Origin of the sequence: Vibrio sp. Hep-1b-8, from assembly GCF_006124995.1 — a bacterium.
Classification (GTDB): domain Bacteria; phylum Pseudomonadota; class Gammaproteobacteria; order Enterobacterales; family Vibrionaceae; genus Vibrio.
On sequence record NZ_QEWN01000007.1, the window covers coordinates 1 to 57671 of the forward strand.

The 57671-nt window shown below is 45.4% G+C and carries 50 protein-coding genes and 2 pseudogenes (1 of these 52 running past the window's edge); 9 read left to right on the plus strand and 43 right to left on the minus strand.

Annotated elements, in window-relative coordinates:
- Positions 1-518, plus strand: a 518-nt coding sequence (locus DA100_RS02570) for a GyrI-like domain-containing protein (protein WP_171052119.1), incomplete at its 5' end; no start/stop codon positions are given.
- A gap of 330 nt (positions 519-848) precedes the next feature.
- Here the strand turns inward: DA100_RS02570 and DA100_RS02575 are convergent.
- From DA100_RS02575 to DA100_RS02620, 11 genes and pseudogenes are all read right to left on the minus strand, one after another.
- Positions 849-1154, minus strand: a complete 306-nt coding sequence (locus DA100_RS02575) for a hypothetical protein (RefSeq protein WP_240800868.1) — start codon at positions 1152-1154, stop codon at positions 849-851.
- 109 nt (positions 1155-1263) lie between these two features.
- Positions 1264-2055, minus strand: coding sequence for a hypothetical protein (locus DA100_RS21555; protein WP_346763715.1), 792 nt, complete (start codon positions 2053-2055; stop codon positions 1264-1266).
- A gap of 222 nt (positions 2056-2277) precedes the next feature.
- Positions 2278-2505, minus strand: a pseudogene (locus DA100_RS21560) (PAAR domain-containing protein); the annotation flags it as partial.
- 152 nt (positions 2506-2657) lie between these two features.
- Positions 2658-3773, minus strand: a complete 1116-nt coding sequence (rnd, locus tag DA100_RS02585) for a ribonuclease D (protein WP_138970780.1) — start codon at positions 3771-3773, stop codon at positions 2658-2660.
- Positions 3774-3873: 100 nt separating this feature from the next.
- A complete protein-coding gene (fadD, locus tag DA100_RS02590) occupies positions 3874-5568 on the minus strand; it encodes a long-chain-fatty-acid--CoA ligase FadD (RefSeq protein ID WP_138970736.1) in 1695 nt (564 codons plus the stop codon).
- A gap of 112 nt (positions 5569-5680) precedes the next feature.
- Positions 5681-6535, minus strand: a complete 855-nt coding sequence (locus tag DA100_RS02595; RefSeq protein WP_138970737.1) for an alpha/beta hydrolase — start codon at positions 6533-6535, stop codon at positions 5681-5683.
- Positions 6535-7089 (minus strand): Slp family lipoprotein, encoded by a 555-nt coding sequence (locus DA100_RS02600; protein ID WP_138970781.1) that lies wholly within the window; start codon positions 7087-7089, stop codon positions 6535-6537. Before DA100_RS02600 ends, DA100_RS02595 begins: the two co-directional genes overlap by 1 nt.
- A 22-nt stretch (positions 7090-7111) precedes the next feature.
- The gene (locus DA100_RS02605) at positions 7112-7414 is read right to left on the minus strand and encodes a chromosome partitioning protein ParA (RefSeq protein ID WP_138970738.1); all 303 of its coding nucleotides are present in this window, start codon (positions 7412-7414) and stop codon (positions 7112-7114) included.
- A gap of 35 nt (positions 7415-7449) precedes the next feature.
- Complete coding sequence (gene tsaB / locus DA100_RS02610; protein ID WP_138970739.1) at positions 7450-8151, minus strand: tRNA (adenosine(37)-N6)-threonylcarbamoyltransferase complex dimerization subunit type 1 TsaB; 702 nt, start codon at positions 8149-8151, stop codon at positions 7450-7452.
- 20 nt (positions 8152-8171) lie between these two features.
- Positions 8172-10094 (minus strand): ATP-dependent DNA helicase, encoded by a 1923-nt coding sequence (locus DA100_RS02615; RefSeq protein WP_138970740.1) that lies wholly within the window; start codon positions 10092-10094, stop codon positions 8172-8174.
- A gap of 92 nt (positions 10095-10186) precedes the next feature.
- On the minus strand, positions 10187-10390 hold the full coding sequence (locus DA100_RS02620) for a hypothetical protein (protein ID WP_138970741.1): 204 nt from the start codon (positions 10388-10390) through the stop codon (positions 10187-10189).
- 194 nt (positions 10391-10584) lie between these two features.
- Here DA100_RS02620 and purU point away from each other — a divergent pair, with 194 nt between their 5' ends.
- Positions 10585-11418: a formyltetrahydrofolate deformylase gene (gene purU, locus DA100_RS02625; RefSeq protein ID WP_138970742.1), complete on the plus strand. Its 834-nt coding sequence runs from the start codon at positions 10585-10587 to the stop codon at positions 11416-11418.
- Between the two features lie 57 nt (positions 11419-11475).
- Here the strand turns inward: purU and DA100_RS02630 are convergent, their stop codons facing one another.
- Positions 11476-13488 (minus strand): NADPH-dependent 2,4-dienoyl-CoA reductase, encoded by a 2013-nt coding sequence (locus DA100_RS02630; RefSeq protein WP_171052120.1) that lies wholly within the window; start codon positions 13486-13488, stop codon positions 11476-11478.
- Positions 13489-13689: 201 nt separating this feature from the next.
- On the opposite strand from DA100_RS02630, the gene sppA reads away from it, so the two are divergent.
- The gene (gene sppA, locus DA100_RS02635) at positions 13690-15540 is read left to right on the plus strand and encodes a signal peptide peptidase SppA (RefSeq protein WP_138970743.1); all 1851 of its coding nucleotides are present in this window, start codon (positions 13690-13692) and stop codon (positions 15538-15540) included.
- Between the two features lie 137 nt (positions 15541-15677).
- Positions 15678-16694 (plus strand): asparaginase, encoded by a 1017-nt coding sequence (gene ansA, locus DA100_RS02640; protein ID WP_138970744.1) that lies wholly within the window; start codon positions 15678-15680, stop codon positions 16692-16694.
- Between the two features lie 112 nt (positions 16695-16806).
- On the opposite strand, the gene serS is transcribed toward ansA, so the two are convergent.
- The 4 genes from serS to DA100_RS02660 form a co-directional block, all read right to left on the minus strand.
- Entirely contained in the window at positions 16807-18114 is a 1308-nt protein-coding gene (gene serS, locus DA100_RS02645) for a serine--tRNA ligase (protein WP_138970745.1), read from the minus strand.
- A gap of 97 nt (positions 18115-18211) precedes the next feature.
- Positions 18212-19558 (minus strand): replication-associated recombination protein A, encoded by a 1347-nt coding sequence (locus tag DA100_RS02650; protein WP_138970746.1) that lies wholly within the window; start codon positions 19556-19558, stop codon positions 18212-18214.
- 2 nt (positions 19559-19560) lie between these two features.
- Positions 19561-20157, minus strand: a complete 597-nt coding sequence (gene lolA / locus DA100_RS02655; protein WP_138970747.1) for an outer membrane lipoprotein chaperone LolA — start codon at positions 20155-20157, stop codon at positions 19561-19563.
- A gap of 97 nt (positions 20158-20254) precedes the next feature.
- The gene (locus tag DA100_RS02660) at positions 20255-20869 is read right to left on the minus strand and encodes an SEC-C metal-binding domain-containing protein (RefSeq protein WP_138970748.1); all 615 of its coding nucleotides are present in this window, start codon (positions 20867-20869) and stop codon (positions 20255-20257) included.
- Positions 20870-21126: 257 nt separating this feature from the next.
- Here DA100_RS02660 and dusC point away from each other — a divergent pair, with 257 nt between their 5' ends.
- Positions 21127-22080, plus strand: coding sequence for a tRNA dihydrouridine(16) synthase DusC (dusC, locus tag DA100_RS02665; protein ID WP_138970749.1), 954 nt, complete (start codon positions 21127-21129; stop codon positions 22078-22080).
- Here dusC and DA100_RS02670 read toward each other — a convergent pair.
- The 6 genes and pseudogenes from DA100_RS02670 to cysB form a co-directional block, all read right to left on the minus strand.
- A pseudogene (locus tag DA100_RS02670) lies at positions 22077-23540 on the minus strand (GGDEF domain-containing protein). The gene dusC and the pseudogene DA100_RS02670 overlap by 4 nt on opposite strands.
- 124 nt (positions 23541-23664) lie before the next feature.
- Positions 23665-24459, minus strand: a complete 795-nt coding sequence (locus DA100_RS02675; RefSeq protein WP_138970750.1) for an ABC transporter ATP-binding protein — start codon at positions 24457-24459, stop codon at positions 23665-23667.
- Positions 24456-25400 (minus strand): ABC transporter permease, encoded by a 945-nt coding sequence (locus DA100_RS02680; RefSeq protein WP_138970751.1) that lies wholly within the window; start codon positions 25398-25400, stop codon positions 24456-24458. Before DA100_RS02680 ends, DA100_RS02675 begins: the two co-directional genes overlap by 4 nt.
- A 63-nt stretch (positions 25401-25463) precedes the next feature.
- Positions 25464-26429, minus strand: a complete 966-nt coding sequence (locus DA100_RS02685; RefSeq protein WP_138970752.1) for an ABC transporter substrate-binding protein — start codon at positions 26427-26429, stop codon at positions 25464-25466.
- 326 nt (positions 26430-26755) lie between these two features.
- Positions 26756-27949: a methyltransferase gene (locus DA100_RS02690; protein WP_138970753.1), complete on the minus strand. Its 1194-nt coding sequence runs from the start codon at positions 27947-27949 to the stop codon at positions 26756-26758.
- Between the two features lie 54 nt (positions 27950-28003).
- Entirely contained in the window at positions 28004-28978 is a 975-nt protein-coding gene (gene cysB, locus DA100_RS02695) for an HTH-type transcriptional regulator CysB (protein WP_138970754.1), read from the minus strand.
- 289 nt (positions 28979-29267) lie between these two features.
- Between cysB and DA100_RS02700 the strand changes: the two genes are divergently transcribed.
- Entirely contained in the window at positions 29268-30032 is a 765-nt protein-coding gene (locus tag DA100_RS02700; RefSeq protein WP_138970755.1) for a DNA repair protein, read from the plus strand.
- 75 nt (positions 30033-30107) lie between these two features.
- The gene (locus tag DA100_RS02705; protein WP_138970756.1) at positions 30108-30881 is read left to right on the plus strand and encodes a tRNA isopentenyl-2-thiomethyl-A-37 hydroxylase MiaE; all 774 of its coding nucleotides are present in this window, start codon (positions 30108-30110) and stop codon (positions 30879-30881) included.
- Between the two features lie 124 nt (positions 30882-31005).
- On the opposite strand, the gene pyrF is transcribed toward DA100_RS02705, so the two are convergent.
- The 13 genes from pyrF to tig form a co-directional block, all read right to left on the minus strand.
- Positions 31006-31704 (minus strand): orotidine-5'-phosphate decarboxylase, encoded by a 699-nt coding sequence (gene pyrF, locus DA100_RS02710; RefSeq protein ID WP_138970757.1) that lies wholly within the window; start codon positions 31702-31704, stop codon positions 31006-31008.
- Positions 31705-31785: 81 nt separating this feature from the next.
- Positions 31786-32955 carry a lipopolysaccharide assembly protein LapB gene (lapB, locus tag DA100_RS02715; RefSeq protein ID WP_138970758.1) on the minus strand — a complete coding sequence of 390 codons (1170 nt, stop codon included), beginning with the start codon at positions 32953-32955 and terminating at the stop codon, positions 31786-31788.
- A 27-nt stretch (positions 32956-32982) separates the two neighbouring features.
- Positions 32983-33261 carry a lipopolysaccharide assembly protein LapA domain-containing protein gene (locus tag DA100_RS02720; RefSeq protein WP_006881263.1) on the minus strand — a complete coding sequence of 93 codons (279 nt, stop codon included), beginning with the start codon at positions 33259-33261 and terminating at the stop codon, positions 32983-32985.
- 140 nt (positions 33262-33401) lie between these two features.
- On the minus strand, positions 33402-33683 hold the full coding sequence (gene ihfB, locus DA100_RS02725) for an integration host factor subunit beta (RefSeq protein WP_006881264.1): 282 nt from the start codon (positions 33681-33683) through the stop codon (positions 33402-33404).
- 210 nt (positions 33684-33893) lie between these two features.
- Positions 33894-35564, minus strand: coding sequence for a 30S ribosomal protein S1 (rpsA, locus tag DA100_RS02730; RefSeq protein WP_138970759.1), 1671 nt, complete (start codon positions 35562-35564; stop codon positions 33894-33896).
- Between the two features lie 102 nt (positions 35565-35666).
- A complete protein-coding gene (gene cmk / locus DA100_RS02735; RefSeq protein WP_138970760.1) occupies positions 35667-36347 on the minus strand; it encodes a (d)CMP kinase in 681 nt (226 codons plus the stop codon).
- Positions 36348-36489: 142 nt separating this feature from the next.
- Positions 36490-36783 (minus strand): ComEA family DNA-binding protein, encoded by a 294-nt coding sequence (locus DA100_RS02740; protein WP_138970761.1) that lies wholly within the window; start codon positions 36781-36783, stop codon positions 36490-36492.
- Positions 36784-36918: 135 nt separating this feature from the next.
- Positions 36919-38778, minus strand: a complete 1860-nt coding sequence (ppiD, locus tag DA100_RS02745; RefSeq protein ID WP_138970762.1) for a peptidylprolyl isomerase — start codon at positions 38776-38778, stop codon at positions 36919-36921.
- Between the two features lie 178 nt (positions 38779-38956).
- A complete protein-coding gene (locus DA100_RS02750) occupies positions 38957-39235 on the minus strand; it encodes an HU family DNA-binding protein (RefSeq protein WP_269376233.1) in 279 nt (92 codons plus the stop codon).
- Positions 39236-39421: 186 nt separating this feature from the next.
- Positions 39422-41773, minus strand: coding sequence for an endopeptidase La (gene lon, locus DA100_RS02755; protein WP_138970763.1), 2352 nt, complete (start codon positions 41771-41773; stop codon positions 39422-39424).
- Positions 41774-41902: 129 nt separating this feature from the next.
- Positions 41903-43186 (minus strand): ATP-dependent protease ATP-binding subunit ClpX, encoded by a 1284-nt coding sequence (gene clpX, locus DA100_RS02760; RefSeq protein WP_138970764.1) that lies wholly within the window; start codon positions 43184-43186, stop codon positions 41903-41905.
- Positions 43187-43251: 65 nt separating this feature from the next.
- Positions 43252-43878, minus strand: coding sequence for an ATP-dependent Clp endopeptidase proteolytic subunit ClpP (clpP, locus tag DA100_RS02765; protein ID WP_138970765.1), 627 nt, complete (start codon positions 43876-43878; stop codon positions 43252-43254).
- 105 nt (positions 43879-43983) lie between these two features.
- The gene (tig, locus tag DA100_RS02770; RefSeq protein WP_138970766.1) at positions 43984-45285 is read right to left on the minus strand and encodes a trigger factor; all 1302 of its coding nucleotides are present in this window, start codon (positions 45283-45285) and stop codon (positions 43984-43986) included.
- Positions 45286-45787: 502 nt separating this feature from the next.
- Here tig and DA100_RS02775 point away from each other — a divergent pair.
- Both DA100_RS02775 and DA100_RS02780 read left to right on the plus strand, forming a co-directional pair.
- On the plus strand, positions 45788-47566 hold the full coding sequence (locus tag DA100_RS02775; RefSeq protein WP_138970767.1) for an ATP-binding protein: 1779 nt from the start codon (positions 45788-45790) through the stop codon (positions 47564-47566).
- 13 nt (positions 47567-47579) lie between these two features.
- A complete protein-coding gene (locus DA100_RS02780) occupies positions 47580-48923 on the plus strand; it encodes a sigma-54 dependent transcriptional regulator (protein WP_138970768.1) in 1344 nt (447 codons plus the stop codon).
- A gap of 143 nt (positions 48924-49066) precedes the next feature.
- Here the strand turns inward: DA100_RS02780 and DA100_RS02785 are convergent, their stop codons facing one another.
- The 8 genes from DA100_RS02785 to DA100_RS02820 all read right to left on the minus strand — a co-directional run.
- Entirely contained in the window at positions 49067-50428 is a 1362-nt protein-coding gene (locus DA100_RS02785; protein WP_138970769.1) for a TRAP transporter large permease, read from the minus strand.
- A 3-nt stretch (positions 50429-50431) separates the two neighbouring features.
- Positions 50432-51103 (minus strand): TRAP transporter small permease, encoded by a 672-nt coding sequence (locus DA100_RS02790; protein ID WP_138970770.1) that lies wholly within the window; start codon positions 51101-51103, stop codon positions 50432-50434.
- 100 nt (positions 51104-51203) lie between these two features.
- A complete protein-coding gene (locus DA100_RS02795) occupies positions 51204-52199 on the minus strand; it encodes a TRAP transporter substrate-binding protein (RefSeq protein WP_138970771.1) in 996 nt (331 codons plus the stop codon).
- 410 nt (positions 52200-52609) lie between these two features.
- On the minus strand, positions 52610-53725 hold the full coding sequence (gene ugpC / locus DA100_RS02800) for a sn-glycerol-3-phosphate ABC transporter ATP-binding protein UgpC (RefSeq protein WP_138970772.1): 1116 nt from the start codon (positions 53723-53725) through the stop codon (positions 52610-52612).
- Positions 53726-53730: 5 nt separating this feature from the next.
- Positions 53731-54588 carry a carbohydrate ABC transporter permease gene (locus DA100_RS02805; RefSeq protein ID WP_138970773.1) on the minus strand — a complete coding sequence of 286 codons (858 nt, stop codon included), beginning with the start codon at positions 54586-54588 and terminating at the stop codon, positions 53731-53733.
- The gene (locus DA100_RS02810; RefSeq protein ID WP_138970774.1) at positions 54585-55508 is read right to left on the minus strand and encodes a sugar ABC transporter permease; all 924 of its coding nucleotides are present in this window, start codon (positions 55506-55508) and stop codon (positions 54585-54587) included. The genes DA100_RS02805 and DA100_RS02810 overlap by 4 nt, the downstream gene beginning before the upstream one ends.
- A 117-nt stretch (positions 55509-55625) precedes the next feature.
- The gene (locus tag DA100_RS02815; protein ID WP_138970775.1) at positions 55626-56873 is read right to left on the minus strand and encodes an ABC transporter substrate-binding protein; all 1248 of its coding nucleotides are present in this window, start codon (positions 56871-56873) and stop codon (positions 55626-55628) included.
- A gap of 143 nt (positions 56874-57016) precedes the next feature.
- On the minus strand, positions 57017-57671 hold the 3' end of the coding sequence (locus tag DA100_RS02820) for an ATP-binding protein (RefSeq protein ID WP_138970776.1). 806 nt of this gene lie beyond the right edge of the window; the window shows 655 of its 1461 coding nt (coding positions 807-1461); the start codon falls outside the window, past its right edge — the gene reads right to left on this strand; it ends in the stop codon at positions 57017-57019.

The window sequence follows — 57671 nt, forward strand, 5'->3', positions numbered from 1 at the left end:
CTTGGCACTCAAAGTATGAATATCATCCACCAATAACAGGAGAAAGGGTAATGGATGTTCAAATCGTAGATTTCGAAAAAAGAGAAGTTGCATTAATTGAACATAAAGGTAGCCCACGACTAGTATACGAGACAGCAGCTAAGTTTATAAATTGGCGAAAATTAACAGGTTTATCTCCAATAAAAACCAGCGAAACATTTGGTATTCCTCATTCAGACCCAAGCGATACGCCAGATGATCAGTTTCAGTTTGATATCTGTGGCTCGCACGAAGGAGAGGTTCCAAGTAATGCCTATGGAATTAAATCTGGAACAATACCAAGTGGGAGGTGCGCCATGGCAGTCCATAAAGGAAGCCATGACAGCATTGGCGATACCGTTTATCACTTATATCAAAAATGGCTGCCAAATAGTGAAGAAGAATTAAGAGACTACCCTTGTTACTTCCGTTACTTAAATTTTGTTCATGAAGTAAATGAATGTGAGTTGTTAACGGAGATCTACCTACCAATTAAATAGTATGTGGCTATTAGCGGTGGTCAGCGTATCAAACCACCGCCGATTTGTTACATGTTGCTTGGTATAGGTGCTTTTTATTGCGGTTTCTCTGTTGCTAACCATGAGGAAAAATAAGGCGACTTCAGTGACATGGTTCTCTTCTGAGTAATTACGTTAACGCGTTTCGGGGCAATTTCGTGTTACATGCCCCGTCAGCACACATGTTATCACCAAGCGATTCTGTCGTTCGCTTAATTACCGAGGGAATTTGACGATCTCTATTTTTGCGTAATCCTCTAAAGGATGTCCAAAGACTCGACGCCTTTAAAGCTAATTGACGATTAAACCAACTCAATGCGTTGCTTTAATGTACATTAAATGTATTCCCGTTGGAGTTATTCTTGTCAAATCTCGGCTGTACACATAGCCATATTTTTCTAACAAGTCGATAGAGTGATATGTCCATCCCGCAGCAAAAGCCACGCCAGCTAATGCAAAATAAAGACTAATTTTGTTGGCTAACTGCATAGCTCTCTGAGAAAAAAGTTCATTAACCTTCTTCCCATATAGCATAGCTTTTGGCGTCATGAATAAGACACATGCTAAAGCCCCAAAAACACCAACAGGAACCCACAAAGTAATGATGGAAACTTGCACAGTATCAGCTCGATTTAATAGATCAAGGTAATCCAGATATACCCCATAAGAAGGATAAAACCAACATAACAACATTAGCGAAATAAAAAACAAGCTAGCCAAACGGATTTTAGTTTGATATCGCACTCTCTAACCTCTCAACTATCGTTTGAGATATTTTGTATTCGCCCCAAGCCCATTCAATTAGAACATATGTTGCTGTTATAGCAATTGCACCAATAATTATAGGCTGACCTAAGAAAGCAGCAGCAAACAATGCGGCCTCACCGACAGCTGTCTGAAGCATAAACTTAAACATATCAGCTCCAACATTCCCAAACCAGTTCACAAGGTGATAATCATCCTTGAACACTAAATCACTAGTTGCAATAGTGGCCGACACGACAAACGTTAATACTCCTGCCCCTTTAAAATTCGCGGCTCTTGATTTTGGGCTAAAGCCAGCTTGCATTGCTTTAAATGAGTTGAGCGGGTATTTTTTTCCGTTCATCTTGATACGAGTACCATTCACAAACGCATATTTGAGCACTCTTCCATTCTGATCTGTGCCGTTAAACGCCACAAAGGTTTTGCCTTTGCTCTCAACCAAATCCGCTTTAACGCCCATATCACCAAACTGCTTGGCAATTGAAGCAGCATCAAACAGCGGCCCTGTGTGGCTAAACCATGATTTCGCAGTATTAATACTCGCAGCAAGGGCAGCAACATCTTTCCCTGCTTCCAGCCAAAGGTTATGCAGGATCTTGTGTGCATCCTCCAAATCGGTGATAAGAACATGTTGCATGTTCTTCGCCATTTCTTCTTCAAGAGAACACTCTAAAGCGAGAGAATCACTCAATATTTTGTCGATGGTTTGAGTTTGGCTATAAAGCAATAGATCAGAGCGATAAAGGTCGTTCATTGGTGATAAATGACTGGTCGAGTTGGACGTTGTAGATAGTGAAGCAGCAGAGCGACCGCCAAAAGAGACACCTTGCCCCAAGCTCACGCCCGACCCCATATTGATATTGACACCCTGCCCGATATTAACGCCTGCACCCATATCAATTGAGCCAGACATTTGAGCACCAAGACTCACGGCGTCGCCACTCGAAAGCACAAAACAATTGCCACATCCGGTATCAACCGGATCGTCTTTCATCGCTATCAGCTTGCCACCAATCTTAATATTTCGTGGGCAGCCCTGCATGATTGGACCTACTCCACGACAGTTTTCATCCCCACAAGTACAGGTAGCTTGGTCTCCCAAGAGACTCACATCCAAGTTGTTAATTTTTACGCCAGCACTGCCTGTTAAGACTTTTCCGCCTGTACTGGTTGGCGTTCCAACGGTGACGGCATTGTTAAACATGGTGCTTACCAACTTGAAGAAACGTTCGACATGCTCGCAAGCATAAGCAACTGATCTGTTATCAACAAACTCAACGGACAAACCCTAGGCAAAAGGAACAGTTAACCCTATTAATGTTGTTTTCTGTTCCATCGAGCCCCATTAAAGCGTGTTTAAAGAAGCTTATTCAGTTTTTCGCCAAACAGTTCCAAACGCCAACCTTGCATCACATCAGGAAGCGAAGCAGGGTCACGGTCTTTTTTCCACACCCAACTAATAAGCTGATTTAATTGCTTTTTCGATGCTAAGAATTCCGTGGCTAATCCACTCGCCAGAGAGGCGCGTTTAACCTCATCTTTAAGCACTTTAAACTTCTGCTTATAGCCAGGCATATCCATTAGACGCTCAATTTTTTGCGGATACTCCTCTTGCGGAGTCATCAGCGCTGATTTGACGATGGAAATGATGCGTGCACTGTGACGCTGAACAGAACGCAAGTCCATCCCCTCCTGCTCCATTCGTTTGCGGCTCTCAATACCCAAACGAGCGACGTTCAGAAGGTCATTTTCTTTGAAGATAAAGTTCAGCGCTAAGTCCCGCTTCAACGCCTCTTTTAGTCGCCATGTTGCTAGAGGTTTCAAAACGGCTAATTCGCTAGGCTTTAATTGCCATGCCCCTTTAACATCAAGGTAGGCGCGCTCGGGTTGAATTGTTTTAATTCGTTTCGAGGCAAGCAAATCACTTTCTTGCTGAGCGGCCTGCCACCAGCCCGCCTGAGTAATTTTCTCAAATAGCTGTTCATAAAGGGGAAGCAAGTAATATACATCGGCCGCGGCATACTCTAGCTGTTTCTCGGTCAATGGTCGCGCCAACCAGTCTGTACGTGACTCACTTTTGTCCAACTCAACGTTTAGGTAATCCGCTACCAGTGCAGCAAAACCTGTCGATAAGCCATGGCCGAGGAAGGCTGCCATTAGCTGCGTATCGACCATAGGGTAAGGTAAACAGCCAAAGCTATTGTGAAATACTTCCAAATCTTCACCACAAGCATGCAGGACTTTCAGCACTGACGTATCTTGCAGTAACTGGACAAAGGCCGTCATGTCATCGATGACCGTGGGGTCAATGAGCGACAGGTTTTCTCCATCAAAAAGTTGAATCAAACCTAGCTGTGGATAATAGGTGCGAGTGCGCACAAATTCGGTATCCAACATCACAACGTCCGCTTCCCTAGCGCTGTTACACACTGTTTCTAGCTGTGATGACTGAGTAATAATCTGATATTTCACTAACTTCTCACTATGAGCGATTTCCATCGACATAAAAAATGCCGACTATGTATAGTCGGCATTCTATCACCAAACATTGCGGCTTGCTGAGTTAACTCACTTAGCCTTGTTGCGATTCTGCTAGCTTGGCATCGTTTTCTTCACGAAGTACACGGCGTAGAATCTTACCTACGTTGGTTTTCGGCAGATCGTCCTTAAACTCAACAAGCTTAGGAATCTTGTAACCCGTTAGGTGCTGACGACAGTGAGCGATGATCTCATCTTTAGTCAAACTAGGATCACGTTTAACAACATAGATTTTAACCAGTTCACCAGACACTTCATGTGGCTGACCAATCGCAGCAACCTCAAGTACCTTACCGTGCAAAGCCACGACATCTTCAATTTCGTTTGGATACACGTTAAAGCCAGATACCAAAATCATATCTTTCTTACGGTCGACAATGTGGATTAGCCCTTCATCATCAAACTTAACGATGTCACCGGTCGATAACCACCCTTCGGCATTGATCACCTCTTTGGTGGCTTCAGGGCGTTGCCAGTAGCCTTGCATGACCTGTGGACCACGAACCTGAAGTTCACCAACTTCAGTATTCGCGAGAGGATTACCTTCATCATCAACGATACGAACTTCAGTTGATGGTACCGGTAAACCAATCGCCCCTGTGTAATCAGTCAGGTCATATGGGTTACCCGTTACTAGTGGTGAACATTCTGTCAGACCATAGCCTTCAAGTAGATGAATACCTGTGGTTTTCTTCCATTGGTCTGCGACTGCGCGTTGAACCGCCATGCCACCACCAACTGCCAACTTAAGATTACTGAAGTTGAGTTCATGGAAGTCTTCGTTGTTAACCAATGCATTGAACAGGGTATTAACACCGGTAATCGCAGTAAATGGATATTTTTGTAGTTCTTTAACGAAACCAGGAATATCGCGTGGGTTGGTAATCAATAGGTTCTGACCACCCATTTCGATAAACAGCAGACAGTTCACCGTCAAGGCAAATACGTGGTAGAGCGGTAATGCGGTTACGACTAACTCACGGCCTTCTGACAAAACCGGACCATACGCACCTTTCGCCTGTAGTACGTTGGCAATCATGTTACGGTGAGTAAGAATCGCTCCTTTAGCGACTCCTGTTGTACCACCGGTGTACTGTAAGAAGGCAATATCGTCACCCGACATAAATGGCTTCACGTATTGAAGGCGACGACCTTTGTGTAACGCCTGGCGCATGGAAATTGCGCCCGGTAGGTCATATTTAGGAACCATGCCTTTGACATACTTAACCACGAAGTCGACCAATGTGCCTTTTGCTCGCGGTAGCATTTGACCGAGACTGGTCAGAACAACGTGCTTCACTGATGTGTTATCAACGATTTGCTCAAGGGTGTTGGCAAAGTTAGAAACAATCACAATCGCTTTCGCACCAGAGTCGTTCAGTTGGTGCTCAAGTTCACGAGGTGTGTAAAGAGGGTTGACATTGACAGCGATCATACCTGCGCGTAAAACGCCAAACAGCGCCACCGGATATTGCAGGAGGTTAGGCATCATCAAAGCGACACGGTCGCCTTTTTTCAACTTCAGCTCATTCTGCAAGTAAGCCGCAAATGCACGGCTACGCTCTTCCAGCTTGCGAAAAGTCATTACCGAGCCCATGTTCATAAATGCAGGCTGGTCAGCGTACTTTTGTACTGACTGTTCAAACATCTCCACCAAGGATGGATATTGATCTGGGTTGATGTGCTCTGGCACATCACTTGGATAACGTGATAACCAAGGTTTATCCACGGTAAAACTCCTCAAAATTAGCTGGCTGTCTACTATGTGAAACGCTCTATTTGCAATGTCGTCTATTACAGCACAGGCGGGCTGCTTGAGCACGAAAGACTCAAACACTTGTTTAAATTTTGTTAACTAAACCAAAAATTAGGCTAGCTACTCTAAAAGGGGATTGCAGATGACAGTGGTGACCACCTTCGATCATCTCTACATGAGTGGAATCGGGAGTATCATTCTGAAAAGACTGCAAATAAGAGAAACCTTGCTCACCAAGAATAACCTGTTGAGGTAGGGTGAGCTGCTGGCGATATACTGCCGCTTGTTCCAGCGACATTCGATACAGTGATTGGCTCTGTAGCTTAACGTCATGTCGCCACTGCCAACCATTTTCTATCTCGATTAGGCCGCGCTTCACGACGGGAGCAATCAACTCTGCGTCAAGTTCGTTCACTTTTGCTCGACGCTCTATCGCTTCTTGGACTGACTGCATGGCACGCATCGGTTTTCTACGGATTCTTTGCCGACTCAATATACCTTCTCGTAGCCGAGAAACGGCATTTTGTGATGATTCAGCCAAAGGTCCGTACCCTTCTATCTGAACTAATCCATCGATTTGCTCAGCAAAGGCGGCACTATAGCAACTTGCAATCAAAGCACCAAGCGAATGACCCACTAGTACCAGTCTGTTTGGCGATAAGTTAGCCAAAAACTGGTAAACGTCCTCTATATAGTCGTGAAATGGGTAGAAATTGCCGCCATTTTTATGGCTAGAAAGGCCATGACCAGGTAAATCGATTGCGCAAAGGTGAAACTGAGGACTGATTGCGTGTAACTCTCTCATCACGCTTTCGAAGCTGGCCGCGTTGTCCAACCAACCATGTAAAAAAACGACGGATAATTCAGCCGTTTCTTTGCAGCCGTATTCGATGGCTGCAATATGGCCATCGGCAATATTCCATCTACGTTCAACGCGCATTATTTGACTTCTTGAATGACTTTGCCTTGCTTAGGCCCATAACGAGATTCGCGACAATACAGCCCATGACATGGAAATAGGTAACTGTCGAAGTCATGAATGATGACACGTTCTTCAATCCTCCATAGGTGATAACCTTTGACCTTCATTACGGGAAAGTCATAGCTATACTCACCTACCTTTGCTTGTTCTCTAGGTTGAGTGTCACCAAGTCGTGAGATCAGTCGCCCTGTTGATAGGGTCACTGGATCAGCAAATCCCTCAATGTAAGCAACAAAACGGCCTTGAGGCTCTTGGGTAATATCCGGTTTGCCCGATGCACTAATTGGCAGGTTGACGACTTCTACACGAGTGGTGTCTTTAAGGTTGGTCACGCTGGCGACCAAACCACCGAGACGCACTTCATCGCCGCTATTGTGCGTAGACTGCCAAACCGTGTAATCGGTGATGAGCTGTGGATTATCGGATTTCAAGGTTTCTGGCAACGCACTACAGGCCGACAGCAATGCTGCTCCGACCAAGATGAACAGTGGTTGTAATAGACGAAGAGACATAGCGTTAGACAAGCCCATAACGTTAGATGTAAATATCGACACCAAGCAATCGCGATAGTTCATCACGCTTTGCTTGCGTCATAACGTTCATATACTCCTCCATTGCCTTACGTCCTCGTCCTTGCGGAAGGTCGTACTGAACTTGTGCTTTATGGAGTTCAGATTCGCTGACATGGCGGATAGAATGTGCCACCGCATTCGCCACCTTACTCGGTTGGCTAACGGGTGTTTTATCACTTGATTTTTTGACCTCATTCTTCTTATTGGCCTTATTTGCCCTATTGGGGCCAGGGACCGAAGGAGGTAAACCGTTAATTGATACCATACTATCCGCTTATGCCGTTTATCTGATGAACGTCGTTATTCTCTGCCCGGTAGTTTCTTCCAAGCAACTGTATCGCGAAGGTAGACTGGGCTCGCCTCTTCGACATCCACTGCGTTACCTTTAGCCAGTTCAAATTTTGCTAGTTGAACAATATCTTCTGCATCAGGGAACAATACATCACTCTTCTGCGTGTTGAACTGTAGACCATTGAGTTGTTCTGGGTAAGCATCCCAACCTGTCCCTGCCGTAAACCATACCTGTTCATCGGCTTGACTATTATCGGCGACCCGCTGAGGTGGCGTCACACATTCACTATCGACCGTTAGCCAAGTGCCATCTTCTTGACGAGTGAAACGTCCCCAATAAACCTCATTCATACGCGCATCAATCGCAGTCGCGACATGGCTTTGAGCGTGTTTACGGTAGACTCCCTGAGCCATAGCTTCTAGTGTCGACACACCGATCATAGGTAAATCCGCGCCGAACGCTAAACCTTGTGCAATACCAATGCCAATTCGCACACCAGTAAAGCTACCCGGGCCACGTCCATAGGCAAGTGCATCCAGTTCCGCTAAGGTTAACCCCGCTTCTTTCAGTACTTCATCTACCATAGGCAGTATTTTCTTGGTGTGATCACGTGGTGCAACTTCACTGCGCACGTACACTTTATCGTCTACTAAAAGAGCAACTGAGCAGTTCTCAGTCGCCGTATCTAGAGCAAGGATCTTTACACTCATTGATATCTCTGATTGTTTGTTTAATTTTGACATGACTTATGTTTAAGAAAGTCCTGTACCACCGCTAGGTCACGTGTGCGGGGTATCGGAGGTAAACTGGCAAGGAAGACCCTACCGTAGTCTCGGGTTACTAAGCGATTATCACAAATAATCAGAGCTCCCCTATCCTTCTTGTCGCGAATTAGGCGCCCAACACCCTGTTTGAGGGTGATTACTGCATCCGGTATTTGAACCTGAGCAAAGGGGTCTCCCCCTTTTAGCTGGCAATCTTCAATGCGAGCCTTCAATAGTGGGTCATCTGGTGCGGTAAAAGGCAATTTGTCGATAATAACACAGCTAAGCGCATCACCTCTAACATCAATCCCCTCCCAAAATGCCCCCGTCGCCACCAGCAGCGCATTCCCCAGCTCCATAAATTCCGCGAGTGTTTTTTGTTTGCTGGTTTCACCTTGCATCAATACAGGTATCGTCAGGTGCTGGCGAAAACGCTCACACAGCTCTTTCATCATGCTATGCGATGTACAGAGAAAGAAACAGCGCCCTTGGTTTTGCTCGATAACAGGGCTTAGCATCGTGACTAACTTGTCGGCCATTCCCGGACTATTCGGTTCTGGCAGATAACGGGGAACACACAACCTCGCCTGACTTTGATAGTCAAACGGACTTGGTAAAGACATTTGAACTTGGGGTTTCAATCCTAGCCGAGCGGTAAAGTGTCCAAAATCGTTGTTCACCGCCAAGGTCGCTGAAGTAAATATCCATGCCCCCTGCTTGAGCTCAATCTGTTCATGGAACTTGTCGGCTACGGTTAATGGGGTGATATGCAGACTGAAATGTCGTGGACTCGTCTCATACCAATAAGAGTAACCCGTAATCGAGACATCACAAACCCTCACCAATCTTGCTTTGATGGTATTGGCGCGTTCAAACGCACTATCCAATAACTGACTGCGCCCCAAAGCAAGCTTGAGTACTTCGATAACAAAATCCAATGTCTCTTCAAGTCGGCGCAACTCTCGGCCAATCGAAGGGGAATTAATGGCTTCGCGCCAATTACCACGAAACCCTGGCTCACCAAGGACTATGCGCAAATCCATCACTGTCTGATAGAGCTTCTCACCCGCTTTCTGTAGCTGGCGCATATCGCGCGCTTCAGTTCGATAGGCGATTTCAATGTCTTTGCATAACTCATGAACTTGTCGGCTGGATAGAGATTGGCCAAAGTATTGGCTGGCAATGTCCGGTAGCTGATGAGCCTCATCGAAAATAAAAACGTCAGCTTCCGGAATCAATTCCCCAAAGCCAGTTTCTTTGATCGCAAGATCAGCTAAAAACAGGTGATGGTTGACGACCACTATGTCTGCATCCATCGCCTTTTTACGTGCTTTAAGCACAAAGCATTCCTGATAGCTCGGGCACTCTTTACCAAGGCAGTTGTCGTTAGTAGAAGTGATGGTCGGTATCACAGGGCTGTCTTCTGCTATAGCATCGCAATCCCCCAAATCTCCGGTTTTCGTTTCGGATGACCAGCTACGCACTTTAACTAACTGACTGAGTAGCGTCGGATCTGCAGTCTGATTGTGGCTTTCCACCATCTGTCGGCTAAGGCGATCTAAACAAAGATAGTTCGCGCGTCCCTTAAGTAAGGCTACTTGACCATAAAATCCGAGCGCATTAGTCATCAAAGGCAGATCACGGTGGAACAACTGCTCTTGGAGGTTTTTAGACCCTGTACTGATGATGGTTTTTTTACCTCTAAGAAGTGCAGGAACCAAGTAAGCAAAAGTTTTACCTGTACCCGTGCCCGCTTCGACCACAACCTGACCTTGCGACTTGATTGCATTGGCAACGACTTCAGCCATGTCGAGTTGTGCTTGGCGCGGTTGAAAACCGGGAATGGCTTTTCCTAATGCGCCTTCAGAAGAGAAGGTTTTTGAAATCATTAAATGCAGAGCGTTAATCTTAAGGGGAGGTAATTATGGCAGTTTTAAGGCCAAGGCGCGAACAGGATTTCGCGCCCTAGGCAATTTATAGATTAACGTTTATTGAGGTAGCGAGTTAACCAAGCAGGGCCAGTGAAACCTTCTTGCTGGCAATCGGACAATGCTTTTGCAGCTTCCGCTGGGGAGGCACGGTTTTCCCACATTTCGTCGAGTAATTCTTCGTCTACTTCCTTTCCACCTGTGAGGGCGCTCACTCTTTCTGAGTACAATTTTCGGGCTAATAACTCTCTATCCATAACTACCACCTAAAAACGCGATAAGAGAAAAAATACCAACATCTAAATTGAGCAAACGGTTAACTCAGATTAATTGTTGAAACCATTTCGATATTAGTTTAATTGTAGCTTCAATAATGCGGGTGAGCTCACCGTTCGCAATACCGTAAAAAATTCATTATTCAAAAAAAATAATTCACGGAAGTTTTAACTAAATGGAAAAGAAAACACTACTGACACATTGTACAGATGCCCCTGGTCTTATTTCGAAGATCACCAATATCTGTTACAAACACCAACTCAATATCATTCACAACAACGAGTTTGTCGACAACACCAGCGGCCACTTTTTTATGCGTACCGAGCTGGAAGGTTACTTCAATGACCAGACATTTCTCGCTGACCTCGACCAAGCGTTGCCGCAAGGCGCTAAGCGCAAGCTCATCGGCTCAAATCGTAAGCGTGTCGTTATCCTTGTCACCAAAGAAGCGCACTGTCTTGGTGATATTCTCATGAAAAACTACGATGGCAGCCTAGATGTTGAGATTGCTGCTGTCGTTGGTAACTATGACACGTTACAAAGTTTAACTGAGAAGTTTGGCATTCCTTACCATCACGTATCGCATGAAGGGCTAAATCGTCAAGAGCACGAGCAAAAGCTACTCACAGTGATCGACCAATACCAAGCAGATTACTTAGTGTTGGCGAAATACATGCGCGTGTTAACGCCATCATTTGTTGAGAAGTACCACCATAAGATCATCAATATCCACCACAGTTTCCTTCCTGCCTTTATCGGTGCGAAGCCATACCAGCAAGCGTATGAACGTGGCGTTAAGATCATTGGTGCTACGGCGCACTTTGTGACGAATGATCTGGATGAAGGCCCTATCATCAAACAAGACGTGATACCTGTAGACCACAATTTCAGTGCTCAAGACATGGCGCAAGCAGGCCGCGATGTAGAGAAAAATGTCCTAAGTAAAGCACTCAATAAAGTGTTAAACGATCACGTATTTGTCTACGGCAACAAAACCGTCATTTTGTAATTCAAGCGATAACAAATAAGGCCTCCAACTGGAGGCCTTATCTATTCATTCTCTGACTTATAATTTAACCGCCAGCTCTACACCCTGCTTAATCGCTCTTACTGCGTCAAGCTCACCCGCATAGTCTGCGCCGCCGATAACATGCAGCTTGTCACCAAACTGTTCCCATTGAGTTTCAAAAGGACGTACCGATTCTTGCCCTGCACAGATGATCACAGTATCTGCATCAAGTAACTGTTTTTTGTCATCAACGCTAATGTGAAGGCCTTGTTCATCGATTTTCTCATAGTTCACTCCACCGAGTAGATTTACACCACGCTTTTCTAAAGTACGCTTGTGAATCCAACCGGTCGTTTTACCCGGACCTTTACCTACACGACCCTTACGACGCTGTAATACCCATACGGTTTTATCACTCAACGATTCAGGATACGGGTAAAGGCCCCCCGGATGAGAAATTTCCTTGTCGATCCCCCATTCATGCAGCCAATCGTCAAGATTGTGCCCATTGGGTTCAGTCAGCATAGTCGCAACATCGACACCAATGCCTCCGGCACCAACAATCGCTACCTTATTGCCAACAAAGCTCTTCTCTTTGATCAATGTCTGATAGTCGATCACTTTTTCTGGCGTATCAATGCCTTCAATATTGACTTTGCGTGGTTCAACACCCGACGCCATCACGACTTCATCATACTCAGCGAGCAGATCATAGTTAGCTTCTGTATCAAGATGAAGCTTTACTCCAGTTTGATCTATCCTGTTAGCGAAATAACGAATCGTTTCTCTAAATTCTTCTTTACCCGGGATCTGCATCGCCAGACGGAACTGTCCACCAATTCGGTCATTACGCTCAAACAGATCAACACTGTGGCCTCTTTCCGCTAGTGTCGTAGCACAGGCTAGACCCGCGGGCCCTGCGCCAACCACGGCGATGTTCTTTTTCACCTCAGCCGGTTTGACCACCAGCTCTGTTTCGCGGCAAGCAAGAGGGTTGACTAAGCACCCTGCGCGTTTACCTTTGAACACGTTGTCGAGACACGCTTGGTTGCAACCAATACAAGTATTAATAAATTGCGACTGATTCTGTTCTGCCTTAATGACAAAATGAGGGTCCGCTAGGAACGGTCTTGCCATCGAGACCATATCGGCATGACCATTGGCGAGAATCGATTCTGCTTCTTCAGGGGTATTAATACGGTTACAGGTAACAATCGGCACATTGACATGTGGACGAACTTTCTCAGTGACCCAAGTAAATGCCCCACGTGGTACCTGAGTCGCGATAGTAGGAATTCTTGCTTCATGCCAACCAATACCAGTATTGATAATGGTCACACCCGCTTTTTCAAGCTCCTGCGCTAACTCAACCACTTCATCAAAGGTACTGCCCTCCTCCACTAAGTCGAGCATAGAAAGACGGAAGATGATAATAAATTCTTGCCCTGCGGCTTGACGAATCGCTTTGACGACTTCCAATGGGAAACGGATACGATTCTGATAGCTACCGCCCCATTCATCGTAGCGAGTGTTGGTTCGTTTACAGATAAACTGGTTTAGGAGATAGCCTTCTGAACCCATCACTTCAACACCATCATAGCCAGCTTCAACCGCTAAAGCAGCACTCTTAGCAAAGGCTTCGATGGTATTGTTGATTTGACGCGTGCTCATTTCACTCGGTGCAAAACGTGCGATTGGCGCTTTAATTGAGGAAGCACTTTGAGCAAAGGGATGCATTGCATAACGACCGGCATGCAAAAGCTGTAATGCGATTTTGCCACCATGCTTATGAACCGCTTCAGTCACGACCTTATGCGCTTTAGCATGTTTGGCTTTACTAAACTCAGCACTAAATGGATGCAGTCGACCACGTAAGTTTGGCGAAAAGCCTCCGGTAACGATTAGGCCTACTCCACCCTTCGCTCTCTCTTCGTAGAACGCAGCAAGCTTGCCGAGACCTTCTTTTTGTTCTTCGAGCCCCGTGTGCATTGAGCCCATCAACACTCGGTTTCTCAATTGGGTAAATCCGAGGTCTAGTGGTTTTAGTAGGTTTGGATACATGGAAGACATCACTTTACTCTATTTTTATTGTGGTCTGACCAGAATACGAAGTCATTAAATAAAAATCAAACACCCGTTTACATTTTTGTAACACCGATCAATCTTACGGTTGTTTGGGTATACTAGTTTAAGTAGGATATAACTATATCTTGAATTCTAAGGTCTTACATTGGATAAGCCCTAACCTGCGAGATTCGCAGCGGAGAAAAAATGAAGAGTATTTTTAAGTTTGTTGGCATGTTTTTCAAAGGGATCTGGAAACTGATCACTTTTATTCGTCTTGCCCTCGTCAACCTGATTTTTCTGGCCAGTATCGGTATTATTTATTTCATCTATACCAATGCCGAATCGCCTGTGCCGACGGTTTCTAAAGAGTCCGCGCTGATCGTCAATATTTCTGGTCCAATTGTTGAACAGGCAACTTATGTCAATCCAATGGATTCGTTGACAGGTTCTTTGTTTGGCCAGAGCTTACCGAAAGAAAACGTCCTATTTGATATTGTTGAAACCATTCGACGTGCAAAAGATGACTCACAAATCAGTGGTATCGTTCTCGCGCTGCGCGATATGCCAGAAACCAATCTGACTAAACTGCGCTACATCGCTAAGGCATTGAATGAGTTTAAGGCCTCTGGAAAGCCAATCTACGCGGTAGGCGACATGTACAATCAGAGTCAATACTATCTCGCTAGCTATGCAGATAAGATCTACCTAGCACCTGATGGTGCCGTGATGTTGAAAGGTTATAGCGCCTATTCACTTTACTACAAATCTCTTTTAGAAAAGCTCGACGTTAATACCCATGTATTCCGTGTTGGCACCTATAAGTCTGCCATAGAACCCTTTGTACGTGACGATATGTCGAAAGAGGCAAAAGAGTCCGCCTCTCGCTGGTTAGGGCAACTTTGGGGGGCATATATTGATGATGTCGCGGCCAATCGTCAGCTTGATGCCAAAACACTCAATCCTGATATGAACGAGTTTCTCGCTCTGCTTAAAGCAAACAATGGTGATCTCGCTTCGTTATCGCTAAATGTCGGCCTAGTCGATCAACTGGCGACACGCCAGCAAGTAAGAAAAGAGCTTGTCGATGTTTTTGGTAGCAACGGAGAAGACAGCTATAACTATGTCGACTTCTATGAGTACCAGTCGACAATAACACCTAAATTCAACCTAGCTTCTAATGATATCGCGATTGTGGTGGCAAGTGGTGCCATTATGGATGGTTCACAACCACGCGGCACTGTTGGGGGCGATACAGTTGCTGCCCTACTGCGCCAAGCACGCAATGATGACAAAGTGAAAGCCGTTGTACTGCGTGTTAACAGCCCTGGAGGCAGCGCATTTGCGTCAGAAGTCATTCGCAACGAAGTCGAAGCTCTAAAAGAAGCAGGCAAACCTGTCGTTGTATCGATGTCGAGCCTTGCCGCTTCAGGGGGTTATTGGATTTCAATGAGTGCAGATCGCATCATTGCACAACCGACAACCTTAACGGGTTCAATAGGCATCTTCAGTGTGCTAACGACGTTTGAAAAAGGTCTTAACAAACTGGGTATCTATACCGATGGTATCGGTACTTCGCCTTTCTCTGATGTCGGTATCACTACCGGTCTTTCAGATGGCGCATCCCAAGCGTTCCAAATGGGGATCGAACATGGCTATAGCCGTTTTATCGGTCTGGTGAGTCAATCACGTAAAATGCCTATAGACAAAGTGGATGAGGTAGCTCAAGGTCGCGTTTGGACAGGTCAAGATGCATTGGAATTCGGTTTGATCGATAAAATTGGTGACTTTGATGACGCAGTCGCATTGGCAGCGGAACTGGCTAAAGTTGAGCAATACAATCTCTATTGGGTTGAAGAGCCACTGTCTCCAGCTCAGCAGTTTATTCAAGATTTCATGAATCAGGTCAGTGTCCACTTAGGGATTGACACGACGACGATGCTGCCGCAAGCACTCCAACCCGTCGCTAAACAAGTGCTGCAAGATACGAATATGCTGCAAAGCTTCAATGATCCAAAAGGGCAATACGCTTTCTGCCTAAACTGTCAGGTTCAATAGCTTCGCTTCACAGCATGGTGACTAAACCGACCAGATGATTTAGGGGGGATTCCTGTGCGGAATCCCCCTTTTTATTGGCCTAGATTAAGATATAATTCCCCGCTCTGTTCCCCCTACAATTAACTGGTTTCAAAGCAATGGCAAGAAAACATATTTATATCGCATACACCGGCGGTACCATTGGTATGCAAAAATCCCATGATCACGGCTATGTTCCTATCGCTGGCTTCATGGAGAAACAACTCGCTAGCATGCCAGAGTTTCATCGACCAGAAATGCCTGAGTTTACTATCCACGAGTATGATCCTCTGATTGACTCGTCAGATATGACACCTGCAGATTGGCAACAAATCGCGGATGATATCCGTGATAACTACGACAAGTACGATGGTTTCGTGATCCTGCATGGCACCGACACCATGGCATATACTGCATCTGCACTATCGTTCATGCTGGAAAACTTGGGTAAACCTGTCATTGTCACTGGCTCTCAAATTCCATTGGCTGAACTGCGCTCTGACGGTCAAGCCAATCTGCTAAATGCCCTGCATATTGCTGCGAATTACCCGATTAACGAAGTGACGCTGTTCTTTAACAACAAGCTCATGCGTGGCAACCGCAGTACGAAATCTCACGCTGATGGCTTTAACGCCTTCACTTCACCAAACCTACCTCCACTGCTAGAAGCGGGTATCAATATTCAAATCAGCAGTGAGATTGAAGTCGGTAAGAAACCAGAAGGCGAGTTTAAAGTTCACGACATTACACCACAGCCTATCGGCGTGATTACTATGTACCCAGGAATTTCTCACGAAGTCATTCGCAACACGTTGCTTCAGCCTGTCAATGCAATGATTTTGCTGACGTTCGGTGTCGGTAATGCTCCGCAAAATCCCGAGCTACTCAATCACCTCAAAGAGGCTTCACAGCGTGGCGTTCTCGTCGTCAACCTGACTCAATGTCTCGCTGGTAAAGTCAATATGGGCGGTTACGCAACGGGTTGTGCCTTAGCAGAAGCTGGCGTGATCAGTGGCTATGATATGACACCAGAAGCAGCGCTGGCGAAACTGCATTACCTTTTAAGCCAAGGTCTAAGCTACGAACAAGTTAAGGTTAAGATGCAGCAAGTGCTTCGCGGTGAAATGAGTATCTAAACTCAATCGCTCATAGCCCTGCAAAGCCGACCTTATGTCGGCTTTTTTATTTCCCGCAGGTACAAAAAAGGCGACTGTATCAGTCGCCTTTTGCTTTATATATCGCTCGCGATTAACCGATGTGCGTTGCGCCGCCCATGTACTTCTGAAGTACAGTTGGGATTGCGATACGGCCATCAGCTTCTTGGTTGTTCTCCAGAATCGCAACCATTGTACGACCTACAGCAAGGCCAGAGCCATTTAGTGTATGAACAAGCTCAGGCTTCTTCTCGCCTTTACGACGGAAACGCGCTTGCATACGACGAGCCTGGAAGTCCCACATGTTTGAACAAGATGAGATTTCACGGTAAGTCTCTTGCGCTGGAACCCAAACTTCAAGGTCGTAAGTCTTACGAGCACCGAAGCCCATATCACCAGTACACAGAACCACTTTACGGTAAGGAAGTTCTAGCAGTTGAAGAACTTTCTCTGCATGAGCGGTGAGTTCTTCAAGTGCATCCATTGAGTCTTCCGGCTTAGTGATTTGTACCAATTCAACTTTGTCAAATTGGTGCATACGAATAAGACCACGAGTGTCACGACCATAAGAACCCGCTTCTGAACGGAAACATGGCGTATGAGCTGTCATTTTAAGTGGCAGATCTGCTTCGTCGGTAATCGTGTCACGGACCATGTTAGTAACAGGAACTTCCGCAGTTGGAATAAGCGACAGTTTACGTGGTTCTTCGTCGTTCACTTTCTCTTCTAGCGGCTCTGTGTGGAAGAGGTCTTTGCCAAACTTAGGTAGCTGGCCAGTACCAAATAGGCTGTCAGAGTTTACTAGGTAAGGCACATACATTTCTGTGTAGCCGTGCTCTTCAGTGTGAAGATCAAGCATGAACTGAGCAATTGCGCGGTGAAGACGAGCAAACTGCCCCTTCATCACGATAAAGCGTGCACCCGTAATCTTAGTAGCACTCGCAAAATCAAGACCGTCGCCCATTTCACCTAGGTCAACGTGATCTTTCAATTCGAAGTCGTAAGTTTTTGGTTCACCCCAACGAGAAATCTCTACGTTGTCATTTTCATCTTTACCGTCTGGCACTTCATCTACAGGCAGGTTAGGAACCGATAGAGTAATTTCATCAAGTTTCGCCATTACCGCGTCAAGTTCTACTTTTTTCGCGTCTAAATCGCTACCAAGTGTACCGATTTGCTTCTTGATTTCTTCTGCACCGTCTTTATCGCCTGCTGCCATTTTCTGGCCAATCTGCTTGGAGATGGAATTACGCGTGGATTGTAAATTTTCAACTTCTACTTGAATGGACTTGCGTTGTTCTTCAAGTGTACGGATTGTCTCTACGTCTAGCTTAAAGCCACGACGTGCTAGTTTTGCAGCTGTTTCATCCAGCTCTGTACGAAGTAATTTAGAATCCAGCATTGTTAATCCTATGCTTTTTTTAGTAGTGAAATCGCGCTCAAGCTTCATGCTCAAGCGCTAAAAATATTAACCGAATAAATGTATCTAAAATGGACGCTTATTCATAGCGTTTTTGTGGGCTTTTTGCGTCTAAACTAGCCAAGTAATCTAACTTTTCGCCAATTTTAGTTTCTAAGCCGCGATTGGTTGGCTGGTAGTAAGTTTTTTCCGACATTTCTGGTGGCAAATATTGCTCACCAGCCGCATACGCTCCTGGCTCATCGTGGGCATAACGGTACTCGGCGCCATAACCAAGATCTTTCATCAGGCTGGTGGGAGCATTACGAAGATGAGGCGGCACTTCATACTCAGGTAAGTTATGCGCATCGGCCAGAGCTTGCTTCCAAGCGGTATAGACGGCATTGCTCTTTGGCGCGCATGCTAAATAGACAATGGCCTGAGCAATCGCACGTTCGCCTTCGGCTGGCCCCACTCGTGTAAAACAGTCCCATGCTGATAGGGCTACCTGCATAGCACGCGGGTCGGCATTACCAATATCTTCTGACGCAATAGCCAACAGCCTGCGAGCAATGTACAAAGGGTCACAGCCAGCTGCAATCATCCGAGCAGACCAATAGAGTGCGGCATCGGGGTTGGAACCTCGAATTGATTTATGTACCGCTGAAATTAAGTCGTACCAGATGTCTCCTTTGTTGTCGAAACGAGAGACCTTCTCCCCGGCCACTTCCGCCAACAAAGCCAAAGTGATCTGTTTTTTACCTTGCGCGTCTTCTTGAGCCATATCATACAGCAGCTCAAGATAGTTTAGGGACATGCGGGCATCACCGTTGACAAGTTCAGATAAACGATCGAGCACGTTGTCGACAAATTCAGCCTCTACCCCACCTAAACCACGCTCTTCGTCATTAATGGCTTGTTCAAGCGCCAGACGGATATCTTCTTTGGCCAACGACGTCAGTTTGTAAACGCGGGCACGTGACAGCAAGGCGTTATTGAGTTCAAAAGAGGGATTTTCAGTTGTTGCGCCAATAAAGGTTACCGTGCCATCCTCGATATGAGGGAGAAACGCATCTTGCTGGGATTTGTTGAAGCGATGTACCTCATCAACAAACAAGATGGTGCGTCGACCTGCCAGTTTATACTCACGAGCTTTCTCAATGGCAGCACGGATCTCTTTTACACCCGAAGTGACGGCCGAGACACGCTCAACCTCTGCGTTAGCATAATTGGCAGCTACTTCAGCGAGAGTGGTTTTTCCTGTACCCGGCGGTCCCCAAAGAATCATCGAGTGGATATGCCCAGCTTCTAGAGAACGTCTTAGCGGCTTGCCTTGGCCAAGAATATGTTGCTGACCAATATACTGCTCGAGTGTTTGAGGGCGCATTCTGGCAGCAAGGGGGCGAAAGTCTTCATCCCCCGAAAAATCTAACGTGTAGTTACTCACACTTAGTTCCTTTGGTCATCGACCTCTACACCCTGTGGAATAGCGAACGTAAAACGATCAGCACTTGGTTTGCCAAGGTGGACATTGTTGAACGTAAACGTACTTTGCTGGCCATCTTGCTCAACCACACTAAACCCTTCCACCTTACCTTGAGGGTCGATTTTTAGCTTAAATTGACCTTGATTGCTGTCAGCTGCGGTTGGCGTTAAGGTGAAGGTATTCCCTTGTTGTTCAACCTTGTAGTTATCCCAGTCGCTCGCGCGATTGCGAGTCAGAAGAACAAAGGGGGTTTGCTCTGTTGCTTGCTCTTGCCAATAGATACTCACTTGTTCAATGAATGGGCTGTAATACCACAGGCTCTTACCATCAGACACCAAGACATTTTCGTCCGGAGCGGTTGTCGTCCAACGAAATAGACTCGGACGTGCGATCTCTACATTACCCTGACCTTCCATCACAACGTCGCCTTCAGGGCTGATCAGCTGTTGAGAAAAATCAGCACTGAATCCATCGTTCATTTGTAGTCGTTGGCTAAGCTCATCTTTAGGCGCAGCCATCACGGAAAAGCTCATCATTAGTAATACAGCAAATTTTTTCATTCGATTGTTACCCTAATTGGTCGCGTACGTACCACTTATAACTTCTAATTCGTTCTAATATGACCGAACAAGGTTAACTTTGTTCGATCAGTTTTGTTTATTTTCCGCAGCACTGCTTGAATTTTTTACCGCTCCCACACGGACATTCATCGTTACGACCAATGTTTTTGTATGGGTTAACGCTTTGAGCTTTGGCACCTGTCATTGCTGCATCAGCGGCTTGCGCTACTTCAGCAATCATCAGGTCTATTTGGTCAATAAAGTCACTCAGTAACGGTGGGGTTTCAATGCCCGACGCTTGCATTTGACTGCGAGTTTGCTCTTCATCAACCGCTAACATAAACGTCGTTAACATCGCCTGAAGCATACGCAGTGTTCCATCTCCTACACTGGTCTCCATCCACTGCTCTTCGACCGTCGGCCACAAGGTCATAAAGCCTTCTGCGAAGTCAGCCAGTTGTTCGACTTGGCGTTCAGGTTCGAGTAAGTTCAATAGCGAGTATTCACCTCGCTGCAAATAAGCGTATTGCTGATGAATGTGCGCTTCGATACTCGGTCTCACCTCTAATACACGCTCAGTAAAAACCGACCCTAGCCAACTTTCTGGGGCTAAAGGTTTGGTTGCCATATTGGCCGCGAGCGTTAAGCCTTCAATAAAGAGTGGTGATTCGGCAGTAATTGAGTCTTCGAGTGTCAGAATTTGATACTTCATTTTCTTGTTCTAGTGTTAATCGTTGTTTAGCGACATTATAACCCTATGCAAGGTCTGCGGTCACTTCGAGACTTCCCTCCCTGATTCGATGACCATACCTTGCTGAAATTTTTGCTACTGTTCCCGTCACGGCTAGTCTCAACATTTGGTGGCTAGCCTTTTCTTTTTTCTCATTGGCTTTGCACAATCTTAGTTGAGGGATGACTTTATCGGCTAATACCTCTAAAATCACGCCTCTTAAATCTGAGGTGTAATTTATGCGTGTAGTTCTGGGGCCTATGGAGGGCGTGTTAGATCACTTAATGCGAGAGATCTTAACGGATATCAATGACTATGACTTGTGTGTCACTGAATTCGTCCGTGTTGTCGATCAACTCTTGCCTGATCACGTCTTTCACCGCCTGTGTCCAGAGTTACTACAAGGCTCTCAGACAAAATCTGGGGTTCCTGTACATGTACAACTGCTTGGTCAAGATCCACACTGGATGGCTGAAAATGCCGTTCGTGCAGCACAACTTGGTGCCAAAGGCATTGACCTCAACTTTGGCTGTCCGGCTAAACTCGTCAACAAAAGCAAAGGGGGCGCGGCATTGCTGCAACATCCTGAGTTGATTCACAATGTGGTTAAAGCATGCCGAGAAGCGGTTAGCTCAGATATTCCTGTCACAGCTAAGATTCGTTTGGGCTGGGACAACCCTGAAGACTGCTTCGAAATCGTCGACGCGATTCAAAGTGCCGGGGCAAATGAATTGACCGTCCATGCCAGAACCAAAACGGGTGGCTACAAAGCGAGCGAAATCAAGTGGGAGTACATCAACAAAATTCGCCAACGTTTCGATATTCCGCTGATTGCCAATGGTGAGATATGGAATTATCAAGATGGTCAAGCCTGCATTGACACTACTGGAGTTGACTCTTTAATGGTCTGCCGTGGTGCGTTCAACGTGCCGAATTTGGGCAATGTGGTCAAACATGATCATGCGGTGATGCCTTGGTCACAAGTTGTTGAACTGCTCTTGGTGTATTCTCAGTATGAAATGAAAGGCGACAAAGGTCTTTACTATCCTAACCGAGTTAAGCAGTGGTTCGCGTATTTACGTCATCAGTACCCACAAGCAGATACGCTATTTAGAGAAATTCGCACCTACAACAAAGCTGCACCCATTGTTGAGCATATCACCCGATACCGAGATACACTCGTCGCAGCTTAGAACACCAACTGATCTTTACCGGCGTTTTTCGCTTGATAAAGCTTTTCATCAGCAGCTTTGAATAACACTTCGAAGCTGCTTGCTCATTCAGCTTCAACCACTTCAACACCACCAGACACAGTGAAACCGTTTTCTACAGCCGCCTCTGAATGCTGGCAAATATCGTTCCTTACCCTGAGCATACTTTTCTTCAGCGGCTCTATCGCGTTTCCAGTCATATAAATCACAAACTCTTCACCGCCAATTCGAGCCGCGGCATCACTACTACGAATGCCTAGGCTAATCTGTTCTGCCACATATTTAATAACGGTATCGCCGACATCATGGCCGTGGTTATCATTAATTTTCTTAAAATCATCAATGTCGAAAACCCCGAGCGCGATATAGTGACCGTGCAGGGCGTTATTGGTTAAAAACGCTTCTAAGCCACGTCGATTTAGCAGGCCTGTCATAGGATCTGTCGCGGCAAGCTCTCTGAAATAACCTTGCTCAACCCTCGTATTGATCAAAAATAACACCACAACGGAGAACACATAGATAAAGGCCGTCACTAGAAGGCTGTATCGTTGAAAGTAGAAAAAGTGGCGAATCTCTTTTTGTAGATCAAAGAGATAATAAAGAGCATAGTTGCTTGCTACCCCTTCTATGTTAATCATTTTCAGCCTAAACGCATTGTCAGGTGGAGAGAGGTCACTGGTGTTTAGGATATGCAGTTCGCCCGCTAATTTGCCTTGAGTTGCGAGCAGGCGTTGGTAAGAGATATCTACTGACAGCATCCCCTGATGCACATCATTTAGGTAGACTGGCATCGTCATACTCAAAATGGTGTCATTGCTTGCAATGATTGGGGTTGGCCCAGACAAAGTAATTATATCTCGGTTACTGGCGGTCACGTGCCAGTATGGGCGAGCTTGGATGGTGTCGAGTAATTCCACCGTCAGACTCTTTGCATAATCATCAGGCGAAGACATTACATAGCCTGCTCTATCGATATAGTGAATGCCTAGCAGATACCCATCGATATCGTGTAAGAATGACAAAATTGGAGCAAGTGACACTTGGTTGGAAACTCGCTGATAGATGTCACTACCTGGAGTACAAAGGCTTTCTCTGCCAACCAACATATAGTTAATGTCGACAGCGGGAATGTCATAATCCCGCCCTTCGGATCTCAGTAGAGCGTCAATCGGCCACATCTGACATAAACCCTCGACAATTCGACGATTATATTCAAGCAGCATAAAGTTTGCGTTCTTATCATGGTTGGAAAAGCTATAGTCTATCGCGGCAACGACTTTAGCGGCGCGAGAAGTTGCCTCAACGACACGAGTGTATTCATCATCGATATCGCGATTAACGGCGTCATAATGGTTTTTTAGCGTCAATGCAAGCACGACTAAGGACCAAACCATAGGTGCTAAAAATACAAACTTTAAACTAAAGTGCCTGTCAACCTGCATCTATTTCCTCACTAAAACTAAACCCATCAATACTGTAATACAATTGATGGGTTTAGTAGATATCCAGATTGATATTATCTCATAGATTTGGTGGATATTTCGGTAGCAATTTGTCAGCAACTCGTTAATTTAACAATAAGCTATCATCCGCCAGTTCTTCTCCACGAACCTTAGAAAACATCTCTAAAAGATCTGGAACTCGCATATTCGCTCGCTGTTCACCGGATACATCGAGAACAATCTCGCCTTGGTGAAGCATCACGGTACGGTCACCACAAGCTAACGCGTCTTTCATTGAGTGAGTAACCATCATCACAGTGAGGTTGAACTCCGAAACAATTTTCTTTGTCAAATCAATAATAAACGCAGCCATACGTGGATCCAGCGCTGCTGTATGTTCATCCAATAACAATAATTTGCTATCGGAAAGCGTCGCCATCACAAGGCTCACAGCTTGACGCTGGCCGCCCGATAATAGGCCAATGCTGTCACCTAAACGGTCTTCCAATCCTAGCCCTAGGATACTGATACGCTCCTGAAAAAGTTTGCGACGCTGAGATGAAAGGGAAAGATTCCACCCTCTCTTTTTACCACGCATATATGCGAGTGCCATGTTCTCTTCAATCGTCAACTCTCCACACGTACCAGCTAAAGGATCCTGAAACACTCGAGCACATTGCTTGGCTCGCTGATCCACTGTTTGACGAGTAACATCGAGTTCATCAATCACTACGCGTCCACCGAACATTGGCGTTTCACCAGTAACAGCTCCAAGCAGCGTTGATTTACCTGCACCGTTCGAACCAATCACGGTTAGGAATTGGTGCTCCGGAACCTCAAGAGAAACACCACGCAAAGCACGATTTTCTAAGATGGTTCCTGGATTGAACGTCACCTGAATATCTTCTAGACGAATCATGCTACTTCTCCTGACTCTTTATCCTGCTTGGATAGATTTTTGCTCTCCATCGCAGGGCTAAGCTTTTTTGATTTAAGGTTACCTTTAATCTTGGGCGCAATCAGCGCTGCTGCAACCAGAACTGCCGTGACCAAGTTGAGGTCTGAGGCTTGCAATCCGAACATCCCTGAACTGAGTGCAAATGCGACCGCCAGACGGTAGAGCACTGAACCGACGATAACTGCAACAACAGCCACCCATATTTTTCTTCCTGGAATAAGCGTTTGACCGAGTATCACCGCAGCCAAACCAACCACGATAGTCCCGACACCAGAAGTCACATCAGCAAAGCTGTTCGTTTGAGCAAACAAAGCCCCAGCAAAGCCAACAAAACCATTGGATAACGCCAGACCAAAGTAGGTATAAAAGGATGTGCTCGCCCCTTGCGCTGAAACCATGCGGGCATTGACTCCCGTCGCGCGTAGGCCTAGTCCGAAGTCGCTGTTTAGTAAACGTACCACCAGCCAGGCAGAAACCAACACCAATATGCCGACCAACAGTGGGCGAACTAACATAGGATCGCCGTACGCCTCAAACGGGGTCAGAATAGTCTCCTCACCAAGCAAAGCTAAGTTTGGTCTACCCATGATGCGGATATTGATCGAAAAGGCCGCGATCATCGTTAATATCGATGCCAAAAGATGGAGGATTCCACAGCGAACCGCTAAAAACGCGGTCACCCAGCCAGTCGCAGCACCCGCTACGATCGCCATCAAGGTCGCCAACCACGGATTGATACCGGCAACAATTGCAGTAGCGGCAACGGCGGCTCCCATAGGAAAGCTACCATCTACACTTAAGTCAGGAAAATCAAGCACGCGAAAGGTGAGATAAACGCCGAGGGCTACGAGACCATACAGTAAGCCAATTTCCAAAGCGCCAAAAAATGCAAAAGCAGACATAACAACTCCCTTTTCTGCTAAAGACTCACACCCCCAAGCAACGCGGTTGCTTGGGGGATTGGTTTATTTCACGCTTGTCGCACGGTCTAGTACAGACTGTGGAATCACCACACCAAGTTTGGTCGCAGCGCTTTGGTTAACAACCAGATCTGAGCCCTTTGCCACTTTGACATCAAGCGAACCAGGCGCTGCACCTTCAATGATCGCTGCAACATAATCCGCGGTTTGAACACCCACCTGGTAGTAGTCAAATCCTAAGCTCGCAATGGCGCCTTTTTCTACGTATGAAGTCGCACCACCCAATACTGGTGTCTTAGCCTGATTAGCCGCAACAATCATACCCTCAATCGCACTCGCTACCGTGTTGTCTGTTGGCGCATAAATCACATCTGACTTCGCTGCGATAGCTTGCGTAGCAGATTGCACGTCAGCACTTTTCAGAGCCGTCGCTTCGATAACTTGAATGCCCTGCTCTTGTGCGCTGCGTTTTAGAAGTTCTACTAACGTCACCGCATTCGCTTCACCTGGATTGAATACCACGCCGATAGATTTGACCTGTGGAAGAATCTCTTTGATCAATTCAACATGCTGGCTGACGGGAGAGAGATCGGACAGACCAGTCACGTTCTTACCTGGTTGTTCCAATGTCTTAACTAACTTCGCACCAACTGGGTCAGTAACCGCGGTAAATACAACTGGGATCGTACGAGTAGCTGAAACGAGTGCTTGGGCAGTAGGAGTCGCGATACCAACTAAAACATCCGGTTTTTCACCCACATATTGGCGCGCAATCTGAACCGCAATAGCAGGATTGCCCTGTGCAGTTTTGTAATCGAATTCTAGGTTTTTGCCTTGCTCGTAACCTTTGGCTTTTAGCCCGTCGATTAGACCTTGGCGAGTGGCGTCTAGCGCGGGATGCTCGACAATTTGTGATACGGCTACCTTAGCCGTTTTTGCCATGATACTGGTTGATGAGAGTAACGTAACACCTGCGAGAACGGCGGTCGCAATAGCTTTTCCTGCTTTCATCTTGACTCCTTGATGTCGTACCAACGCCACTGACTATCTAAACATTCTTCGAGGCCAAGAGTGCAATCACTAAATTACGGTGATGACGCCATAAGAATGACAAAGTAACCGCCACTGGTACGGTGCTCTCAGTCCCTTCTGCCTAGCAATAACCTGAGTACACAATTAATGGCGCTGGTATAAGCAATAATATGTTGTGTGAAGTTCTGTTTTGTATTTATAAATTGCACACTTTATGTGCACATCAATTATTATTACCAGCAAGCTGTACAAAAGAAAAGCACGTTTTAACATTGGAGTAACAAAAAGAGACACCACCTTGCTATCTACACTTTCACAGCATGAATCAGTATGTTACGGGGAGTCATCTCTCGTGAGCAAAACTCCGAGATTTGAACGCGATAGCCGTTCTCATTAAGGAAAAGTCCCTTATCCAGCACTAGCCACATTTCCAAACATCGCCTGAATGGTTGCTGAATCAAACTGATGCGTTCCATTTGCCAATACTTTTCCAAGCCCAATTGTTCAAAATGACTAAAATCAACATCCGGTAGAACGATACCTTTACTATCACTCGCCCAACGACAAAACGCTTCAAAGCCTTGGGAAAGCTGCGACTTCTTAATACTTGGCACAGGTTGATAGCGTTCGAATCCCAGCACATTACGTAATAGCAGATCAAAGCCAAGACGATATGACATCTCTTCGATTCGGTGCCTTCTCACCCGCTCGCCGCCAGTGACCGTTTCTTGAAGGGGGATCCGCAGCTCAGACTTGCTTAACCCAAGCTTAGATTGTTTCCCTTGGATAGAGAGTGCTTGATAGTGCTCATTGGCGATCAAATGATAGCAACAGGGAGAAAAAGTAATCGCTGGTAGCCTCTTGTCGGTAGCATGGTTAAGAAGCGATATATGCAGATCTCCGCAAGCATGCAGAGCGACGGCGTGCTGACTTGAACTGAATACCTGTTGTGCATCGCGACTCAACGCGTCGCCCTGAACAAAATGCATCGGCAGGTTGTGTTTGTCCGCTTCAAACTGCCCCGCATCACAAAGCATTTGCTGAAACTCAAAACTGGTCACCTTATGCTGGGTTTGACTCGCGAGTATTCTGCCGAGAAATCCCTTACCTGAGCACCACTCTAACCATTCGCTACCGTGGTGATCGCGCAGCGCCGCCTCTCCCATGGAGAGGATTTGCTCAAGCTTACGCCCTGGGACACCATTTTCGACACCACGCACTAGTGCTAACCCCTGCTTGTCGATAGAGGGCAATGTCGTCCACTGGGAAGTTTGCTCAACACAAGCCAAATAAGGCGTTAAGGCGTTAATAAGGCTTAGGTTATTCTGTTTATAGCCTTCAATTTCTTTTGGGCTCAAGCCGTCTAACCAAGCACACAGCTGTGGATTAGACTCTTTCCAGGGCAAATGGCTATCTAAACATGAAATGAAAGCCTCAAAACGCCAATATTGCTGATTTCGCGTTAGAAACTGATCGAGTGATTTGAATTGAGTATGCATGACTTCCCCCCGGTGTGCGTAGTGTAGAGGGAAGTCACTAGAGATGGTAGTCGCTTAACGAACAGGAAGGTCGATATCTTTGAACATTTCTTCGATTTCTGCGCTCGATTTAAGCGACAATGCCCGCTCAACAACTGGACGTGTTAAATGCGGTGCAAAACGTTCCATAAAGTCGAACATGTAACTGCGTAAGAAGGTGCCGCGTCTGAAACCAATACTTGTGGTGCTCGCACCAAAGATATGACTCGCATCAATTGCGACCAAATCAGTGTCTTGCTCTTTGTCGATCGCCATACTCGCAATAACACCAACGCCAATCCCCATACGCACGTACGTTTTGATCACGTCTGCGTCTGTAGCGGTAAAGACAACTCGCGGTGTTAGGCCATATTTATTGAACGCAGTATCCAGCTCAGAGCGACCTGTAAAACCAAATACGTACGTCACCAACGGATAGGAAGCCAGATCTTGAATAGTCACCTTTTCCTTCTGTGCCAGAGGATGGGATTTTGGCACAACAATGGAACGATTCCAGTGGTAACAAGGCAGCATGATCGCATCTTGGTATAGGTGCAGTGCTTCCGTCGCAATGGCGAAATTAGCGGTACCTTTGGCAATCGCCTCTGACATTTGAGATGGCGTACCTTGGTGCATATGGAGTGATACTTTAGGGTAACGAGCGGTAAATCCTTTAATAACGTCAGGAAGCGCATAACGAGCTTGAGTGTGTGTCGTCGAGATATTGAGGGTTCCCATCTCAGGATGGGTATGCTCACCGGCAACGGCTTTGATGCTTTCGACACGAGCTAAGATTTCCTGAGAAATGCGAATAATATCTTCACCAGCCCCCGTCACTTGAGTAAGGTGTTTTCCACTGCGTTCGAAGATCTGAATGCCCAGCTCATCTTCCAGCAAACGTACCTGCTTACTGATGCCCGGCTGAGACGTATACAGACTTTCCGCAGTAGCTGATACATTTAAGTTATGGTTAACGACCTCAACAATATACTTCAATTGTTGTAATTTCATTCTCGACCTCGTAATCCCTTACTCTACGCCCCATAGCGAGCGAACATAGTTTATAATATTTAGTTATAACGCCTATGGGTTCAAATTGATAGTCCAATCGTTATCAAGCCGCATAAAAGCAGAGGCTTGTGGCTATTTTGCAATCAAATACGCAGAATCAACCTTGCATTGGTATTTTTCATTAATAAAATCGAACATTTGAGCGATAATACAAAACAGGTGCAGGGAGTGATTAGAATCGTGTATGCTTGCTAGCCAGTAAAAAAATAAAACATAAGATACGGAATTTATGAATATAGGGTTAATCATAGCTTTAGTTGCCATCTTACTTGTCTTGGTATTGGGCTATAACATAATGCTTCAATACAAAGTCAAAGCTGAAACTGCACGGAAGCAGGAGAGTTCGCGCTATCTTCAAATCATAGATGCAACAGAAGAATTAATCGGTCACGCACACCATATGCCTTATAGTAAGGAGTTATTGGTGTGTCTAAACACCCGTATCTTAGACGCACTACAAAGTATGCATGAGCTGGATCCAAAGAATAAACAGCTTGAACAACGCGTCGAACACGTCAAACAACAGATCAAACAACTTGACGAAAATTACCAAGGTGGCGAGAGTACAACCTTTAAAGTGCCAAGCAGTGATAAGCAAGCGATTGTTATGCTTAAACTGGTTAAACGCCTTCGCGACACTATCCGGAGTGAACACAACAAAGGTCGCTTTGAAACTCAGGCCTACGTTACCGAAAATGCTCGCTTGGAAACCATCCAGATACGCATCAACATTGAAAACGTCATCAAACGTTCAAATGATGCTATCGTACGTGGTCAACCGGGTACGGCTGTGCAACTGCTTCGTAAAGGACTTGATGCTCTTAGCACCAAAAATGACAACTATTCGAATCAAGCACGCGAAAAACTTCAAGGAATGTATGATGACCTTGAATCAAAACGCCAAAGCAAAAATGCTGAAGAATTACACCAGATCGAAGAAGACCAACGCAAAAACGATATGGACCAGCTCTTTGGTGAGAAGAAAAAGTGGTAATATAGCCGCGATTACACATCCTCTAGAGGTCGCTGTTGCGGCCTTTTTTATTTGAATTGATAGATTTTGTTCAAGATGATTGAGTTAGACCAATACCAAGCTTTGCTAGAGCCTATTAACGGTTTTCTACACTGTTCAACACCTGACGCGTGGGTAGATGAGGCGCGTAAGCCAGAGAACCTTAAGGTAGTACTGATTGACCACTTGCTTTGTGAGCTAAAGGCAGGCCAGTCAGCAATGTACTTAATTCGTAAGTATGCCGTTGATAAACAGAGCGCGTACAGCCTGTTGGATTGGTTCGAACCATACGAGAACTTCGCTTACCGCAAAACCGGCAGCCTAGAGACGCTTAAAGGCAAAAGTCAGATCTCGAAAACGATTATGGCAAAGTCAGACTCACCATACAGTCAGGATTTAATCGATAAGATGGTCATGCTCATTAAAGAAGAGCTACACCACTTCTATCAGGTTCTGGAAATCATGGATAAGCGTGGTATCGCGTACGAACCTGTCCAAGCGAGTCGCTACGCTAAGGGGTTGATTGGTAATATGGCGACTCATGAGCCCCAGACTCTGATTGATAAGCTCATCATCGGCGCCTATATCGAAGCACGCTCCTGTGAACGCTTTGCTAAGCTGGCACCACATATGGACGAAGATATTGCTAAGTTCTATATCTCACTATTGCGCTCAGAAGCACGCCATTACCAGGATTACCTCACCCTTGCGCAAGAGATTGCCGGTCAGGATATCAGCGAGCGTGTCGCCTATTTTGGTCGCATCGAAGCACAACTCATCTCTTCACCAGACAGTGACTTTAAGTTTCACAGCGGTGTGCCTAGTTTCTAGTTTCTAGTTTCTAGTTTCTAGTTTCTAGTTTCTAGTTTCTAGTTTCTAGTTTCTAGTTTCTAGTTTCTAAAAAATAAGGGGTTGATAAGTCGCTAGCAACCCCCTTTGTTAACGTATTACACGACTATGCGTAAAGAGTGGCGTTAATTTCAGCCAGAACCGCTGCTGGGTCAGGCGCTTGAGTAATAGGACGACCAATAACAAGGTAATCTGACCCCGCTTTCACGGCATCGACTGGTGTCATGATACGTTTCTGGTCGCCAACAGCAGCACCAGCAGGACGAATACCCGGAGTAACCAGCTTGAACTCCTGGCCTAATTCGCCTTTTAGCATAGATGCTTCCTGAGCTGAACACACTACCCCATCAAGACCTGAGTTTTTAGTTAAGCTGGCCAGGCGAATGACTTGCTCCTGTGGCGCAATATCCAGGCCAATGCCTGCTAAGTCACTCTGCTCCATACTGGTCAATACCGTCACACCGATAAGCAGCGGGCGATCCTTACCATATGGTTGTAAGATTTCACGTGAAGCTGTCATCATACGCTCACCACCACTTGCATGAACGTTTACCATCCAAACGCCTATTTCAGCCGCTGCACGCACTGCTTTAGAACAGGTATTTGGAATGTCATGAAATTTAAGATCTAGGAATACCGAGAATCCACGTTTGTGAAGCTCTTTAACGAAGTCAGGACCAAATAAGGTAAACATCTCTTTGCCGACTTTTAGACGACATGAGCTTGGGTCAATTCTATCAACAAAAGCGAGTGCATCGGCTTGGTTGTCATAATCCAGTGCAACAATTACTTTTTGGTCGATCATTTCATCTCCTAACTATAAATAAATCGAAAAAAAGCAGCGGGATCACCGCTGCCATTTTGTAATGGGTCAAGCCCATAAAAACTATTCACCATCCAACCCACGGATTGGCTTAATCGTTCCCCACCCCTTACACGAGGGACAATGCCAATACATTGAGTGGGTCGAGAAACCACATTTACGGCATCGATAATGCGGTTTCACTTTTAACTGTTCACCAACCAGTTTTTGTAGCGTACCTAAACTGGCCTTTGCCCGACCTTCTTCAGCCTCTGCTAAATGGTAGTCCATCAGACGGTAGAAGCCCTTCATCGTAGGGTTTTTTACCAACTGTCGCGTTAATAACTCTTGAGCGGCGCCGACACCATCGTGTTGAGCAACGAGTTGAGCCAGCATTAGCTCCGCTGATACACCGACTTTATTGACGATACACTGGCGTAAAAAGCTCAGTAGCTCATCTTCTTGGCCAAGATGGTGATAACATTCCGCTAATGTTGGGAGGACCTCGCTAACAAAATCGCTATCTTGCTCTAAGACACGCTCCATATACTCAATGGTGCTGCGATAGTCTTCAATGTCTAGATAGAGTTTTCCTAAAGCGATAGAAGCTCGTACACACTTTGGGTCTTCCGCTAATGCACGTTTGAAGTACTGCATTGCCTGAGCGTCATGTCCTTCCGCTTTTTCCTGCATCGCCAATTCACACCAAAAGTGACCAATACTGGTACGCATTCGTTTACGACCCATCTTAACGAGTAGAGAGGCATAATTGATTGCCTTATTCCACTCTCGAGTCTGTTGATAGATAGCGACCAGTTGCTGTAGCGCTGCTTCACGGTGATCCGGTTCATCAACCAACTGCTCAAAGATTTTTTCAGCACGATCAAGAAAACCCGAAGCCATGTAATCTTTTGCTAATTGCTGCAAAGCAATGTTTTTTTGGTCGATGGTTAACCCAGAACGGGAGATGAGGTTTTGGTGGATACGAATCGCTCGGTCAACTTCCCCTCTCGATCGAAATAGGTTTCCGAGAGCCAGGTGAGTATCAATCGTTTCGTTATCGACTTGGAGAAGTTCAATAAAGTGGTCGACCGCCTTATCAGACTGATCCGATAAAAGCAGGTTCAAACCCGTCACATATTGACGTGAGATTTGATTGGATTGTTTCTGCTTGTCTTGCTGGGCGCTGCGATTACCCATATACCAGCCGTAAGCGGCTGCGATTGGCAATAACAAGAACAGGATTTCTAACATCGAGTGACAGCCTACCTAATACGACTTTTAAGCTTTGCCTTGAGTTGGTTCACTTGCTGCTGGAGAGAGCTTAGTTAACTGTTTTCTTAGTTTGCGTACTTGCAACTGAGATTTAAGATGCAAACTACCAAATATTAGCCATGCCAGAAGGAAACCAACAATAAACACACCACCCAACAGTGTGGACAGGTGGAACTCTCCCTGAGCTAACAAATAGTTAAATGTTACAATCGCTTGATTCTGAGAGCCTAAGGCCAGTGCAATCAAAAATAGGGCCAGTACAAGAACGATTTTTATAATTTTCATAGTCCATCACCTAAGATAAGTTCTGCCGTTACGATTATGCAGTAAAAGCATCAAACAAACCATGGTTATCTCTGTAATTCGAATGATAAAAAAGCGGCATACGCTATGTATGCCGCTCATTTTACAGTCAATTCGAGTTACTAACCGATGTTTACTCGCTCACGCAATTCCTTGCCAGGTTTAAAGTGAGGAACAAATTTTCCTTCAAGCTCTACTTTGTCACCTGTTTTAGGATTACGTCCCACACGTGGCTCGCGGAAATGAAGAGAGAAACTACCAAAACCACGAATCTCAATTCGGTCGCCACTTTCCAGTGTTGAAGCCATATGCTCTAAAATATCTTTTACAGCATCTTCAATCTCTTTAGCCGAAAGGTGAGTCTGTTCTGCACAGAGTCTTTCGATCAATTCAGACTTAGTCATAGTTGCCCTCATAGAGTAATTTATCACTTATTATAGTAAGTAATACCAGTTCCAACAAACACTTGCCTACAATTTTAGACAAAAATTGAACAATGTGTGGAATGAAAAACTACATTTAACAAAACATCTTGCAGAGATTGGTATTACCACTAGCCATGAATGAAACATAAAAAAGGAGCCTTTCGGCTCCTTTTTCTTAAAAGCGACTAATTATTCGCCTTTAGCTGCTTTGAAAGCGTCAGCCATAGCGTTACCGAATGCCGCTTCATCAGCGCTGTTCAGTGTAGCCATTGCTTCTTGCTCTTCAGCTTCATCTTTAGCTTTGATAGATAGGTTGATTACGCGGTTCTTACGGTCTACACCTGTGAACTTAGCTTCAACACTGTCACCAACACTTAGGATTAGAGTAGCATCTTCTACGCGGTCGCGAGAAACTTCAGAAGCGCGGATGTAACCTTCTACGCCTTCTTCAAGTTCGATAGTTGCACCTTTAGCGTCTACTGCAGTAACAGTACCGTTAACTAGTACACCTTTCTTCTTCTCAGAAACGTAAGCATTGAATGGGTCATTTTCCATTTGCTTAACGCCTAGAGAGATGCGCTCACGCTCTGCGTCTACTGCTAGAACTACTGCAGAGATTTCGTCGCCTTTCTTGTACTCACGTACAGCTTCTTCACCAGCAACATTCCAAGAAATGTCAGATAGGTGAACTAGACCGTCGATGCCGCCGTCTAGACCGATGAAGATACCGAAGTCAGTGATAGACTTGATCTTACCAGTAACTTTGTCGCCTTTAGCTTGCGCTTCAGCGAAAGATTGCCATGGGTTAGCTTTACACTGTTTCAGACCTAGAGAGATACGACGACGCTCTTCGTCGATTTCAAGAACCATAACCTCAACTTCGTCGCCAACATTAACAACTTTAGATGGGTGGATGTTCTTGTTAGTCCAATCCATTTCAGAAACGTGTACTAGACCTTCAACGCCTTCTTCGATTTCAACGAAACAGCCGTAGTCAGTTAGGTTAGTAACGCGACCAGATAGTTTGTGACCTTCTGGGTAACGCTTAGCGATTGCTACCCATGGATCTTCGCCTAGTTGCTTAAGACCTAGTGATACGCGAGTACGGTCACGGTCGAACTTAAGAACTTTAACTTGGATCTCGTCACCAACGTTAACGATCTCAGAAGGGTGCTTAACGCGCTTCCAAGCCATGTCAGTGATGTGTAGAAGACCGTCAACACCGCCTAGATCTACGAACGCACCGTAGTCAGTAAGGTTCTTAACGATACCTTTAACTTCTGCGCCTTCTTGTAGAGTCTCTAGAAGCTCATCACGCTCAACGCTGTTCTCAGATTCGATAACTGCACGACGAGAAACAACTACGTTGTTACGCTTCTGGTCAAGTTTGATAACTTTGAACTCTAGCTCTTTGTTTTCTAGGTGAGCAGTATCGCGGATTGGACGCACGTCTACTAGTGAACCTGGAAGGAAAGCACGGATACCGTTTAGTTCAACAGTGAAACCGCCTTTAACTTTACCGTTGATGATACCAACAACAGTTTCAGCTTCTTCACAAGCTTTCTCAAGTACGATCCAAGCTTCGTGACGCTTCGCTTTCTCACGAGAAAGTTGAGTTTCACCGAAACCGTCTTCTACAGCGTCTAGAGCCACGTCTACTTCAGAACCAACTTCAACTTCAAGTTCGCCAGCAGCGTTCTTGAACTGTTCAGCAGGGATAGCAGACTCAGACTTAAGACCAGCGTCAACAAGAACAAAACCGTTCTCGATAGCTACTACAGTACCTTTAACGATAGTACCTTGTTGGAATTCAGTCTCGTTTAGAAACTCTTCAAAGAGTTGAGCAAAAGATTCAGTCATTATTTAATCTTCAATAAATTAAACGTCCACGGGTGTCCTACCACATGGGGTTATTAACTTCGCCGGTCATCATCCTTGCGACCAACGTTCTTACCTAGCAGCCTAGGCTACTAGCTTAGATTCGATATATTGTAGTGCCTTTTCTACCACTTCGTCGATACTCATCGTAGTAGAATCTAGCAAAAGCGCATCCTCAGCAGGGCGTAATGGCGCTACTGGGCGGTTACGATCTCGGTCGTCACGCTCTTGGATCTCGCTTAAAAGGTCGTCAAATTTAACATCTAACCCCTTGCCTTGCAACTGTTTAAGACGGCGACTTGCTCGCTCTTCAGCACTTGCGTCCAGAAAGATTTTCACTTCAGCTTGAGGGAAAACAACCGTCCCCATGTCACGACCATCAGCCACCAAACCTTGACCTTCTGCAAAAGCACGCTGACGACGCAAAAGGGCTTCACGAACACGCGGTAAAGCAGCGACCTTTGATGCAGCCATGCCCGTTTCTTCTTTACGCAGTTCACGAGAAACATCTTCGCCTTCAAGGATAACCTTGACCAGCTCGCCTTCAGCCACAAACTGTACATCCAAATGGGTCGCCAAAGGAACCAGCGCATCTTCCGATTCAAGATCAACGCCATGATGAATTGCAGCTAGAGCTAAGACACGATAGATAGCGCCAGAGTCTAGTAAATGAAACCCTAGTTTTTTTGCAAGCAGCATACAAAGTGTGCCCTTGCCGGCACCACTTGGTCCATCAACGGTTACTACCGGTGTATGAGACGACATGTTTTACTCCGTGTTGTTTTCTGATCAACGTTCGACTCGTTGACCTTGTTTCGGCGTGGAATTATAGAGGGAAATGCCCACAGGTTCTAGGCAGGATTTGTCGTATGCGTAAAAAAGAGCGCCAAGGCGCTCTCCAATCAGTTTATAGCTTAATTCGGTCTCGGTTCTGCGCCACAATTGCAGCACCAATACCTTTGACTTTCTCGAGGTCCTCGGCACTTGTGAAGTGACCATTGAGCTGACGGAACTCGACGATTGCCTGAGCCTTCGCCAATCCGATGCCTAACAACAGGTCGGCGAGCTCCTCAGCACTGGCTTGGTTGATGTTAACCGTGATCTCGATACCTTGATACTTGGCATCGGTGCTAGCGTCTTCAGCTTGGGTGATGGCAGGAAATGATAGTAGAAGAGTAACTAGCAGTAGTTGTTTTAACATTTTAGTTTCCTTGTTTACTTATGTGCAGGCCCAGACTAACCACTCATCACCAAAAGAAAACCATGTAAACATTAAAACAAAACGGACTGCTGATGCAGTCCGTTAATATAGATATATCAATTACATTTGAGCTGATTATTGCGTCACAATGTAATATTCGATATCGATAGTCTTGCGCAGGATACTGATCAAGCCAGAAAGGTCTTGCTGAGCATTCACTTGTGTCAGTTGTGCACCAATCTGCTGGTTGTATTGCGGGTCAAACTTTGATGCGACATTAACAAGCTCAACCACGACCACATCACCATTGAGGTCTTTCGCCTGAGCAAACTCTTTTTCGCCATCGACAGGTTTCGCCATTGAGAAAACAACGTCTGCAAATGGTGAACTGCGGTCTAGTGTTTCCATCTCACCGAATGACAAACCACTCTCAGCCAATAGCTCTTGCTTACCTTGCTTAAGTTCAGCAACTAGGTTTTGAGCGAGTTCGATAGCGGCTTGCTCGCCTTTCACATTGGCAAGTGACTTAGTAACGTCAGCACGAACTTGCTCCAACGGTAGAACCGTTTCATTGCGGCTATCTTCAACACGGACAACAACGACATGCTCAGGGGCAACTTCAATCACTTCTGAGTTGAGACCATCTTCTTTCACTTCAGGGCTTACAATCGCTTGTAATACCGCAGGGGCATTCAAAAGCTCAGGAGCGTCTACTTGAGAGATAAAGTCTGTTGTCTCGATCTTAGCACTGATTGCTTTCGCAGCTTCATCTAGTGAATCTGGATACTCAAACGCCACTTTCTCTAGTTCACTTTGAAGCGCATAGTATTGATCAACGGCTTGCTGGTCTCGTAGCTCTTGTTTAACTTCCTCTGCAACTTCTTGGTACGATTTCGCAACTGAATCTTTGAGCTCATCAAGTTTAATGATGTGGTAGCCAAAGTCTGATTTAACAAGACCTGTCATATCACCCACATTTTTAAGCGCAAACGCAGCTTCTTCGAATGAAGGATCCATCACATCACGTTCGATCCAACCCAAAGAACCGCCTTCAGATGCACTACCGAAGTCATCAGATTTCTCTTCAGCCAGTGCAGCAAAATCCGCACCTGCATTGAGCTCATCTAGGATGGCTTGCGCTTTAGCTTCATCATCACCCTCAATTAGGATATGACTTACACGACGCTGCTCTTCTGAAGAGTATTTATCGATGTGCTCTTGATAGTATTTTTCAGCTTGCTCGTCAGAAATCTCAATGTTTTCTTTTAGCTTTTGAGCTGATAATTCTACGTAAGCTACTTTAACTTGCTCTGGGCGCGTATAACGCTCAGGGTTTAGTTGGTAATATTCGTTGATCTCTTCTTCTGATAACTCTGCTTTAGCCGCAAAGTCTGCCAGAGAAAGGGTAACCTTTTTGATATCACGAGTTTGGGTCAGTAACTTGCTTTGAGCTTCTACTTCACCCGGCAATGAGAAATCACTACCTTGAATTGCGGTCATCAGTTGATTACGCACTAGGTCACGGCGTAAATATTCTGCAAAGCTATCTGCTGAGAAGCCAGCTCGACGTAGCGCAGCCTGGTAGATTTCTTGATCAAATTTGCCATCAACTTGGAACTGAGGCATTTCTAGAATCATGGTACGAACTTGAGTGTCGCTTACGCGCAGCCCTAGCGACTCTGCGTGTTGCTCTAGAAGCAAGTCATTGACCATACGATCAAGAACTGATTTACGGAAAGACTCTACGTAGCTTGGGTCAGCCAATAGATTTGAGAAGTAATCACCAAGCTGAGCTTGCATACGATTACGTTCGTTTTGGTAAGCCTGTTCGAACTCACCACGACCAATTTCAACATTGCCTACTTTCGCCGCAGAGTTATTTGAGCCACCTACAATGTAACTACCAACACCTGCAAATACGAACGATAGGATGATAAGCCCTAGGATAATTTTAACCGCGATGCTGTTAACGCCTTCGCGTAATCGGTCCATCATACTTAAACTACTCTCCGCTTATGTGCCGTACATAAGCCCACTTTAAATCCGTGAGTTCGGCACATTTCATAAATAAAAAATTGAATAGCGCGATAATACCAGAAAAAGAAATGCGCATCAGTATGATGCGCATAATTTAAAAAGGTTCTAAAAAATTACCTCAAATGGCGATTTTTTATTAGTTGCAAGAATCTTTAAGAGCTTTACCAGCTTTGAATGCAGGAACTTTAGCTTCTGCAATTTGAATCTCTTCACCAGTCTTAGGGTTACGGCCTGTACGTGCTGCACGAGTACGAACACTGAAAGTACCAAAGCCAACTAGAGCAACTTGATCACCAGATTGAAGAGTTTCACCAACTGCTTCGATGAATGCATCTAGAGCACGACCTGCAGACGCTTTAGATAGATCTGCATTTTCTGCGATTTTTTCTACTAATTGTGTTTTATTCACTGTGATTCCCCTTTGCGCTGCCTGTTTATATTTTTATGGCAGCTATACGTTCCATTTCATTTCAAATTTGCGACAAACCCTTATTTTTCAAGGCTCGCAGCTATCGTCGATAACGTTAGCGTCCAAAAAAAACGCTGACAAGCATTTTTGTGCTTATCAGCGTAATCTTTTACTTATTTTTGCTGCACATCACTATTTTGCGGCAGAAAACTCCACGCCTGAAGGCTCTTTTTCTAACGCGACTTTCAATACTTCATCAATCCACTGTACCGGAATGACCTTTAGATCGGCGATAACATTGTCAGGAATTTCCTCCAAATCACGCTCATTATCTTTAGGAATCAGCACTGTTTTGATGCCGCCACGGTGCGCTGCTAGGAGCTTCTCTTTAAGACCACCGATTGGTAAAACTTCACCACGAAGGGTAATTTCACCTGTCATCGCGACTTCTGCTTTTACAGGGTTACCCGTCAAGCTCGACACTAGCGCTGTACACATCGCAATACCAGCACTAGGGCCATCTTTCGGCGTTGCACCCTCTGGTACGTGAACGTGAATATCACGCTTCTCATAGAAGTCAGAGTTAATACCCAAAGCTTCTGCGCGAGAACGCACCACTGTCATTGCAGCCTGAATTGATTCCTGCATGACATCACCAAGAGAACCCGTCTGAGTTCGCTTGCCTTTGCCTGGCATTGATTGCGTTTCGATCGTCAGCAGGTCACCACCGACTTCAGTCCACGCCAAGCCAGTCACTTGACCGATGCGGTTGCTATCGTCTGCTTTGCCGTAGTCATGACGTTGAACCCCTAAGTATTCTTTGAGGTTGTCCATGTTGACGGTGACCGTTTTAAGCTCACTGTTGAGCAAGATGTTTTTCACTGCTTTACGACAGATTTTTGAGATCTCACGCTCTAGGCTACGAACGCCCGCTTCACGAGTGTAGTAACGAATTATACCAATGATTGCTGAGTCTTCGATGGTAATCTCGTTGGCTTTTAGGCCGTTACGCTTGATCTGCTTGTTGACCAAATGGCGTTTAGCAATGTTGAGTTTTTCATCTTCTGTGTAACCCGACAGACGGATCACTTCCATACGATCCAATAGAGGACCTGGAATATTCATCGAGTTAGACGTTGCAACGAACATCACATCAGATAGGTCGTAATCGACTTCGAGGTAATGGTCATTGAATGCGTTATTTTGCTCAGGGTCCAATACTTCCAATAGCGCCGATGATGGGTCACCACGCATGTCTGAAGACATCTTGTCGATTTCATCGAGAAGGAACAATGGGTTCTTCACACCAACTTTCGACATTTTTTGAATTAGCTTGCCTGGCATTGAACCGATGTAAGTACGGCGATGACCACGGATTTCCGCTTCATCGCGTACGCCGCCAAGTGCCATTCGTGTATATTGTCGACCAGTCGCTGCTGCGATTGAGCGGCCTAGGGAAGTTTTACCCACACCAGGAGGCCCCACTAGACACAAGATAGGACCCTTGAGTTTGTTGATACGGTTTTGCACCGCTAAGTACTCAAGAATGCGCTCTTTAACGCGCTCTAATCCATAGTGGTCTTCGTTAAGGATCTCTTCTGCTTTAGCAAGGTTCTTCTTCACCTTAGTTCGTTTGTTCCAAGGCACCCCTAGCATCCAGTCGATATAACCACGAACAACCGTGGCTTCTGCCGACATCGGAGACATCATCTTGAGCTTTTGTAGCTCTTGTTCTGTCTTCTCGCGCGCTTCTTGAGGCATCTTAGAATCGATGATTTTCTGTTTCAGAGTTTCAAACTCATCAACACCATCTTCACTTTCACCAAGCTCTTTCTGAATAGCTTTCATTTGCTCATTCAGGTAGTACTCGCGCTGAGATTTTTCCATCTGCTTCTTAACGCGGGTACGAATGCGTTTTTCAACTTGTAACAGATCGATTTCTGATTCCATCTGCCCCATGAGGAACTCTAAACGTTCTGTAACGTCAAGTAACTCAAGAACAACTTGCTTGTCTGCCAATTTCAGAGGCATATGGGCTGCAATGGTATCCGCAAGACGTGCGGCTTCATCGATACCATTCAGAGATGTCAGAACTTCTGGTGGAATCTTCTTGTTGAGCTTAATGAAGCCTTCAAACTGGTTAATTGCACTGCGGACAATGACTTCCTGCTCACGCTCATCTAACTCAGCAGTCGTGAGATACTCAGCATCAGCATAGAAAAATTCGTTTTCAACAAAGTGGTTAATGCGCGCGCGCTGCTGGCCTTCAACGAGTACTTTAACAGTACCATCTGGCAGCTTTAGTAGTTGAAGGATGGTCGCAACGGTACCAACATCAAACAAATCGCCTTGAGTCGGTTCATCGGTATCCGCTTCTTTCTGCGCTACCAATAATACTTGTTTGTTGTTGTCCATTGCTGCTTCTAAGCAAGCAATAGATTTTTCACGACCAACAAACAATGGAATTACCATATGCGGGTAAACGACTACATCTCTTAGAGGTAGTACGGGGATCTCGATACGTTCGGAACGTTCCAAGTTCATATTCTTCTCTCTTCCGCTTAGTCCTATGAGCAGTATATGGGGGCTAATTGGTTGGATTCAATGAAAGAATAAAAAAAAGGGAGTAATTGATTACCCCCTTTCTATCTACTTCAATTTCTGTGAATCAGATTATGATTCTGCACCAGCAGCTTGATTATCTGAGTTGCTGTAAATAAGCAGTGGTTCAGACTCACCCTTAATTACCGACTCATCAATCACAACCTTACTTACATCTTTCATCGATGGTAGTTCGTACATGGTCTCAAGTAGCACGCTTTCTAGAATCGAGCGCAGACCACGAGCACCAGTCTTACGCTCCATTGCTTTCTTAGCAATCGCACGCAGTGCATCTTCACGGAACTCAAGTTCTGAGTTTTCAAGCTCGAATAGTGCTGCATACTGTTTTGTCAGCGCATTCTTCGGCTCACACAGAATTTGAATCAGTGCTTCTTCATCCAGTTCTGTCAACGTTGTTGTTACTGGTAAACGACCAATAAACTCAGGGATCAAACCATATTTCACTAAGTCTTCCGGTTCTACCTGAGTAAACAGCTCGCCGACAGTCTTAGTTTCGTCTTTAGAACGGACTTCCGCTCCAAAACCGATACCCGTACCTGTCGCTACACGTTGTTCAATCACTTTATCTAGGCCAGCAAAAGCGCCACCACAAATAAATAGAATCTTAGATGTATCTACTTGTAGGAACTCTTGTTGAGGGTGCTTACGACCACCTTGAGGTGGAACCGATGCAACCGTACCTTCAATAAGCTTCAATAGCGCCTGCTGAACACCCTCACCCGATACATCTCGTGTAATAGATGGGTTTTCAGCTTTACGAGAAATCTTATCGATTTCATCGATGTACACGATACCACGCTCTGCTTTCGCTACGTCGTAATCACATTTTTGCAGAAGTTTCTGGATGATGTTTTCTACATCTTCACCAACGTAACCCGCTTCAGTCAGCGTCGTTGCGTCGGCCATAGTGAACGGTACATCTAGGAAACGAGCCAGTGTTTCAGCCAGTAGCGTTTTACCACTACCCGTTGGACCGATAAGCAAAATATTACTCTTACCTAGTTCAACACCTTCGCTCGTTGTATCTCCGTTACGTAAACGCTTATAGTGGTTATAAACGGCTACTGCTAACACTTTCTTAGCGTAATCTTGTCCAATCACATAGTCGTCAAGGTGTTCACGAATGTCTCTTGGCACTGGTAGCGCCTCAGACTGCTTCTTAGGGAGAACATCCTTAATTTCTTCACGAATGATGTCGTTACATAAGTCGACACATTCATCACAAATATAGACTGATGGACCAGCGATTAGCTTGCGAACTTCGTGCTGGCTTTTACCGCAGAAAGAGCAGTAAAGAAGCTTACTACTACCGCTCTCTTTGCTTTTATCTGTCATTCGCTAACCTCTTAGCCTTTACTCATATGACTTGAGTGTATATCAATATATACCAATGTTGCTAGTTATTCACCGCGATGAGTCAGAACCGCGTCAACTAAGCCATACTCTACTGCTTGTTCAGCCGCCATGAAGTTATCACGATCAGTATCGCGCTCAATCACTTCTAGAGGCTGACCTGTATGCTCTGCAAGAAGTCTGTTTAACTTCTCTTTGATCGTTAGAATCTCTTGAGCATGAATTTGAATATCCGAAGCTTGGCCTTGGAAACCACCTAGCGGCTGGTGAATCATTACACGCGAGTTAGGCAATACATAACGTTTACCTGGCGCACCACCAGCAAGTAGGAATGCACCCATTGAACACGCTTGTCCCATACATACTGTGCTCACGTTTGGTTTAATAAACTGCATAGTGTCGTAGATTGACATACCCGCAGTTACGCTGCCACCCGGAGAGTTTATATAAAGGAAGATATCTTTGTCAGGATTTTCTGATTCGAGGAAAAGTAGCTGTGCCACGACAAGATTTGCCATGTGATCTTCTACTTGACCAGTTAAAAAAATAACACGTTCTTTTAGCAAACGAGAGTAGATATCGTAAGAACGTTCACCACGGGAAGTTTGTTCAACCACCATCGGTACTAGCGCGTCTAGAATTGGCGACATTGCATTTTTTTCTTGGTAGCTCATATTCTTATGTCCCTAAAATAAATGGCCCGGATGATAATTATCATACGGACCATTGTTAGCAGAATAGTTAACGCTAAGTCAACCTTCTAAGCAATATATTGCTTATTACGCAGGCTGTTGGTTCATTAGCTCGTTAAAGCTAACCGTTTTTTCAGTAACCTGTGCTTTAGCGATGATAGCGTCGATCGCTTGTTCTTCTAAAGCAACGTTACGCATGTTGTTCATCATTTGCTCGTTTTGCTCGTAGTAATCAACAACTTCAGCTGGATCTTCGTAAGCAGTTGCCATCTCTTCGATAAGCGCTTTCACTTTCTCGTCGTCCGCTTTTAGCTCTTCAGACTTGATGACTTCACCTAGTAGAAGACCTACAACTACGCGACGCTTAGCTTGCTCTTCGAACAGCTCACGTGGAAGTTGAGCAGCCGCTTCTGGGTTGCCACCGAAACGCTGTGCAGCTTGCTGACGTAGAGCACCAATTTCTTGGTCGATTAGAGCTGCTGGTACGTCGATTTCGTTCTCTTTCACTAGACCGTCGATAGCTTGCTCTTTGATGCGGTTCTTAACAGCTTGCTTAAGCTCACGCTCCATGTTCTTACGCACTTCAGCTTTAAGAGCGTCAACGCCACCTTCAGCGACGCCGAACTTAGCAACGAACTCGTCGTTTAGCTCTGGAAGCTCACGAGCTTCAACTTTGTTTACTTTGATTGCAAACTTAGCCGCTTTACCTTTTAGGTTTTCTGCGTGGTAATCTTCTGGGAAAGTCACGTCGATGTCGAATTCCATACCAGCAGTCTTACCTGCGATACCGTCTTCAAAACCAGGGATCATGCGACCAGCACCCATTTCTAGTGGGAAGTTTTCAGCTTTACCGCCTTCGAACTCTTCACCGTCGATAGAGCCTACGAAATCGATTGTTGCACGTTTGCCGTCTTCAGCCGCTTCTTCAACTACAACCCAAGTTGCTTGTTGTTTGCGTAGAGTGTCGATCATCTCTTCAACATCTGCGTCTTGAACTTCTGTTGCTGGTTTTTCAACTGTGATGTTCTCTAGACCTTTAAGCTCAACTTCTGGGTAAACTTCAAAAGTCGCGTTAAATACTAGATCTTCGCCTTCTTTAACTTCAACTGGAGCGAAAGTAGGTGCGCCTGCTGGGTTGATCTTCTCTTTAACGATCGCTTCGATGAAGTGACGTTGCATTACTTCACCCATTACGTCTTGACGTACTGCTTTGCCGTACATCTTCGCAACCATTTTTAAAGGCACTTTGCCTTTACGGAAACCATCGAAACGACGGTTTTTTGCGATGTTGCGTAGTTCCGCTGTTACAGCATCTTCGATGTTTGCAGCAGGAACAGTAATGTTTAGACGGCGCTCTAGGCCCTCTAGCGTTTCAACAGTAACTTGCATTATTCATTAACCTCAAAACTGGCTCAGAAAACTGAGCTTATGTGCCCTATCCTCTTTCGGACAGAACCCATCCTTGTTTGTACTCTATGAGTACTCTTTTATAAACCGAGTATCGACAATCGAATAAGCCAATTGTCGGACTAATGAGTGATATCTTTTCGAAGGACATTCGGTAAAGGTATCTCTGATTAGCCTCAAGATAAAATTCAGACGCAGCATTCTACCGAGCAGATCGTTAGCTGTCGAGCCGAACCCTACGATCGCTGCGGGATTACCCTAAAAACTCACTTAACTGCTAAAAAAAACACCAATAAAGCAGTCTTTGTTTCCAGAAATGGGGACATTAATGCCTTTTTCAATGGAAACTAACGTTTTTTTTTGATTAAAGATTAAAAGTCGATCTAAGTCCGGTTTTATCACTCACTTTATCATGATGAGTAAACACATTTGTAACAAAAACATTTACGCTATGGCGGAGTGATGTAGTTTGGCAAGGATTAAGATGTTGACGTATCGACGGGGTAAGTTCTCTCTGCTTGTTCTGTACGTAATTGCGATCATAGGTGGCTCTAGTTGGATTTGGAATTCAAGCGAAAACCACCTTATCGTAACGCATAAGGAACAGCTCGAACGCTTTGCTGAGTTCATCTCCAGCAAGTTGGACAAATACGCACACCTGCCACAATTGATTGCTAAAGATAGTGAGTTAATTTCTGCACTTCAGTCGCCTAATAACTCCGCCCAAATCGATCTGACCAACCGTTATTTGCAACACATCAACCAAACCATCCAGTCGACTGACGCCTATCTGCTCGACGAGTTTGGCAATACTATCGCATCGAGTAACTGGGACCTAGAACGATCCTTTATCGGTCGAAACTATGCTTGGCGTCCCTATTTCTCCGACGCGATTCTCGGTAAGCCTAGCCAATACTTTGCGCTCGGTTCTAGCTCAAAACAGCGTGGTTATTACTTTTCACACCCAGTCACTTATGCGGCCGAGATCATCGGCGTGATCGTCATTAAAATGGATTTAACTGCGATTGAAGCTAACTGGCAAGACAAGAACAATATCTTTGTTGCTACAGACGTCAATAACGTAATTTTTATGTCAAGCAACGATGACTGGCTGTTTAAGAATCTAACCACGCTCTCAGAATCAGCTCGTCAGTCCATCCTTAACAGTCGCCAATATCTGGATACACCGATTCGCTCATTTGGTCTGGTGGGCGATCTAACTCAGGAACATTCCGAACTGAGGAACCCAAACCTACCCGGATTTGAAAACGACTATCTCGTTTCATCTCGTTCATTGGATAAACACAGCTTAACTCTGCGTGTCCTCACCTCTAAAGTGACCCTGTTGTGGTCAGTGCTGAGTTACTCGCTTATAATCAGTTTAATGTTCGTCATTGCGTATCTCTCGTTTGCACTGGTACACCAGCGTCAACTCAAAAAGCGTCAATTCGAACAGTTACAGTCGGAAGCGAAGCAGAAGCTTGAGTTTCTTGTTATGGAACGAACCTCTGAACTTCAAGCTGAAATCAGTGAAAGAAGCAAAACAGAGCAAGTGCTACGCCAAACACAAAATGAGCTAATTCAGGCAGCTAAATTAGCGGTATTGGGGCAAATGTCAGCCAGTATCAGTCACGAGCTCAATAATCCCCTCGCAGCAATACGCAGCTTTGCTGACAATGGTCGACGGTTTTTGGAGAGAGAAAGTTACGATCGAGTCGATGATAATCTCTCACGCATTTCCGCTCTGACGGAGCGCATGGCAAAAATCAGTAACCAGCTGCGCACTTTCGCCCGTAAAAGTGACAGTAATGATGTGAGCAAACTGAACGTGAAGCCGCTGATTTGGTCGGCGAAAGAGTTACTCTCTCCCCAGTGTAAGGCCAAACAGGTTGAGCTAATTCTTGAACTTGACGAAATATTGCCCGCTGTTGAAGTCAACCCAATACAATTTGAGCAAGTACTAATCAACCTTGTTACCAATGCAATGCAAGCGGTCGAGGAACAAGAGAAACGCAGAATTAAGATCTCGACCTCGGTGTCCAATCACCAACTGCACATTTTTGTCGATGATAATGGACCCGGTATCGCTTATAGTGAGCAACATCAACTGTTTGAGCCTTTCTATACCACTAAGAAGAATGGACTTGGATTGGGGCTATCAATTTCACAACAGATCACCCAAGCGATGGGAGGGGAACTCGACGTCGCGGACTCGCCTCTGGGAGGCGCCCGATTTGTAATCACTCTCCCTGTCGATGCCTAATCAAGGAATTAAGATGTACGATGTTATCTTCATTGATGATGAAAGCGATATTCGCCTAGCGATCGAACAGAGTTTCGAGCTGGAGGATATCAGTGCCCGTTTTTTTGCTAACGCTGAAGATGCTCTATTGGCGATAAAAAGTGACGGTCTACCGAAAGTCGTCATCACCGATATCTGCTTACCGGGTTTGTCTGGCGAAAATATTTTATCCAGCATACTGCACCAAGACGAAAACATTCCGGTCATTCTGATAACGGGACATGGCGATATCTCGATGGCAGTTAATGCCCTACGCAATGGCGCGTATGACTTTATTGAGAAGCCCTTCCCAATTGATCGTTTGATCGATACCACCAGACGTGCGTTGGAAAAACGCGAACTCACTTTAGAAAACCAAGAATTAAAACGCAGCCTTAAAGCGAGTCAAGCGCTGGGTCCACGCATCATCGGTGACACCCCTTCCATTCAACTCCTCCGCGATACCATCGTCCATATTGCAGACACCAATGCGGACATCTTGCTGTTTGGCGAGACAGGCACAGGCAAAGAGCTGTTTGCCCGTTCTATTCATGAGCAAAGCTCTCGACGCGACAATAACTTCGTAGCGATCAACTGTGGTGCCGTACCAGAAAACTTGATTGAAAGTGAACTGTACGGCCACGAGAAAGGCGCTTTTACTGGTGCAGACTCAAAACGAGTGGGTAAATTCGAACATGCCCAAGGCGGTACACTTTTTCTCGATGAAATTGAATCGATGCCCCTTCAAGCACAGATTCGTTTGTTGCGAGTTTTGCAAGAGAGGGTCATTGAACGTGTGGGCTCCAACGAACTGGTTCCTATTGATATTCGCGTCATTGCCGCGACTAAGGTCGATTTAAAACAGGCGGCGGCTGAGGGCTCATTTCGCGAAGATCTCTACTATCGACTGAATGTGGTCACTCTAGAGCTTCCTCCGCTCAGGCAGCGCAAGGAAGATATTCCGACGCTATTTCATCACTTTTTGCTGGTTGCCGCTTCACGCTATGGTAAGTCCGCACCAGCTATCGAAACTCAGCAGATTCATCAACTGATGACGCACGATTGGCCGGGAAACGTTCGCGAACTGAGAAATGCCGCCGAACGTTTTGTACTATTGGGAAGATTAACTCAATTTGATTCAGAGTCTGCGTTCGCAAGCCGAGAGATGAGCCTCGCCGAACAAATTGCGGAATTTGAAAAGAGTGTTATTGAACAAGCACTTAACCAGTGTCATGGCAGTATTAAGCAAACCATGGATAGGTTACAACTCGCGCGTAAAACTCTATATGACAAGATGCAAAAATACGGTTTGGACAAAAGTAACTATAAAGGTGAATAAGCGGTTCATTTTATATTCAGATTGAAAGCGTTAAGTTAGATTCATCAAAAGGAACTGATACAAATGAACTAAGAATTTAGTTCATCCACTGTCCTAACAACAAAGCCCCGGATAACGAGTTATTCGGGGCTTTGTTTTTTCAGTTATTTGGTGATGATTTCAGGGCCCATCAGGGTGGTTGGTAACCATGTTGACACCCAAGGAACATAAGTCACGATAATCAGGAATAAGAACATCACCCCTACCCAAGGCAAGGCGGCTTTCACCACTTGCATCATCGACATCTTAGCGACCCCTGCGGTAACAAACAGGTTGAGTCCGACAGGCGGAGTAATCATACCAATCTCCATGTTCACGACCATCATAATACCCAGATGAATCGGATCGATACCCAGTGCGATAGCGATTGGGAATACCAGAGGTGCAACGATGATTAGCAGACCAGATGGTTCCATAAACTGACCACCGATCAACAGTCGTAGGTTGACCACAATCAGGAAGGTAATCGGACCAAGACCAGCAGATAACATCGACTCCGTAATCATTTGAGGAATACGTTCTTCTGTTAACACATGCTTAAGGATCAAAGCATTGGCAATGATAAACAGTAGCATAATGGTCAGTTTACCGGCTTCATAAAGCGTATGTTTGGTGTCTTTATGCACAAATGCTTGAACGACTTTCACCAATATAGGCTTGGTATTTTCCTTGTCAGCAAACGGGCCCATATCCTTGTAGATAAAGTTCGCGATTAAGAACGAGTAAACCGCAGCCACGGCAGCTGCTTCCGTTGGCGTAAATACCCCACCGTAAATACCGCCTAGGATAATAACGACCAGTAATAAACCCCAGCTCGCATCTTTTGCTGAATCAAACATCTCCTTCCAACCGACAAATGGCTGTTTTGGCAGGTTCTTAACACGCGCAGCGATGTAGATGGCAATCATCAGCATCACCCCAGCTAGAAGACCTGGGATCACGCCACCTAGGAACATACGCCCAACCGATACATCCGTCGCCGCTGCGTAAACCACCATCACGATAGAAGGCGGGATCAAAATACCCAGCGTACCTGCATTACAGATAACCCCAGCCGCGAACTCTTTTGAGTAGCCGTTTTTAATCATACCTGCGATAACAATACTACCGATGGCAACAACTGTCGCAGGCGATGAACCAGACAGGGCTGCAAACATCATACACGCAACAACCGATGCCATGGCGAGACCACCACGGAACCAACCGACCATGGCAATAGCGAAACGGATAATACGTTTAGCAACCCCACCCGTAGACATAAAACTAGAGGCAAGAATGAAGAATGGAATCGCGAGTAGCGTATAGTGGCCAGCAAAGGCATTAAATAAGGTCTGAGCAACGGAAGCCAGTGACGCATCAGAGTGCATCATCAGGAAAATAATGCTCGATAAACCAAGGGAAATAGCGATTGGCACACCCACAAGCATAAAGCCAATCACCATGATGAATAAGAATAGAATTTCCATGGCTTAGCCCTCCTTGCTCTGGTTATTATTACTTTTCGGTTCCATTGCTACTCCAGCGTCTTTGAGTTCCTCTTTTAGAGCTTCGAGCTCTTCTTCAGCCTCATGACCTGCGATCAAGCGGTCCAACTTACCAGTAATAATTTGCAACGTAACTTGAACAAAGCGGAAAGTGAGTAACGCCATACCTATAGGCAGTGCCATGTACGGAATGAATCGAGGTAATTTTTCGTAACGCTCACCTTCATTCAACCAGTCAGCCAAAAACTGCAACATTTCCGGCATCGGAATATCGTCGGTTTCATACCATGCACGTTCAGTTGCGAACGGGTACCAGTAGTTCCAAGAGCCAATAAGCAGCAAGATTGAAAAAGCCAAACAGGATGCCGCAGCGATCAGCGCATAAACTTTACGCAGATGGTCTGGCGCTAGGTTAATAACAACATCAACACCAATGTGAAAATGTTTTTTTACGCCGTATGATGCCCCGACGAGTACCATCCAAGCGAACATGAACACGGTTAGCTCAAGAGCCCACAAGATGTTGTCATTAAATACGTAGCGAAATACTACATTGGCAAAGGTGAGCATGGTCATTGCACCCAAGAAGAACGCGATCAGAGTTTCCTCAATTGCGTCTGTCACCCTGCCAATTCTGGCAAAAATAGACTGTTCCATAAGTTACTTCACTTTCTCAAAAGAAAAGAAAGGCCCTCTTCCCGATATATCCCGAGAAGAAAGAGATACTAAGAGGGCCAAAGGTTAGGGGAGATTGTTATTATTTATTTGATGCGATAGCCGCTTCGATCAGGTCAGAGCCGATATCTTTCTCGAACTTCTTCCATACTGGCTGAAGCGCAGTTACCCACTGTTGGCGCTCTTCGGCAGTCAAGGTACGAACCACACCACCCGCTTCGATGATGTTATTTTTGTTCGCTAGGTCGACACGCGAAGATTCAGCATTACGCTCAGTCGTCACTTCTTCAATGATTGTCGCAAGCTGCTGACGTTGGTCTTCTGGTAGACCGTTCCAGAAATCGTTTGACGTAACGACTAGGTAATCAAGAATACCGTGGTTTGTTTCAGTGATACCGTCTTGAACTTCGAAGAATTTTTTACCGTAGATGTTAGACCAAGTGTTTTCTTGACCATCAATAACTTTAGTTTGTAGACCACCGTAAACTTCTTTGAATGACATTTTCTGCGGGTTACCGCCTAATTGCTCAAACTGAGCAACAAGAACATCGGATGCTTGCACGCGGAATTTCAGACCTTTTGCATCTTCAGGAGTGATAAGTGGCTTGTTCGCAGACATCTGTTTCATGCCGTTGTGCCAGAACGCTAGACCTTGAAGACCGCGACGTTTCATCGCATTTTTCAGCTTCTCACCCGCTTCTGAGTTTTGGAAACGGTCAACCGCTTCTACATCTTCAAATAGGAATGGTAGGTCGAAAATACGGTACTTCTTGGTGAACTTTTCAAACTTTGATAGAGAAGGGGCAGCAAGTTGCACGTCACCGTTAAGAAGAGCTTCTAGAACTTTGTCATCATCATACAGAGTTGAGTTCGGGAATACCTGAAGACACACTTTACCGTTCATCTCTTCATTAACACGTTTTTCAAGTAATGAAGCCGCGATACCTTTCGGGTGCTTATCTGTATTCGTTACGTGACTGAATTTAATCACTGTTTCACCTGGATCACAGTTAGCCGCAGCGTTGAAACTGGTCACAGCAAGAATCGATGCAGATAGTAGGGTCAATGGCTTGAACATTATTATTCTCCTTGTTAAATGAACAACCCCATCACTGGGTGTTGATATTTCTATAAGGGCAATAACTAAGCCAACTTTCAATTAATCATAAAAACATCTATAAATCATAAGGTTAATAAAAAAACCCGACTGCCACTTGTTTTTAAATCACACTTTTTTATAAAAATGGGTGGATTTCCACCCATCATATTTATCACAACGGGTGAATTTACACATATTTAACAAAGACTCATTATAAAAAACAAATGGCAGCCCAAGGGCTGCCATTTTTGTTACTAGAGATTCGACGGGCAATAAGGAGACGAAATCGCCCATCTCCCCTCAAATGTGCACGAAGCTCGTTCATGCTATAGCTCTAAGCATAGTCGACTATGTGCATTTTTCTAACAATATTGTTAACAAATTAATCATTAATGAAAGTCGATGCGTTTCTCTGTTGTTGCATCAAAGAACACCGCTTTAGAGAGGTCAAAGTGCAAAGGTGCCACTTGACCTGCGACCACATCAAACTCAGGAGAAAGACGACACGCGACTTCTTGCTCGTTGACTTTGATCATTGCAATCGTATCTGGACCCGTTGGCTCCAAAACTTCCAGCATCAGATCAAGCTTGGTGCTTGCTTGTGAATCCACATTCTCGCTATCTGTAATGTGTTCTGGACGAAGCCCAATAACGATCTCTCGTCCATCTTGCTCACGCATTGATGCCGGTAAACTAATGTGATGTTCTTGACCGTTGCTGCCCTTCACTTTGATCACAGGGTTATCCTGCGCATCCAGATCGACCATAGTTTTGATGAAGTTCATCGACGGTGACCCCATAAAACCGGCGACAAACATATTGGTTGGCTTGTTGTAAATCTCTTGCGGAGTGCCTAGCTGCTGAAGTTCACCATCCTTCATAACTGCAATACGGTCGGCGAGAGTCATCGCTTCAATCTGGTCGTGGGTCACGTACACGATGGTCGTTTTAAGCTGTTGATGAAGGCGCTTAATCTGATGGCGCATCTCTACGCGAAGTTTCGCATCAAGATTCGATAACGGTTCATCAAACAGATATAGCTTAGGGCGGCGGGCCAGTGCGCGTCCCATTGCGACACGTTGACGCTGACCACCCGAAAGCTGTGAAGGTTTACGGTCTAACAGATGATCAATTTGCAGCATGGTTGCAACTCGCTCAACTTCTGCATCTATCTCAGCCTTAGGCATCTTGCGGATCTTCAGACCAAACTCGATATTGCCGCGCACCGTCATATTTGGGTAAAGCGCATAGGATTGGAATACCATCGCAATATCACGGTCTTTCGGTTCAACCTCTGAGACATCATTACCGTCGATAACAATCTCACCAGAACTGATATTTTCCAATCCAGCAATGGTGTTCATCAAGGTCGATTTACCGCAACCCGAAGGCCCCACCAAGATCAGGAACTCGCCTGAATCAATGTTAATGTCGATACCCTTTAAGGTTTCTTGCTCCGCTTTCGGGTAGGTTTTACGGATCTGTTTAAGTTCGAGTGTTGCCATGATAATTATCCTTTTACCGACCCAGCCGTTAGGCCGCGAACAAAGTATTTTCCTGCTAATACATAAACTAATAGTGTTGGCAGCGCCGCGATAATCGCCGCAGCCATATCAACGTTGTACTCTTTGACACCAGTACTGGTGTTAACCAAGTTATTGAGTGCAACAGTTATTGGTTGAGTTTCTGAGCCTGAATAAACCACCCCGAACAGGAAGTCATTCCAAATCGCTGTGAACTGCCAAATCACCGTCACCATGATGATAGGCGTTGAGATTGGTAACAGAATCTTGAAGAAAATAGTGAAGAAGCCTGCACCATCTAGCTTCGCCGCTTTAACCAGTTCATCAGGGACGCTGATATAGAAGTTGCGGAAGAACAGTGTAGTAAACGCCATACCGTAGATAACGTGAACAATCACTAGCCCAGCAGTGGTATTCGCCAAACCTAACTTGCCAAGTACTGCTGCCATTGGCAAAAGGATGACCTGGAACGGAATGAAACAGCCGAACAGCAATAGGCTGAAAAACAGATTAGAACCACGGAATTGCCATTTGGTCACAACGTAACCATTAAACGCGCCTAATAGAGTTGAGATAGCCACGGCCGGAATAACCATCTGGAAAGAGTTCCAGAAGTAACCTTTAACACCTTCACACTTAACACCAGTACAAGCACTGTCCCATGCTTTAAACCAAGCATCGAACACCCACTCAGTTGGTAAACTCATTAAGTTACCCGCTTTGATATCTGGCAAGGTTTTAAATGAGGTAATGAACATTACGAACAGTGGCATCAGGTAAACCAGACAGAAGAACACCAGTGTCGAATAGATAAATAGTCGAGAAAAATTGACACTACGCATCATGATTTTTTCTCCCTAAGTTCAGAGTAAAGATAAGGTACTAAGATGGCTAAGATACCTGCTAGCATCATCATCGCACTCGCCGCACCCAGGCCTATCTGACCACGAGTAAATGAGTGAGCATACATAAATAGTGCAGGCAGATCGGAAGAGTAACCAGGTCCACCGGCTGTCATAGCGGTCACCAAGTCAAAGCTCTTGATCGCAATATGAGAGGTAATAATCACCGCGCTGAAAAACACCGGGCGCAAACACGGCATAATGATTTGCCAGTAGATAGTCGGTAAACTTGCGCCATCAATTTGCGCCGCTTTTATGATCGAAGAGTCGATACCTCGCAAGCCGGCTAAAAACATCGCCATGACAAAGCCAGAGGACTGCCAAACCGCGGCAATAACCAAGGTATAAACAGACATATCCGAGTTAACCAACCAATCAAATTTGAACTCGGTAAAGCCCCAGTCCTGCATTAATTTTTCGATACCTAATCCCGGGTTAAGAATCCACTTCCACGCCGTACCGGTCACGATGAATGACAACGCCATTGGATAGAGATAAATGGTACGGATCGCCCCTTCCTGACGGATGTTCTGGTCGAGGAAGATAGCCAAAGCCACTCCTAAACCAATTGCCACCAGCATAAACAGCAGGCCGAAGATACCTAGGTTAGTGATTGATGTGATCCAACGGTCGTTCTCCATTAGCTTTTCATACTGGGCAAAACCCACGAAGTTAAAGCTAGGCAGAAAGCGCGAGTTGGTCATTGAAAGTGCCGCCGTCCAGAAAATGTAACCATAGATACAAACCACAGTCACAAGCACTGTCGGGGCAAGAACGATTTTCGGCAGCCAATGTTGAAGTCGGTCGCCTAGGTTAACCTTGGCTTTTGACTTCTTATCAGACCGAGTAACAACATGCTCCATAACGAGTCCTTACGTCATAAGACCCTAATCAAATTCCTGATCGGGTAATAGAGAAAGGGCAGACAGGCTCCCCACAAGCCTGCCTGCCCTTTGGGGGTGTACTTAAACGAGCGAAGTTTAAATGGCTGCTTTAACGGCCTTAGCCAGTTTTTGAGCCGCTTGCTTAGGATCCGCTTTGTCATCATTGAAGAAGTTAGTCACTACGTCGTAGATGGCACCTTGTGCATAGCTCGTTGTTGATAGACCGTGCGCCATACTTGGTACTAGGTCACCAGACTGAGCGCTCGCCTTAAATGTCGCCATAGAGTCCAGTGCACACTGGTCAAACTTAGACATATCCATATCTAGGCGCACAGGAATTGAACCTTTGTTTAGGTTAAACACCTCTTGGAACTCTTTAGTTAGGATTGTACGAGCTAGATCTTGCTGAGCTTTCTGATTGTCTTTGTTGCTAAGCTCGAAGAAAGCGAAGCTGTCGATGTTGAACGTGAACTGTCCATCCGTACCTGGAGCAGGTGCACAGATGTAATCTTTGCCTGGAACTTTACCAGCAGCGGTAAACTCACCTTTCGCCCAGTCACCCATGATTTGCATCGCCGCTTCACCGTTAATCACCATTGAGGTTGCAACGTTCCAGTCACGTCCTGGTGAGTTTGCATCGATGTAGTCACGCACCTTCTTGAACTTAGTGAACACTTCCACCATCTTGTCACCAGAAAGCACATCCATGTCTAGGTCTACAAACGCTTTGTTGTAGTCTTCACTACCTAGTACATCCAGTGCGACTGCTTCGAATACAGTGGCATCTTGCCAAGGCTGACCACCATGAGCGAGTGGTACAAAACCAGCGGCTTTAATTTTTTCAGCCGCAGCAAAGAACTCATCCAATGTGGTTGGCAACTCTACGCCCGATTTCTTAAGCACTTCAGGGTTAGCCCAAATCCAGTTAACACGGTGAACGTTGACCGGCACTGCGACGTACTCACCGTTGTATTTCATCACTTTGGTGACTACTGAAGGTAGGATTTCATCCCATTTTTCTTGTTTTGCTGTGCTCTCAAGAGAAGTCAGGAAGCCAAGACCGCCCCACTCCTGAATGTCATGACCTTTGATTTGTGCTGCTGATGGTGGATTACCTGATACAGCACGAGTTTTCAAAACCGTCATAGCAGATTCACCGCCACCACCAGCTACTGCGAAATCTTTCCAAGTGTGGTTTTGCTCTTCTAGCATCTCTTTAAGAACAGCAGCAGATTTTGCTTCACCGCCCGCAGTCCACCAGTGAAGAACTTCAACTTCACCAGCAGTTGCAACATTAGCAGCAGACAATAGAGAGAGGGTAAGTAGGGTTTTATTAAGTTTCATTATTATCTTCCATGTATTGGATTAGACATTCAGGCCAACAGCTCAATGACCCCAAGCGTTCTTGCTTGTACTAAACAGAGTCTATCCAAATTGAAATTTAAGATTGAAACAAACGGTAAACGCCACGTAACAATTATGTTACATTACACCTCTAGGTTCGATGGAATATAGATTTGGGCGCGTAAGCCTTTTCTGGGTAAGTTATCAATAATGAGATCTCCGCCATGTCCGTGAAGAATATTCCGGCAGATACCTAAGCCTAAGCCATGCCCATTTTCATCATTTGCCAATCTAAAATAGGGTTCAAAAACGGCTTCGAGCTTATCTTCAGGAATACCTGGACCATGATCCTCAATGACAATACTGACCCACTCCTGATTGGTGAGCACTTCAATCTCAGCACGATGACCATATTTTACTGCGTTATCGACTAAATTACTGATCACTCGCTTGATCGCTAATGGTTTCGCAACAATTGGCTCAATTGGGTAGGGATCAAACTCAACCGTTTGCTGGTGTTGGTTCAATGGTTCAATCACACTCAGTATCATCTCATTGAGATCAATGTAGGCATTGTTTTCATGTAGGTCGGTGTCACGGACACACTGCAACGCCCCTTTAACCATCATTTCTAGTTCATCAAGGTCACGATTAAACTTGTCGCGTTTGGTGTCGTTTTCAAGCAACTCGGCCCTCAGCCTTAAACGTGTGATGGGTGTTTTCAGGTCGTGGGAAATCGCCGAGAAAAGATGCTCCCTATCCGCTACATAACGGCGTATCCGCTGCTGCATACGATTA

What these genes read in the sequence shown, in the direction of transcription:
- lon (WP_138970763.1), bottom strand. Translation starts at nt 41,773, where the DNA reads ATGAACTTGGAACGTTCCGAACGTATCGAGATCCCCGTACTACCTCTA.
- DA100_RS02600 (WP_138970781.1), bottom strand. Translation starts at nt 7,089, where the DNA reads ATGTCTCTTCGTCTATTACAACCACTGTTCATCTTGGTCGGAGCAGCA.
- ihfB (WP_006881264.1), bottom strand. Translation starts at nt 33,683, where the DNA reads ATGACTAAGTCTGAATTGATCGAAAGACTCTGTGCAGAACAGACTCAC.
- DA100_RS02680 (WP_138970751.1), bottom strand. Translation starts at nt 25,400, where the DNA reads ATGTCTGCTTTTGCATTTTTTGGCGCTTTGGAAATTGGCTTACTGTAT.
- DA100_RS02785 (WP_138970769.1), bottom strand. Translation starts at nt 50,428, where the DNA reads ATGGAAATTCTATTCTTATTCATCATGGTGATTGGCTTTATGCTTGTG.
- DA100_RS02815 (WP_138970775.1), bottom strand. Translation starts at nt 56,873, where the DNA reads ATGAAACTTAATAAAACCCTACTTACCCTCTCTCTATTGTCTGCTGCT.
- DA100_RS02795 (WP_138970771.1), bottom strand. Translation starts at nt 52,199, where the DNA reads ATGTTCAAGCCATTGACCCTACTATCTGCATCGATTCTTGCTGTGACC.
- DA100_RS02630 (WP_171052120.1), bottom strand. Translation starts at nt 13,488, where the DNA reads ATGTCTTCCATGTATCCAAACCTACTAAAACCACTAGACCTCGGATTT.
- DA100_RS02620 (WP_138970741.1), bottom strand. Translation starts at nt 10,390, where the DNA reads ATGGATAGAGAGTTATTAGCCCGAAAATTGTACTCAGAAAGAGTGAGC.
- DA100_RS02740 (WP_138970761.1), bottom strand. Translation starts at nt 36,783, where the DNA reads ATGTTAAAACAACTACTGCTAGTTACTCTTCTACTATCATTTCCTGCC.
- lapB (WP_138970758.1), bottom strand. Translation starts at nt 32,955, where the DNA reads ATGTTAGAAATCCTGTTCTTGTTATTGCCAATCGCAGCCGCTTACGGC.
- DA100_RS21555 (WP_346763715.1), bottom strand. Translation starts at nt 2,055, where the DNA reads ATGAACGACCTTTATCGCTCTGATCTATTGCTTTATAGCCAAACTCAA.
- DA100_RS02720 (WP_006881263.1), bottom strand. Translation starts at nt 33,261, where the DNA reads ATGAAAATTATAAAAATCGTTCTTGTACTGGCCCTATTTTTGATTGCA.
- cysB (WP_138970754.1), bottom strand. Translation starts at nt 28,978, where the DNA reads ATGAAATTACAACAATTGAAGTATATTGTTGAGGTCGTTAACCATAAC.
- DA100_RS02690 (WP_138970753.1), bottom strand. Translation starts at nt 27,949, where the DNA reads ATGCATACTCAATTCAAATCACTCGATCAGTTTCTAACGCGAAATCAG.
- sppA (WP_138970743.1), top strand. Translation starts at nt 13,690, where the DNA reads ATGAAGAGTATTTTTAAGTTTGTTGGCATGTTTTTCAAAGGGATCTGG.
- DA100_RS02700 (WP_138970755.1), top strand. Translation starts at nt 29,268, where the DNA reads ATGAATATAGGGTTAATCATAGCTTTAGTTGCCATCTTACTTGTCTTG.
- tig (WP_138970766.1), bottom strand. Translation starts at nt 45,285, where the DNA reads ATGCAAGTTACTGTTGAAACGCTAGAGGGCCTAGAGCGCCGTCTAAAC.
- purU (WP_138970742.1), top strand. Translation starts at nt 10,585, where the DNA reads ATGGAAAAGAAAACACTACTGACACATTGTACAGATGCCCCTGGTCTT.
- clpX (WP_138970764.1), bottom strand. Translation starts at nt 43,186, where the DNA reads ATGACAGATAAAAGCAAAGAGAGCGGTAGTAGTAAGCTTCTTTACTGC.
- pyrF (WP_138970757.1), bottom strand. Translation starts at nt 31,704, where the DNA reads ATGATCGACCAAAAAGTAATTGTTGCACTGGATTATGACAACCAAGCC.
- DA100_RS02660 (WP_138970748.1), bottom strand. Translation starts at nt 20,869, where the DNA reads ATGAAGTATCAAATTCTGACACTCGAAGACTCAATTACTGCCGAATCA.
- dusC (WP_138970749.1), top strand. Translation starts at nt 21,127, where the DNA reads ATGCGTGTAGTTCTGGGGCCTATGGAGGGCGTGTTAGATCACTTAATG.
- ppiD (WP_138970762.1), bottom strand. Translation starts at nt 38,778, where the DNA reads ATGATGGACCGATTACGCGAAGGCGTTAACAGCATCGCGGTTAAAATT.
- cmk (WP_138970760.1), bottom strand. Translation starts at nt 36,347, where the DNA reads ATGTCGTCTCATACACCGGTAGTAACCGTTGATGGACCAAGTGGTGCC.
- ansA (WP_138970744.1), top strand. Translation starts at nt 15,678, where the DNA reads ATGGCAAGAAAACATATTTATATCGCATACACCGGCGGTACCATTGGT.
- DA100_RS02595 (WP_138970737.1), bottom strand. Translation starts at nt 6,535, where the DNA reads ATGCGCGTTGAACGTAGATGGAATATTGCCGATGGCCATATTGCAGCC.
- DA100_RS02775 (WP_138970767.1), top strand. Translation starts at nt 45,788, where the DNA reads ATGTTGACGTATCGACGGGGTAAGTTCTCTCTGCTTGTTCTGTACGTA.
- DA100_RS02675 (WP_138970750.1), bottom strand. Translation starts at nt 24,459, where the DNA reads ATGATTCGTCTAGAAGATATTCAGGTGACGTTCAATCCAGGAACCATC.
- DA100_RS02810 (WP_138970774.1), bottom strand. Translation starts at nt 55,508, where the DNA reads ATGGAGCATGTTGTTACTCGGTCTGATAAGAAGTCAAAAGCCAAGGTT.
- clpP (WP_138970765.1), bottom strand. Translation starts at nt 43,878, where the DNA reads ATGAGCTACCAAGAAAAAAATGCAATGTCGCCAATTCTAGACGCGCTA.
- DA100_RS02605 (WP_138970738.1), bottom strand. Translation starts at nt 7,414, where the DNA reads ATGGTATCAATTAACGGTTTACCTCCTTCGGTCCCTGGCCCCAATAGG.
- ugpC (WP_138970772.1), bottom strand. Translation starts at nt 53,725, where the DNA reads ATGGCAACACTCGAACTTAAACAGATCCGTAAAACCTACCCGAAAGCG.
- tsaB (WP_138970739.1), bottom strand. Translation starts at nt 8,151, where the DNA reads ATGAGTGTAAAGATCCTTGCTCTAGATACGGCGACTGAGAACTGCTCA.
- DA100_RS02705 (WP_138970756.1), top strand. Translation starts at nt 30,108, where the DNA reads ATGATTGAGTTAGACCAATACCAAGCTTTGCTAGAGCCTATTAACGGT.
- rpsA (WP_138970759.1), bottom strand. Translation starts at nt 35,564, where the DNA reads ATGACTGAATCTTTTGCTCAACTCTTTGAAGAGTTTCTAAACGAGACT.
- DA100_RS02615 (WP_138970740.1), bottom strand. Translation starts at nt 10,094, where the DNA reads ATGATTTCAAAAACCTTCTCTTCTGAAGGCGCATTAGGAAAAGCCATT.
- DA100_RS02780 (WP_138970768.1), top strand. Translation starts at nt 47,580, where the DNA reads ATGTACGATGTTATCTTCATTGATGATGAAAGCGATATTCGCCTAGCG.
- serS (WP_138970745.1), bottom strand. Translation starts at nt 18,114, where the DNA reads ATGCTGGATTCTAAATTACTTCGTACAGAGCTGGATGAAACAGCTGCA.
- DA100_RS02685 (WP_138970752.1), bottom strand. Translation starts at nt 26,429, where the DNA reads ATGAAAGCAGGAAAAGCTATTGCGACCGCCGTTCTCGCAGGTGTTACG.
- DA100_RS02805 (WP_138970773.1), bottom strand. Translation starts at nt 54,588, where the DNA reads ATGATGCGTAGTGTCAATTTTTCTCGACTATTTATCTATTCGACACTG.
- lolA (WP_138970747.1), bottom strand. Translation starts at nt 20,157, where the DNA reads ATGAAAAAATTTGCTGTATTACTAATGATGAGCTTTTCCGTGATGGCT.
- DA100_RS02790 (WP_138970770.1), bottom strand. Translation starts at nt 51,103, where the DNA reads ATGGAACAGTCTATTTTTGCCAGAATTGGCAGGGTGACAGACGCAATT.